Source organism: Undibacterium sp. Ji50W (assembly GCF_049340445.1).
Taxonomy (GTDB): Bacteria; Pseudomonadota; Gammaproteobacteria; order Burkholderiales; family Burkholderiaceae_D; genus Undibacterium.
The window spans coordinates 1-57,671 of sequence record NZ_JBMPOX010000029.1; the positions used below are offsets into that span (position 1 = coordinate 1).

Here is a 57,671-nt window from a genome sequence, read left to right on the forward strand (position 1 = left end):
AGAACTGTAATCTTTTCTGCCTCACTGAACTACTTATTCGTCCAGTTTTGCCGCGCAGCGTTGTGTGCGTCAGCAGCAGAGAAACGAGATTATGAAGCACTTTACTTCCCCTGTCAACACCCGCTGCGCTTTTCGTTTCTCTTCGCTCTTGCGAACGACTTAAACTGTTGCATGGTATTCACAGACCCAGATCTTTCCGCAGCTTTTTTACTTTCCGCTCAATCTCCGGCTTTGCTTCTCTTCTCGCCCCGCTTCTCAGCGGGAGGCGAACTATAGCAAACTCTCTCACTACTTTGCAAGCCTTTGGCTTAAATTATTTAGCCGGCCCCTGCCTGCGCGGGAGCGACGATTCGAGGGGTGTCTATATTGATTGCATTTCGCTTATCGGCCGAAACCCATCCCCACCCTAACCCTCCCCTTGAAAGGGAGGGGATTTCATGGTTTTGCGACATGTTGTCGGTGCTCCGCAGGTGAGATGAATTTTATCTAGCCAAACGACTCGATACATATGTACCCACAAAAAACAAATTCGGCAAAAGCGAACATTAAGAATGTCCAATTGATTATTTGCAGAGAAATCAAGTAAGGTTAGGTTTTTCTCACTTTTAAATATTCTCATGTCTGCGAATTCAGAAGGTTCGACCAAGGCGATTTTTTATGCCTTGGGTGCCAATGGTGGTATTGCCCTGGCTAAATTTGGCGCAGCGTTTTTTACAGCATCGGGGGCTATGCTGGCGGAGGCAATTCATTCCACGGCGGATTGTATTAATCAAGTGTTCTTGCTGGTGGGTTTGAAGGAAGCCAAGCGGGCACCAGATGCTTCTCACCCCATGGGGTATGGGCGTGTAGTTTATTTCTGGGCCATGATGGTGGCTTTGCTGTTGTTCTTTTTGGGTGGTGCGTTTTCTGTCATGGAGGGCGTGGAACGCCTGAAACATCCTGAACCACTGAAGAACCCGATAGTGGCGGTGGTGGTACTGGGTATTTCTGTCGCCCTGGAAGCCTTTTCACTGTATGGGGCGATGCTGGAAATACGCAAGATAGCGGGTGGCAAGTCTTTCTTTCGCTGGTTCCGCGAAACCCGTCAGTCTGAACTGATGGTGGTGGCTGGTGAAGATATTGCGGCGCTGGCAGGTCTGGCCGTCGCCTTTGTTGCCGTGGTGTTGTCGGTACTGACCGGTAACCCGATATGGGATGCGATCGGTTCGATTATCGTTGGCGGCCTGCTGATGGCAGTGGCATTCTTTGTCATCAGGGAAGTCAAGGCGATGATTACCGGCGAATCTGCCGCACCGGAAGTCAACGAAGCAATCCGCAAACACATCGAGTCTCACCCGCATGTCGATCACGTCATCAATCTGATTACCCTGCAATGGGGTGAGCAACTGATGATCGCGGTGCAGGCAAAGATGCAGCGCCAGGGGTCGGATCAGGCCTTGATTGCTGCCATCAACGAGGTGGAAGAAAGCATACAGGCTCAATGGCCACAAGCCAAATGGTGTTTCTTTGAGCCGGATGTGGATACCACGACTGACCAAAGCTATAACTCTACCGTATGACCTGATCAGGCACTTCATTGTCCATGGCATCAGCGGACTTGATCAGGGAGTGGATGGCGCGCTCGAACATGGCTTCGGTTTCGACAAAGCGAATTTTTCCCTGATCCAGCAATTCACACAGGGCGGACATGCTGAGTATGCCGGGAAATTCTTCCCCGCTCATGCTCAGCACCACGTTGCTGCCATTCGGATTGACCCAGCGTATACAGGCACGCCCCTTGTACTGCGGGGTTTTGAAATCCAGCATGGCGGCACTGATGATGCGGTCCTGATATTTATCTTGCTGCGATTTGTCCGATTTGTTCGGACTGATTTCCATTGGAATGAAGCCCTCTGTGGCGGCGTTTTGTTTTTTTAATTCTGTGTCGAGTATCTTGGCGGGCAGACCGAGCTCTGCCAATACTTCGGTCATGAATTGCTCGCGCGCAAAATCATGCTCCTGAATTTCGGAATGCTCTATGGTGTCCGCCTGATTGGTGAACTGTTCAAAACGCTCATGCATTTGCGGCAGGCTGACCGGCTGTGGTGGCTTGCCTTCGCTGATGCCGCGCTGGGCATTGGAATGCGCTTCTGCCAACCAGTTCATGAGTTTTTGCTGCTTGGTTTTTTCCCAACCTATCAAATCCAGGCCATGGCGCAAGGTGCCCAGCATCGCCGGCAGCATGGAAGACAGCAAATTGCGGTCATCCGCCTCTGTCTTGGGATAGACGCTCCACAACAAGTCCGGCACCAGCAGACGATAACGCCGTGCCTGTATGGAATCGGTGCGTTCGGCCATTTCTATGGCAGCCACCCAGTTGATTCGGAAAAAGCTGCGGAAAGATGCTTCCACAGTCAGTTTTGACAAGGCCTTGCTCATGACGGCAGCAATGCAGGCAAAACGCATGAAGCGGATTTCTGATTCGCCTACGGCCTTGACGGTGCGCCTGACCGGGGCCTGATTGGTACGCAGCTCCCTGGTGACGAAAGTTTCAAAACGATTTTGTATACGAGAAAAAAGTTCAGGAACTTCAGAATCATGCCGCAGCATGGTCTTGATGATGCGGGAAATCTCTTCGGTGATCGGCTCAACGTCGTCAATTTGCTGGGCACAAAAGGCGACCGAGCAAATGCGGTTAAACAGCAGGCGCGCCGGATGTTTTTCGTTGGTCAGGAAGTCTTTGTCCTTCAGCGCCAGTTGCAGGATCATGAACTGCAAACGCCCCAGCTCCACCCGCATGGAAAGCGGCACCAGCTCGTCAGACAGCATGAATTCAAACAGCATGGAGACAATATCGATGGTCATTTGCTCATCGCTGTCTTGCGCCAGACTGTACAGGGCATCTTTCTGCTCGCGCAGCAAATTGCGGATGTCCCCACGCTCATCGGTCATGGCGGCACTTTCTGGTGCCATGACTTTGTGCATTTGCCCCAGCACCTTGCCCAGGGCCATCGATGCACCCGGCACCACGCTGGGTTCAATTTTCTGCCTGAGCTGGCTTTCTATATTTTGCAGATGTGCTGCCAGCATGGCGGCAGGCACTTGTATCATCTCGTGGCCACTGCTACCGGCATTATCAACCTGCGCAGATTGAAACAGGTTGGTGCTGGCCGATATGCCAGCGGTGGCCGGTGCTGTCGCAGCAGGAGCGCTGGAATGGTAAGGCAGCGCATCTGCGCCCTGATACTGAACAGGTGCCTGAGCGGCAGGCGCTTCGCCAAAAGCACGGCGCAAGGCTCCGCCCAGAGCGGTTGCCCCCTGCAACCAGGCTGGTCCCGGGCTGCCAGGCGCAGCGGCCGGCATGGAAATAACTGGCAGGCCTGCACCATAAGTAGCGGGTACTTGCCCACCCGAAGATGCTGCCACGGCTGGGCCGGTTGCCACAGCAGGCGATGCGGGCTTGCCACGCACAGACTGGAACAACTGTTCCAGCCGCACACCAGGATTTTGTATCGCCTGTGGCTGGCCAGAAACACCAAAAGCACCAAATGCGCCCACAGTTGATACGCCGACCTGCGCTGCTGACTGCACGCCGGGGAAGATACCTGTCTGCATGGATGAATAACCCGGGCCTGCCGCTGCCTGGCCACCACCAGTAGCGGTCCCTCGCGCTTGCGGTTTTTCGGGAGCCTTGGTGATTTTCAGTGACAGGTGGGCGCTGATCCCCTGTTGTTCCAACGCGTTATTCGCGGCCTGGTAGACGGCTGACATCGCTGTAGACAGGCTTTCGCCGAGTTGTTCTATCAGTATGGCCTCGGTCTCTGGCAGCAGTTTTAGTCCTTCTATCGCCAGGAAAATGCAACGTGACACCAGATAAGGGCGGAAAGGATTTTCGCGTTCGCGAATATCGTCCTGCCCGAACAAAACGGCTATGCGGATATTCAGATCAATGATCAGTTGTTCGGACCGGTTGCGAAAGTTTTGCGTCATTTCATTGAAGCGCAAGGTGCTTTCGAAGGTGGACGAATCCAGCAAGGCCAGTTCCTTGTTGTGCTCAAGAGCAGAAACCGGGCGGAAAGTACTGTAGGCGGTACTGAGACTGCGGTCCAGCAACTGCGTCATACTGACCTGCAGCGCCGTGATGATCTCGTCGCGTTTTTCCAGCAGGGTGCTGCGCGCATTGACCATGTATCTTTGTTCTGTTGACGAAATGCCGCCGGCCGCTGCTTTTGACAACAAGCTTTCCGCAGCAGCCGGCACAATGCCTTCTACTACATGATGAAATGCATGAGAAAATTCAGCGCGAGTGCTGGACAAGGACTCGTTTGCGACCATGTGCATCCTATGACATGAAGACCACGTTTAAACTAGACGGGAAACTGCCGCCAACATGCCGCGACGGTTGCGCGACACGCTGACGTGATAGTAGCTTGGCCAGCAAGCAGTACAGACCCTGTAATCAGGCTGCCTTTTTCTTGCGGGCGGCCGGTTTCTTTACCGGAGCGGCGACTTCTGCCTCTGGTTCTGCCTTGGCTTTGGCCTTGGCAGCAGCAGGGGCTTTTGCTTTGCGCTCTTCAAATTCAAAGCTGACCTTGCCATCCTTGCCACGTACCAGGAAAGCCTTGAATGGCCGACGCGTGCGCTGGGAGATAAATCCCGGCAACAAGTCTGTCTTGCCATCATTGAGCAGTTTGCCCATTTGTTCAGGCAAAATTTCTTGCTGCAAAATAATGCGCCCACTACGGAAATCACAAGCCTTGGGTTTGGCAACGGTTTTTTCACAGACGTAAGCCAGACCCAGTTCATATACCCCGCTACCGCACTTTGGACAAGGTCCGAGTGAAGTTTGTTCCGAAAAATCGACACCTTCCCCGTCTTCACCTTCATCCTGACTCTGACCAAAGTCAAATTCCAGCTTGAGGTTATTGTGATCAGCATCGGCAACTATTTTCAATATAGCAGCAAAAGGCCGGCCCATTTTAGAGCGGAAACCTTGCAGCGGGCCAATTTCACGCTTGGCCAGCAATTCTTCCACCTCGGCCACTTCAAACTGACGGCTGCCGGGGGTCTTGCTCATGGAGAATTCACACTTGGTACAGGCAAAACGGCGATAGTTTTCCTTGACCACGCCACCGCAATGCGGGCACGGTGTCTTCAGGGTCGCATAGTCACCGGGGATGGTGTCGTTGTTGTATTCCTTGGCGCGCTTGACGATGATCTGCGTCATCTGGGCAATTTCGCGCATGAATTCTTCACGGCTAATCTTGCCTTTTTCCATTTGGGACAATTTATATTCCCACTCGCCAGTCAGCTCTGGCGAGGTCAATTCATCTACCCCCAAACCGCGCAACAAGGTCATCAGTTGGAAGGCTTTGGCGGTAGGCATCATTTCGCGGCCTTCGCGCAGCAGATATTTCTCGTTCAGCAAACCCTCGATAATGGCAGCACGGGTAGCTGGTGTACCCAGGCCCTTACCCGCCATGGCTTCACGCAAATCCCCATCATCGACCAGCTTGCCAGCACCTTCCATGGCGGACAACAGCGTCGCCTCACTATAGCGGGCAGGCGGTTTGGTCACCAGTCCATTGGCAGTGATCTGATCGGTCAAGACTTTTTCGCCTTTGGCAACAGCAACCAGCGTACCTTTGCTTTCGCCATCTTTTTCTTCCAGGGCATCCTTGCCATAAATAGCCAGCCAGCCGGCGCTGGTCATGACCTTGCCTTCCGTTTTGAACTGATGGCCGGATACTTCAGTAATACGGGTAGTCACCTGGAATTCTGCTGACGGGAAGAACACTGCCAGGAAGCGGCGTGTCACCAGGTCATACAGTTTTTGTTCAGGCTCGGACAGATTCTTCGGTGCCAGGCCAGTAGGAATGATCGCAAAGTGATCACTGATCTTGGTGTTGTCGAAGATACGCTTGTTCGGCTTGAGCCAGTTGTTCTTCAGGATTTGCGAAGCAAACTGGTGGTAATTATTGGTTTCAGCGATCGTGCCCAAAGTCTCTTTGACGGTAGGCAAATAATCTTCCGGCAGATGGCGGGAATCGGTACGTGGATAAGTCAGTACTTTGTGTTTTTCATACAGAGCCTGGGCCAGACCCAGGGTATTCTTGGCAGAAAAACCGAAACGGGCATTCGCTTCACGCTGCAAACTGGTCAAGTCAAACAGGGGCGGCGCGATTTGCGTAGCCGGTTTGGATTCTTCGGTAACACTGCCCTGACGAGTACGGCAAGCGGCAACGATGGATTCGGCAGCTGCCTTACTCCACAGGCGCTCGGCCCTTTTCTCTGGGTCGTGTTCATCTTTCTTGAACTGGTGATCTTGCCAGCGGCCTTCATAAATGCCGGCAGCGCACACAAATTCAGCACGCACTTCCCAGTAATCGCGGGAAACGAATTTTTTGATTTTTTCTTCGCGCTCGACCACGATAGACAGCGTCGGTGTCTGTACCCGGCCAACCGTGGTCAGGTAAAAGCCACCTTCTTTGGAATTGAAGGCGGTCATGGCGCGGGTGCCGTTGATACCGATCAGCCAGTCCGCTTCAGAACGGCAGCGGGCGGCATCGGCCAAAGGCATCATCTCGGTATCGCTGCGCAATTTCTGGAAGCCATCGCGTATCGCACCAGTGGTCATGGATTGCAACCACAGGCGGCTGACCGGCTGCTTGGCCTTGGCATGCTGGGCGATCAAACGGAAAATCAACTCCCCTTCGCGGCCCGCGTCACATGCATTAATGAGGCCGGTGACATCCTTGCGCTTGATCAGTTTGTTCAAGACCTTGAGTCGTGACTCGGTCTTGGCAATCGGGTTCAGGGCAAAATGCGGCGGGATCATGGGCAAATGGGTAAAACTCCACTTGCCGCGCTTGACATCGTATTCTTCCGGAACGGTAATTTCCAGCAAGTGACCTACTGCAGAAGACAGCACATAATTATCTGATTCGAAATAATCATCATGCTTGGTGAACCCTCCCAGCGCTTTCGCTATGTCATTAGCGACAGAGGGTTTTTCGGCAATGATGAGCGTTTTTGTCATTTTCGTGATTCTCGAATAGGGTAAAGCGTTGCTGCCAATGTCTAATAGGCAACATTTCGCAAAATAAGCGTAAGACTAACCTAAATTTGCGGGGAATGATAAACGTGGTAGGCGAAAAATCGTAATCTACAGCGGATTTTTGCTGTAAATCTTCCTTTTGGGAAATGTTTAGTGCAAAAGCCTTACGACGCTGTCGTCATCTGACAACAATAATTCGTCAAACATGAGCATGTCTGGTTCCGCACCCTGGCTCCACAACATCATTAGCACAATGATACGCAGTTTATCCAGAGGCATGGGTGATTCGTTGACCACCAATGCTCTTTCGACCACGATTTCGCGCTGGAGTGCATTCAGCAATCCTGCGGATTCAAGAAACTGGATGAAGCCTATCGCTGGCGTACCCAGGGCAGCAATCTCTTGCTGCGCATACACGCGAAAACCAGCGGAAATTACGGGGGCAGCGCTAGGCTCTGTCGAAGTCAGGGCCAAACCAGTCAGCCAAGTCAACGCCTCGGAAATTTCATCCTCGGGAAAGCCGACTGCCGATAATTTTTTTGTCAGGGCTGCCGTGTCAGGACAGGCATCCGGACGGTAATAAGTTTCGTAAAGGTAAACAAGAATATCAAACATAGCACTACTGTAGCCTTTGCTGCGATTTCAAACAAGCCCCGTGAAAAGACTTGGCATCTGTATGCTTGCCTAATTTGCACCATATTGGCTGCCTGCGACGATAAGCCCGACAAACCTCATCCTCTGTCCATGCAATGCGTTTGAATAAATGCGTTCTAATATATAGGAAGTGGTGAAATGCTGCTGCCGGCTGGAAAAATGCGGGTATCAGCCAAGGCGACGGAAATAACCACCGGGCAGGGATTCCAACTGGCCCATCAGTTCCAGGTTCAGGAATTCTGCATGCAGGCTGGCCACATCCTGTCCCAGGCGTTGTGCCAGCATATCTATATGAACAGGGTCATAGCCTATCGCCTGCAATAGGCCCGCCGGCTGGGCTTCGGACGCTACCGGGGTTTCCAGCGACATGGGCAACTGCAGTTGCAATTCTTCCAAAATGTCTTGTGCCGATTCAACCAGCTTGGCACCCTGCCTGATCAGTTGATGACAGCCTCTCGACAAAGGCGAGTGAATCGAGCCGGGAATGGCAAACACTTCGCGCCCCTGCTCCGCAGCCATGCGCGCCGTAATGAGCGACCCGGATTGGGCCGCAGCCTCCACCACCAGCACCCCTTTCGCCAGCCCGGAAATAATCCGGTTACGGCGTGGGAAGTTGGCTGCAATGGCTGGCATACCTAGTGGGTACTCACTGATGATACAACCACCCTCGGCAATCAGATGGGCCAGACTGCGATTGCGCGCCGGGTAGACGATATCGGCTCCGGTTCCGATGACGGCAATGGTAGAGCCTGCCCCACGCAAAGCCCCCTGATGGGCTGCCGCATCAATACCTGCCGCCAGGCCAGAACTGATGGTCAGACCAAAACTGCTGAGCGTTTCGGAAAACTGTTCGGCATTCTTGATGCCCTGCGTGGTCGCATTCCGGCTGCCGACAACGGCAATCGTGCTGGCGGTCAACAGGTCAGTGCGTCCCTTCAGGTAAAGCAGTACCGGCGGATCAGGAATTTCCAGCAGTGCTGGTGGATAGGCGCTGTCAGCCAGTGTCAGTATCAGATTGCCCGCTTGCTCACACCATGCCAGGGTTTTGTCTATCTGCAACAAAAGCTCGGCAGAGACAGGGGCCAGCACGGCGCTGGCCATGCGGTCCGTCACGACTTCCGTCAGGGCCGCATGACTGGCGGCAAATACCTGATGTGGCAGGCCGAATCTGGCGAGTAATTTGCGTGCGGTTTCATTCCCCACACCGGGGGTCAGGACCAGCCTTAACCAATCTCTCAAATCCAGATTCAGACTCACAAATGATGATGCTTATTTTGGTGAACGGGCCGCGTCACCAACTTTGACTACGTCAGTAACCTGCATGATCAGGCCATAGGAAATATTGTCAAACACACGGAAAATGAATAAATGACCAATTTGCTCATCAGGCAACTTGACGCTTCTGTTGTTATCTGTCTTGTCCACGACGACCGGACCATAATTAAACAAGGTCAGTACCGTCCCAATATTCAGTCCATGGTCCTTACCGCGGTTGATGGAAATAATCTGGTTTTGTCCTGCCACTGTGACGCCGCCATACACCGCTACCACCCTGGCATCCACTTCGTCTTTCGGCGCATGGGGCACATAATTCAGGATGGGTGTAGGGGGAATCGGCATCAGTCGGTCACCGACTGCCATTTCTTCCTTGGAATTGACGACCAGGAAGGTGTGCACATCGCTGACTTCATCATCGGCTTCCTTGTCCAGCTTGACAGTACCCAGATACACGGCTTCGTAACCGATGATGGCCTTGGTTTCCGGATCATGCAGCGGCACACCAGGGCGGAATACCTGGAACGAGGTACCACCATCAAGATCACCCCGGACATAGGCTTTTTCACCCTGGCCCAGATTCACACGACCCTCTTTGGTACCGATGATGCGGGGTGCAGCAGCGAGCTCATTCTTATCCACGACCAGCGGTTGTGACAGGAAAGGCTCTATCACCGACGCCGGGATAGCTGGAATCGCATTGTCGCCCAAGCCATGGTTACGTGAACGCGGGGTCCATTTTTCTGTCTGCAGGCCACCAGGGTTGCCCAAACGCAAACGACCATTGGCGCGATCGAAATACACGATCTGTCCTGGGTAAATCCAGTGCGGATTGCGGATCTCTTCCTGATTCATGTCCCAGACCACTGGCCAGCACCAAGGGTTTTTCAGGAACATGCTGGCAATGCCCCATAGGGTATCCCCCCGCACTACCACATGCTTGTCCGGTGCGTCCGGTAGAAATTCGCACTTGCTTTTACTGGCGATGGCTTGTGCCTGAGCCGTGGTCGCCTGTGCCCCGGCGGCAAAGACTTCAGCTGACATCAAAGGCAAACTGACAGCGAGGATGGAAGCGATTGTGCTAAACTTTTTCATGAATTATGTCCGATGCAAAATACCGCAATACCGCAAGCAATGCGCGCAGGCAGGCGCAAACTTGCAAAACTTGCCAAATTGAATCAAATTCTGCCCATAAATCCTTGAACTAGCAAGAAAAACTGCGCAATAAGTCCCAAGGCTTGTTGTGAAATGTCTTATGACGATACTAAATATACTGCGCTACCCTGATGCGCGCCTCCATAAAGTGGCAAAACCGGTAACACAATTTGATGAACGCCTGAAGACTTTGGTTGCCGATATGGCAGCAACCATGTACGACGCACCAGGTGTAGGACTGGCTGCTTCGCAAGTCGATGTCCACGAACAGATCGTGGTGATCGATGTGTCTGAAACCAACGACAAGCTGCAAGTATTCATTAACCCGGAAATTCTGTGGGCCAGTGAAGAAAAAAAGATTTACGACGAAGGTTGTCTGTCTGTACCTGGTATTTACGACGGCGTCGAACGCCCGGCAGAAGTCAAGGTACGTGCCTTTGACGCCGACGGCCAGGCGTTTGAACTGCATGCCACGGAATTGCTGGCAGTCTGTGTACAGCATGAGATGGATCACCTGAAAGGCAAGGTATTTGTCGAATACCTGTCGCCGCTGAAGCGCAATCGCATCAAAACCAAGATGTTGAAGGAAGAACGCGAAGAACAGCGCAAGCGGGCTGAACGCTGATGCGTGTCATTTTTGCAGGTACACCCGAATTTGCAGCCACCGCGTTGCAGGCGATACACGCAGCCGGTTTCGAGATACCACTGGTATTCACCCAGCCGGACCGCCCCGCTGGGCGCGGCATGCAATTGCATGCATCGGCCGTCAAGCAATTTGCGCAACAACATGGCATCCCTGTCGCCCAACCCGTGTCCCTGCGACTGGACGGCAAATACCCGGATGTTGCCCAAGAGGCACATGATCTGCTGCTATCCACACCGCATGATGTGATGGTGGTGGCCGCCTATGGCCTGATACTGCCGCTGTCGGTATTGAATATTCCTCGTCTCGGTTGCCTGAATATCCATGGCTCGCTACTGCCACGCTGGCGTGGCGCTGCCCCGATACACCGGGCCATAGAAGCGGGCGACAGCGAAACTGGCATCACCATCATGCAAATGGAAGAAGGCCTGGATACTGGCCCCATGCTGTTGATGCAATCGCTGCCGATTGCAGCGGATGACACCACCGGTGGCCTGCACGACAAACTGGCCGACCTGGGTGGTGCGATGATCGTCGATACCCTCAGGCGTCTGGAGCAAGGCACACTCAAGGCCACTGTGCAGCCGGAAGACGGTGTCTGTTATGCCGCCAAAATCAGCAAAGCCGAAGCCGCACTCGATTTCAAGCTGCCTGCAGATGTGCTGGAACGCAAGATCCAGGCATTCAACCCCTTCCCCGGTGCGCATGCAGACTATGCCGGCAACAGCATCAAAATCTGGCGTGCCAGAGCCCTTGCAACTTCGACACCAGCAGTACCAGGACAGATACTGGCGACCAGTACAGCAGGAATTCTGCTGGCTTGCGGGCAAGGTGCGTTAGAATTAATTGAACTACAAAAAGCCGGGGGCAAGCGGCTTTTGGTCAGCGAATTTCTAAAAGGCTTTGATTTTATCGTCGGCAATTGTTTCGATTGAATCAAAGAGTGAAGCAAAAAAGCTACATATTGACCGGTTTGGGGCCCTGATATGCGCTATATACAAGGGAAGCGTCCAATTAATGCCCTATTGCAAGCAAAATCTTTGTTGCTTGCCGCTACTTGTTGTATTCTCTTACACTGAATTATTGCCATTATTGTTTTCGATAACAAAAACTCTGACAAAGACCTAAAAAAGGTGAGCTCATGAAGAAACTTCTTCCCATTGCCCTGGCAGCCGGACTGTTGGCAGGTTGTACAACTCCATACAGTGAAACTCCGCTGGCGGGTAATTTCCCGACGACCACGCAAAATAAATTGCAGGCTGCGTCGCATTGGCTCCTGATTGCAAAAGATGTCGCCGATCAAATCAAACTTGGTACTGATAAGATTGGTGCGCCGGTCTATGTTACTCCGCCGCAACAGAACAGTAAGTTCACCGAGGCGTTTTACAACCAGATCATCACCAGCCTGGTCAATCAGGGCGTAGTAGTCAGAAAAGTGAATGACGGTACAGCACAGGTTATCGATATCGAAACCGAGCTGGTTCGCTTCTCTCCTTATCGCCATCAAAACACGCGCTTTGTCAGTGTCGCCGCCATTGGTGCTGGCATTGCTGCCATCCACGGTCTGGGCATACCGGTCAAAACCGATGCCGTACTGGGTGGCCTGGGCTTGGCGGGAGCGTATGACTGGACGCACTGGATTAACCAGGAATATGCTAAAGGTCCTACACCAAGATATGAATTGATCGTCACCACTTCACTGGTTAAAAACTTACAGTTCATAGCGCGTCGTACCGATGCCTACTATGTCAGCGACATCGACTGGATACTGTATAACAAAGAAACCGACTTCAATTTCCGAGTCGTTGGGGGTCAATAATGATGAAAAAAGCAGCTCTCGCAATCGCGTCTGTTGTGGCGCTGAGCGCCTGTTCCAGCATGGGTTTTAACAATTCGCCGGTCACGGCTGCAGCTGTACCCACCTGGAAAGACGCCGAAGCAAATGAATTTATTCCCGCCAATCAACGTGCAGCTGCGGCTCTGATCGCGCTAGCCAACGTGAACCAGCAAATAGATATTGCACGTCCATTGATCGTTACCACCTTGGCCAATATCAATTCGCTCGAAGAATCATCCACTTTTGGTCGTATCGTCGCCGAGCAGGTATCGGGTCAATTTACCCGTAGCGGCTACAAGATGATAGAGATGAAATTCCGCGACAAGGTTTTCATCCGACAAAACGTCGGCGAATTCCTGTTGACCAGGGAAATCAAGGATGTAGCCCAAAGCCATAGCGCCCAGGCGGTCATCGTCGGTACCTATGCAGAAAGCGACAAACTGGTATTTGTTAACCTGAAGCTGATACGCCCGGTTGACAATGTCGTTATCAGCACGGTTGATTACGCCATTCCGATGGACAAAACAGTCAAAGCTTTGCTGGGCCGTCGTTAAGCCGGATCTTGTAAGCATGTAAAAAGGCGACAGTGGCAACATTGTCGCCTTTTTGTTTTTGCTGCCCAGGTGCTAAGCCCCCCTACAACTCGCTATCGCTGCCAAACAAATCACTGCGTGCCGCCCGGCTGATTGCCAATACCGCAGGGTGGGTCAACTTGCGCTGTACTGAAATGGCGTAGAACTGCTCGCGGATATCATCGGTCTGCCCCAGCATCTGCACATCATATTGACGAATCAGCATATCGGCAATCACACTGGGGGCGGCAAAAAAACCGGCACCCGCCTGGCCAAAGGCACTCATGAGCGCACTATCATCAAACTCGCCAGCGATACGCGGGTGCAAGTCCTGCTGATCAAACCAGTGCAATAGCTTGGCGCGCAGCGCGGCATCTTCCCCCGGCAATAAAAATGGTGCGGCCTCCAGGCTGTGCGGAAAATCATGCGAATATTGCTGGCGCAAGGTAGACGTACCAAAAAAGCTGATGCCGCATTCACCCAGCAAATGGCTATATCCACGTACATTCACCGTAGTCGGCATGGGGCTGTCAGACATCACCACATCCAGCTTGTGGGTCGCCAGATCGGCCAGCAAAACTTCCATCTTGCCTTCGCGGCAATTAATGCGCAAAGTCTGCGGCAGCTTCAGGGCGGGTTCAAGCAGTCGATATGCCAGTGCCTTGGGCAGTGCATCCGATACACCCACCCTTAGCTGCACGGTTCTTTCTGTCGGCCTGTGGTGCAAGACTTCTTCCAGTTCTTGTCCCAAAGCAAAGATATCCTCTGCGTAGCTCAACACCAGATGGCCAGCCTCGGTCAATTCCAGGTTGCGCCCACTCTTGCGGAACAGTGCCTCACCCTGCATTTCTTCAAACAGGCTCAACTGGGCACTGATGGTTTGTGGTGTCAGATGTAGTTGCTCACTAGCACGGGCAATACTGCCGGCCTTGGCTACCATCCAGAAGTAATGAAGGTGTTTGTAATTAAGGGTAGGCATAGAGGAAGGTATCAATGACGAACATATCAATGTATCAATGCATCTGTTTTTACGAAGTAAAATTCAATTATATTCGACTTTTATTGTTTGTTAGCACGGTCTACACTTTCATTACCTTCTGTTGAGAAGGTGGGGTAATTCGCTTTTGATGCGTTACCTCAACATTTCAGGAGAAAAGCATGAAAATTGTCAGTCGTTCCACCCAAGGTGACGCGCAAACAGTGTCCTACGTGGATGGCAGCATCAGTGCTGGCCACAAGGTGTTGCGTAATACCTATATGTTACTGTCGATGACCTTGTTGTTTTCAGCAATGACAGCGGCAGCCACCATCACATTCGCCATTCCGGGTCCAGGCATATTGCTGACCCTGGTCGGCTACTTTGGCCTCTTGTTTGCCACCACCAAATTGCAAAACAGCGGCTGGGGCATTGCATCCGTCTTTGCGCTGACCGGTTTCATGGGTTACACCCTGGGTCCCATCCTGACTCGTTATCTGGGCATGCCAGGCGGTACCGGCATCGTCATGACGGCCATGGCCATGACTGGCCTGATCTTCATGGGCCTGTCTGCCTATGTACTGATCAGCAAACGTGATTTCAGTTTCATGGCTGGCTTTTTGATGGTCGGCATGCTGGTGGCTTTTGTTGCCAGCCTGGGCGCGATTTTCTTCCAGATCCCTGCCCTGTCGCTGACGATTTCCGCAGTCATGGTGTTGTTGATGTCAGGCATGATCCTGTTTGAAACCAGCAATATCATCCATGGTGGCGAAACCAACTACATCATGGCAACCGTCAGCCTGTACATCACCATATTTAACCTGTTCACCAGCCTGCTGCACTTGCTGGGTATTGTCGAGAAAGAATAATAATGTTGCATACCGTCGCTCAGCCCTGGATGTGGGCAGTATTTATCGGCTTTGTGTTACTCATGTTGGCAATCGACGTGCTGGCCCTTGGTGGCTCGCGCGCCCACAAAGTCAGCGTCCGGGAAGCGGCGGCATGGTCACTGGTCTGGGTCAGCCTGGCCTTGCTATTCGATTTTGGCCTGTGGATTTATTTGTCGGACACCGTAGGTCGTGAAATTGCGACTGCCAAGGCCACGGAATTCCTGGCTGGCTACGTCATAGAAAAATCGCTGTCGGTCGACAATGTGTTTGTCTTCCTGCTGATCTTTGGTCACTTTGCAGTACCAGCCCAATATCAGCGCAAGGTCTTGCTGTATGGCGTGCTGGGCGCGATCGTCATGCGCATCATCATGATATTGGCCGGCAGTTGGGTGGTAGCCCAGTTCTCATGGGTGTTGTACCTGTTCGGTATTTTCCTGCTGATCACCGGTATGCGCATGCTGGTGGCAGCAGAACAGGAACCTGATCTGGAAGCCAATCCGGTATTGCGCCTGGCGAAAAAATTGCTGCCTTTTACCAAAGAGTTTCACCGGGAAAAATTCACCGTCAAAGAAAACGGCAAACGTCTTTTCACGCCGCTGTTCCTGGTGTTGATACTGATAGAAATTTCTGACGTGATCTTTGCAGTGGATTCCATCCCGGCGATTTTTGCAGTGACGACAGACCCGTTCATCGTCTTCACCTCCAACATCTTTGCCATCATGGGCCTGCGGGCACTGTATTTCTTGCTGGCAGACATGGCAGACCGCTTCCATTTGCTGAAATTCGGCCTGGCCTTTGTACTGATGTTTGTTGGTATCAAGATGCTGATCGTGAAATGGATGCACGTGCCAACCGGCATATCGCTGATGGTGATAGCCGGCCTGCTTGGTACCTCCATTATCGCCAGTCTGTTTGTCAGCAGGAAAAAGAATTAAGCAAGTATCCATGCATCAGCAATGACGCACTAATCAATAGCAGAGTCCCTTTGGCACATCACAGCAAGACCGTGATGTGCTTTTTTTACATCAAGAGGATATTACTTCCAAACTATGCGCTTGATACGTTTGTCCTACCAACGCCACAGACGTCACTAGTGTCACCACATTTGCCGATGCCACGTGGTCTGCTACAAGCTGCACAGGACCACTAAACGTAAGCACATCATGCTGTGCAGACGCTGAAGTAAAATTGGTCAGTAAAGTAGGATTGATGATACTGTCTACTGCCTTGTTGTTGAGGTCTATCATTGTCACCGAAACTACACCACCATTTTTTATGACACTTTGCAATTGCGCATTCGTGGATGTGCCCAAATTGAAATCAACCGTAGTATCCGAGCTAAATATACTGTCATCATAGGCGACTTCTATACCATTGATTTTTAGGATAGCTTTCTTAAACAGATATTCCAATGGATTGATTGTCGCTCTTACCAATAAATTCGTATTGCTGCTATTGATTGTATTGGCAACAATATTTCCTCCAACCGGAATAATAGAAATATTGCTTGCCGGGGTTCCGCTAACGTATTTAAAGTTGTAGTAAAGCAAATAGTTATTGAAACCAGAAACCAAATTGTTGCCGGCAGCATCAGTAATCACCAGACTGAGGTCGGCACCATAATTGGGTGCAGTGAAGTAACTTTCATTTAGCTGCGCACCCAAAACTGTATCAAAAGAAAAATCTATTGTTGTATCTGTTGCATTGATCGTGTTGTCAGTTGCAACAGTCACTCCCTTGAATTGTATGGCTGCCTTACCACCGGTGTTTTCGCCAGCTTTGATATTGAATTGAAAGCTGTCAAAAACGATTTTTATCTGCTTGTATGTGTCTGACAAATACTTTGGATCATATATCCACTTTTGCACGTAAAAAGAGGAAGAAGGCAACGACGGTGGTGTCGCATCCAATACCAACCCCAGTTGCCCACCGATATTGCCTGCATTTCCAAAAATATCAGTGACTTTGACGCCGATAAATTTGTAACCGTCGTCACCCCAGTTGCTACTACCAGGGATAGTGACCACTGCCTTATGGGTGTTTGCCTCGTCAACGGTCAACACATGCGTCACGGGCGTACTGAATGAATTATCCCCATTCATTAATTCCACTTTGTAGCCAGCGTAAGTCTGAACACCCGTCAAATCGATAACAACATCAACACCTGCCAATTTCTCAATTTTATTGATCCCATTTGTCGCATCGGCGATTTTGACCTGCTTACTCGGGGTCAGCGTCGGTAAACTACCCGTTGCTGTCACCCCAGAAAGTATGCTACGCATTACTTCAAATGTGCCAGCAGAGCTGTAGCTTGCTGCTTTTGTGGCAGTGTCAAGACTGGCAGTAAAGCCTGCGGCAAAAGTCAGCTTATTTGCTATCGTTGCACCATCCAGACTTTGGGGTGTGGCTCCATTCAAAATGGCAAGTGCAGCCGTACCCAGATTGACCGCGCGCGTATCTATCTGCGTTGCCCAGTATTTCAAGCCATCTGCATCCGGTACCCGGCCAAACAGGTTTTTGTACAAAGCAGTGACGACGTCGGCAGTGCTTTTTCCACCATAAGTCGCTGCATATTCAGCTTGCTCACTAAATGACTGCGCCAGGCCAGCAATAGAAATTTTATTGCCATCAAGCTGCCCTTCCCAATATTGCAAGCCGGCCACGTCAGCTGGACGGTTGAAGTAAGCGATATACAGTTTTTGTATTGTGCTGGCATTAATACCCATTTAGAAAGACTTTCTAGTAAGTGATTTTAAATATTGATAAATTATTAAATTTTTATGACCGCAGGATGTATTACGACGTTGAACCAAAAAGTGTCATGCACGTGTATACATACAAATTAAAAACAATTCATTCAAAGTGAATGTGCATAAAGCATCTTGACGATACAAAGCGCCAGCCAGCCACAAACCAGTTATGGGATGAATTGGGTGTTGATACTGCGTTGACAAGAGGGCAATAGGTGTCACTGACCCGGCCCAACTTGCAAGTTCCTTTGACAAATCACAGCATGACCGGGATGTACTTTTTTAGCATAATTTGTTCTTGCAACTATTCATGGCAATACCAGGGACGAAATATCAACATTGCTATGACTTCCGACAATGGAGATCTCCTGTGACAGATTCTCATGATCTGCTGCGAAGGATGTCGATGAATAATTTGTCACAACGATGATACTTTCAGTACTGCTGACGACGTGACCAGCACGATCAAAAAGCTTCACTACCGCCTTACCGCCAGACGGCACATTTGTCTGCAAATGCTTGGGGTCGTAGGCAACCAAAGGAGCAGACGTAATATCAAATGTGACCTTGCTATCTTTCATGCCGATGTAAGTATCAAGCGAGACGATCTTGTTCCCTATCCAAAGCTCGGCACGTCCATCTACAGCTTGTCCCGCTGTGATGGTCGCTTCAGCATGGAAGGCAACATTCGTTCCGTTAAACACAACTTGACCCGGCCCACTTGACGTAATGCGTCCTCCTAAAGGCGTGATCGTTAAATTGCTGGGTGGATTGATCGCACCTTCAATTTTTTCCCCTTCAGTATAGGAAGCGAATAATGCGTTACCCCCCTGGGAAGTGGCATATGTTCCCTTGTCATTGGATAAAGAGATTTTGGGAATACCCCCTGCGGCCAGCCATGTTTTAAGTACAAAGGGATTACCGGCATTAATTTCAAAAACAACTTTATTATCAGTTGCCTCAATTTTTCTGCTTTCGAAAGACATGCCAGCCAGAGCCAGGGATGCCGTAGTGCCACTCGCTTCACCGGGAACTATATCTGCAGTAACGATCAAGCCTGTATTGGTGGCATTAACGGTATTCGCCATGACATTTCCACCTACCGCCGTGAAAGTGACATTTTTTGCCGGAGTCAGTACTGAGTTGACACCATAACTGATCGTATTGGGAACATCTGATAACTGGAATCTGGTCACATTGCCCGCAGCATCATATTCGGATACAAAGTATCCATAAGTGCCAAACAGAGAGCTGAAATTTTGTGCGCTCACATCAAAAACCAGCTTGGTGTCTGTTGCAGAAATTGTATCGTCGATAGCGAATGGTTTTGCCTCAGGGCCCAAGACGATATATCCACCATTCATCTGACCTGCAGATATGCTGATTTCTATATGGCGCATCCCATTCTGTTCTGCGCTCACAACGACAGCGAGGGGTTTCGCTGGTGGCAGCGTTTGGAGCAGCAAACTGACCTGCCCCCCTATTTCACCGGTATTACCAAAAATGTCATTCACTTTCACGCCAAATTTTTTGATGCCATCAAAGCCCCAGAATGCATTCCCTGGCAATTCTATAGGGGCGCTCATCAGAGACATATCCGTTGCCGTAACAACATGCCTGACCGGAGGGGAAAATGATTTTCCATCCAACATCAGTTCCAGCGAATAGCCAACATTCACTGCCAGATTCTTTAAATCCAGCGTAAAACTAGTTCCTTTGGACATCTCGTCCGCATTCACGATATTCATGGATGCGGGGAAGTCGAGCAAAGTTTTAGGCTGCAACGAAGGAAGCTCTGAAGCTGAAGTCACTTTTTTCAGAATTTCACGCATCGTGGCAAAACCATACTGCTCACTATAGCTGACGGCCTTTGCCAAGGTATCCAGGCTGGCAGTGAATTGCGTGGAGAAGTTCACCTTGTTTGCAATGGTGAGACCATCTTTTGATTGTGCAGGAGCACCATTCAAGATAGCAAGTGCCGCCGTACCGATATTGACCACCTTGGTATCAATCTGTGTGGCCCAGTATTGCAAGCCATCTGCATCAGGTGCGCGGTCGAATAAATTTTGATATAAGGCAGTAATAACCTCCACCGTAGATTTACCGCCATAGGTATTTCTATATTCAATCTGCTCACTGAAAGATTGTGCAAGTCCTGAGATAGAAATTGCATTCGCATCAAGTTGTCCTTCCCAATAACGCAAACCGGCGACATCGGCTGGCCGACTGAAGTAAGCGATGTACAGTTTTTGTATGGTGCTGGCGTTAATGCCCATGAAACAACCTTTCTATCTGAAGGAAGAGCGATGTTAAATAACATCAAATCAATATGAATAAGCGCGACAATAATCAGACCGAACAAGGCGGGCTGCGATATCAGGACGAGGATGGGGAAGGAAATGCATTTGCAGCCATGCGACAAATATGGCGCTTTCAACTGTGACATCAATTGAAAACAGGTTTCTTGACTTGTTTGCAATGGTCTTCTATCTGTTGATCCGGCTTTTGCTGCGCTTTCCATTCCTGACCCTAGAGCCGAATACCTTGCTCCACGAGACTATCCGCTATGCGAGCCGACTTTTATTCGAGGCCTATTGTAACAAAGTATTACAAATTGGCGATACAAACAATTATTTAGTCGATTGAAATCCAGGCTTTGTGCCTGGCTTAAAAAAACATGTTGTGGCCCATATTGGACTGATTCTGTCCGGACACGTGTTGTCCAGATGTCGCCCAAAGTCAGCGTCCTCAACCCAAGCCCTTGATTTGACGTATAATTTATGCTCTGTTGCGCCGATTTGAGATTCAGATTGCGGGCGCGTAATAAGTGCTGCTAAAAGGACGTCGCCCGATCCGCCTGCATGCATGAGCCGATCGGGTTTTGTTTTATCAGGACTGATACAAAACTGCTGCCGCTTATTCCTTGCTGCAACAATTTTGCATAAGCCCTGCTTTTTTGAGTAAACATCATGACTACGACCCTGCCTGTATCTGCCCTCGAAACCCGTTTGCGCGAGATGTTGCAACAACGCATACTGATACTCGATGGCGCCATGGGTACCATGATACAGCGCTATAAACTGACGGAAGAAAACTATCGCGGCGAGCGTTTCAAGGACTTTACCGGCCCGGAAACCGTGCGTGAACTCTTCGTCAAGGGTAATAACGAATTACTGTCGCTGACCCAGCCGCATGTGATTGCGGAAATCCATGAACAATACCTGGCCGCCGGTGCCGACCTGATAGAAACCAATACCTTTGGTGCGACTACCGTTGCGCAAGACGATTACCATATGGCGCATCTGGCCTATGAGATGAATGTCGCCTCGGCCAAAATTGCGCGTGCTGCCTGCGATAAATATTCGACACCGGACAAGCCACGCTATGTGGCTGGTGCCCTGGGCCCGACGCCAAAGACAGCATCGATTTCACCAGACGTGAATGACCCGGCAGCGCGTAATGTGACGTTTGATCAACTGGTAGCGGCCTACCTGGAACAAACCCGTGGCCTGGTCGAAGGTGGTGCTGACGTGCTGCTGGTGGAAACCATTTTCGATACGCTGAACTGCAAGGCGGCGCTGTTTGCCATTGACCAGTTTTTTGAAGAAACCGGCACCCGGCTGCCGATCATGATTTCCGGCACGGTGACGGATGCATCTGGCCGTATTTTGTCGGGCCAGACCGTACCAGCTTTCTGGAATTCAGTGCGCCATGCCAGGCCACTGACTGTGGGCTTGAACTGCGCATTGGGTGCCGCCCTGATGCGCCCGTATGCAGAAGAGCTGTCAAAAATTGCCGACACCTTTGTCTGTATTTACCCGAATGCCGGCCTGCCCAATCCCATGAGCGATACCGGCTTTGACGAATTGCCAGCCGATACCTCAGCCTTGCTGAAAGAATTTGCCGAAGCAGGTTTCATCAATATTGCCGGTGGCTGCTGCGGTACCACGCCTGCGCATATCAAGGCGATTGCCGACATATTGCAAACCCGCACACCGCGTGATATCCCCACCATACCAGCGGCCATGCGCCTGTCTGGCCTGGAACCTTTCACGATTGATGAAACATCGCTGTTCGTGAACGTGGGTGAACGTACCAATGTCACCGGCTCAAAAGCGTTTGCCCGCCTGATCCTGAATGAGCAATACGATGAAGCGCTGGCGGTCGCCCGCCAGCAAGTAGAAAACGGCGCGCAAGTCATCGACATCAATATGGATGAAGCCATGCTGGATTCGCTGGCAGCGATGACACGCTTCCTGAACCTGATTGCCTCCGAACCGGATATCGCCCGTGTGCCTATCATGATCGATTCGTCGAAATGGACAGTCATCGAAGCGGGCCTGAAATGCGTGCAGGGCAAGGCCATCGTCAATTCGATTTCCATGAAAGAAGGCGAGGCAGAATTCCTGCGCCAGGCCACACTGTGCAAACGCTACGGTGCGGCCGTCATCGTCATGGCCTTTGACGAAAAAGGCCAGGCAGATACCTATGCGCGCAAGGTGGAAATCTGCGAACGTGCTTACCGCCTGCTGGTCGACAGTCTGGATTTTGATCCGCAAGATATCATTTTTGATCCGAATATTTTCGCGGTCGCCACCGGTATCGAAGAACATAATAATTACGCCGTCGACTTTATCGAAGCCACTGCATGGATACACCAGAACCTGCCAGGTGCCAAGATCAGCGGTGGGGTATCCAATGTGAGTTTCTCTTTCCGCGGCAATGACCCGGCGCGTGAAGCCATCCATACCGTATTCCTGTACCACGCCATCAAGGCTGGCATGACCATGGGTATCGTGAATGCCGGCATGGTCGGCGTGTACAGCGAACTCGATGCTGAATTGCGTGAACGGGTAGAAGACGTGGTACTGAACCGTCGCGAAGATGCCACCGAGCGCATGATAGAAATCGCTGCTACTTTAAAAGCGGGTGGCAAGAAAGAAGAAGCCACGCTGGAATGGCGTAAGGACCCGGTAGAAAAACGCCTGTCACATGCGATGGTGCATGGCATTACCAACTGGATCGTGGAAGATACGGAAGAAGCCCGTGCCGCCATCATGGATGCTGGCGGCCGCCCTATCCAGGTGATCGAAGGCCCGCTGATGGCGGGTATGAATATCGTCGGTGACCTGTTTGGCCAGGGCAAGATGTTTTTGCCACAGGTGGTGAAATCTGCGCGTGTCATGAAGCAGGCCGTGGCGCATTTGATCCCCTATATCGAAGAAGAAAAGAAGCGCAGCGGCGACAATAAACCCAAGGGCAAGATCGTCATCGCCACCGTCAAGGGTGATGTGCATGACATCGGCAAGAACATCGTCACCGTGGTCTTGCAGTGTAATAATTTTGAAGTAGTGAACATGGGTGTGATGGTGCCGTGTTCAGAAATCCTGGCCAAGGCCAAGGCTGAAAATGCCGACATCATCGGCCTGTCCGGCCTGATCACGCCGTCATTGGAAGAGATGGCGTATGTCGCCAAAGAAATGCAGCGCGACCCCCATTTCCGCATGTTGAAAATCCCGCTGCTGATCGGTGGTGCCACCACCAGCCGCGCCCATACTGCCGTCAAAATAGCACCTAACTATGAAGGCCCGGTGGTGTATGTGGCCGATGCTTCACGCTCAGTCTCTGTCGCACAATCGCTGCTGACACCAGAAAGCCGCGATCAATACATCGCCGATCTTGGTAGCGATTACGACCGTATCCGCACGCAACATGCAAATAAAAAAGCCACGCCCATGTTAAGCCTGGCTCAGGCCCGCGCAAATAAAATGAAAGTGGACTTCAGCGGCAGCAATGCGCCGCTCAGACCGAAATTCATTGGTCGTCGCCTCTTCAAGAATGTCGATCTGGCGACCATCGCCAACTACATAGACTGGGGCCCATTCTTCCAGACCTGGGACCTGGCTGGCCCGTATCCTGCCATCCTGACCGATGAAGTCGTCGGTGAAGCGGCCACCAAGGTATTTGCCGAAGGCCAGGCCATGCTGAAAAAAATCGTCGAAGGCCGCTGGCTGACAGCCAACGGCGTGGTGTCACTACTGCCCGCCAATACCGTGAATGACGACGACATAGAAATCTATACAGACGAAACGCGTAGCCAGGTCGCATTCACCTATTACGGTACCCGCCAGCAAACCGAAAAACCCATCATCGATGGCGTGCAAAGGCCAAATCAATGCCTGTCTGATTTCATCGCACCAAAAGACAGCGGCATACAGGATTACATAGGCATGTTCGCAGTCACTGCCGGCCTGGGTATAGAAAAATATGAAAAGCGCTTTGAAGATGCGCATGATGATTACAGCAGCATCATGCTGAAGTCACTGGCAGACCGTCTGGCCGAAGCCTTTGCCGAATACCTGCATGAACGCGTGCGCAAAGACCTGTGGGGTTATGCCAGCGATGAAGTGCTCAGCAATGAAGAACTGATCAAGGAAAGTTATAAAGGCATACGCCCTGCTCCTGGCTACCCGGCTTGCCCGGAACATACGGTGAAGACGGACATGTTCAAGCAAATGCAGTGTGAAGAAATCGAGATGTATATCACCGAATCATGGGCCATGATTCCGGGTGCGGCTGTCTCAGGCTTTTACTTCGCCCACCCTGAATCCAAGTATTTCAGCGTAGGTAAAATCGCCGATGATCAAGTCAGAGATATGGCTGCACGGCGCGGTGCGCCCAAGGAAGAAGTCGAGCGCTGGCTGGCACCGAACCTGTAATCCGCTGCCTCTAAAGCTGCTCTCAAACCTCTCAAGACTATTTTTGAGAACAGCTTTAGGTCATTGGCATTACCCGGCACTCAGTTCATCTGGAGGAATGAGCTCTAGATATCACGTAGGTGATTTGTGCCAATAAGGCTGCAGCGCCTGTTTCACGTCATCCATTACGCTATCCCAGTCCCTTACCCTGGGTTGCCGGAACAAACGCACAGACGGATACCAGGGACTGTCCGTTCTATCCAGTGACCAGCGCCAGTCCGGATTGTATTCAATCAAGACCCAGGTTGGCTTACCCATGGCACCGCCAAGATGTGCGATGGAAGTGTCAACGGAAATCACCAGGTCTACCAAATCCACCAGCGCCGCCGTATCCGAAAAGTCGTGCATCTCCGCTCCATAATGCCTGACATTAGGATACTGCTTCAGTATTGCCTGGCCATGTGCTGATACATCTTTTTGCAGCAGGATAAAGTCCGCATCAAGCGCAAACAGCCGGGTCGCCAATTCAATATCCAATGACCTGGTATTGTTCTTTTTATGTTGCGGGTTACCAGTCAGGGCAATGCCTATTAATGATTTTCCACTGCGCGCCCCCAATTTTTGACGCCAGGTCGCAACATGTTCTGCTTCACTTGAAATATAGGAAATAGCAGCAGGAATAGTATCTACCGTGGTGCCCAGCGCTAAAGGCAGGCTCATCAAGGGTGAGTAGTAGTCGAAGGCAATTTCTTCGGCAAATTCACGTAGCTCATCAATGCCTTCCACCTTTTTCAGCAAAGATTTGAGCGGAGGTGAAGCAACCACAATCACTTTACAATTTCTTGATTTAAGCAGCTTCACAAAGCGGATAAATTGTATGGTATCGCCATGACCTTCCTCGGTGATCAGCAGAATATCTTTCCCTGATAAATCCTGTTGACCTGTCCAGCGTGCAGTCTTGGGAAGTTGCGATATGAAGTCCAGTATGGGTCCTTTTAAACGTAGCTCGTAACTTTTGAATCCTTGCTGGTAATCCCCCAGCAAGAGTTGGGAAATCCCTTCGCTGAGTTTGACTTCGGCTGCTTCGGGAAACTTCAACAATGCCAATTGATAGGTCTTGATCGCTTCTTCAATTTTGTTTTGCTGTGCCTGTGCATTGGCCAGATCGGTATACAACATTAATGCATTATTTTCCACGACAAGCGCCCGTGCAAAGCTTTGCTCTGCCGATGCATAATCCAGTTCCAGCGAATACAAATTACCTTTATAGTAATGCAGGTCACAAAAGTCAGGGAACAGCGCCAGGCCACGGTCGATCATCGCATTTGCTTCTTGTCGTTGGCCCAGCATGAGGTAGGCCATACCGAGATCCCGGTAGGCTAAGGGCAAATGATTATCCAGTTCAATGGCTCGCTGATAGCTGGTGACGCTCGACGCGATCTCACCTTTATCGTACAAAATACTGCCCAGCATGTAGTGCGCGTCGGCCAGCGCAGGATCAAGCTCCAGTGCCTTGACCAGGTGATGATGCGCCTGCAAGGAATTCTTTTCTTCCAAATATAAAAAACCCAGCATGCTATGGGCTTTTGTCAGCGCTGGGTCTAGTCGCACAGCTTGTTCGTATAATTCTTTTGCCTGCAATAAGCGCCCGTCATTGAGCAACAGATCCGCTTTTGCTTTCAACTCGGCACCGGTCAGCATGCTTGCCTGAGGAGCCGCATCTACAGGCTCTTTGCTAGCGGAAAATAAATTCTTTATTATTTTTAACATGCGGGCACTTTATTTGCTGATTTCTTTCATCACTATATTTGTCAGCTCTTCGACCACCTCTTTGTCATAGCCCTGTTCCAGCAAATGCCACTTGAAGATATTCCCGAATTGCGCTTTTTTGTAGATATTCAAGCTATTTTCAAGTTTGAAATTGTGTATTTTCTGTTCTAACTGTTGCAGGGTTTTGATTCGTTTTCTCAGCGTCTTGTCTTTTCTTGCGGCAACCTCTGTTGGCATTTCAGCAACCACATATTCAGCCAGCTGCATGCCAAAATTCTTTGCGTCTTTCGCACTAAACCAACTAATCATGACTTTTCCTTTTTTGGAATCAATACTGATTCATTTCGGCGGTATGTTGCATTTTACAGGTGCAACCATGCTGTTCCCTGCGCTCACTATCATTATACTAATTTATCAGAACGCCCAAGCGGATAATTCTGCTGAGTAACATGAGCAACATAAGTAACATGCATGGGATTTTGCAGGTATTTGCTCGAAACGACAGGCATAAAAAAATGCCGCCCAGTGATTTACTGGACGGCATCTGAGTGGGGCTTGCGCCCCTGCTACTTATGAGTTACTTATTACTTGAATATGTAACCGACATTCACACGGAATGCACGGCCATAGGCATTGTGCAGGCTGTCGTTATAACCACTGGTGGTGTAGCTGGAGCTTGGATCATAAGGTGCTTTGGAATCCATTGCATTCAGTACACGTACGCCCAGGGTCACATCTTTAAAGCCTTTGTAGGTGTATCCCAGATCTACGGTAGTCCAGCTGGATACTGCACATTCAGGTACATACGTCAGGTAGTTGGCTACACCGCCCAGTGACGTCGCTGTCGCTGGCTGGCCGCTACCGTAGTGGCAGTAAGAAACTGGATAAGTCTCAGACGCATTGGTGTAACGCATCAGGGAAACGCCGCCAACAAAGTTGATCGCGCCATTAACGGTATGCGCTTGCTTGGTCCAGGAAGAAGACAGGCTGGCACGCAGACGAGGAATATCGCCAACGCTGGTAGAGAAGTTGGAAATACCACCGCGTGTACCGACCAGATTGGTTTCAGGATCGCCCGGTTTTTCTGCACGACGGAATTCTATCGTGTACGAAGTGCGGAAACGGGTGTCCAGCTTGCCGTTATCACCCAGGTTGTTACGCATCGCCATTTCCACGTCGACGCCACTGACCACGGTACTACCCTGGTTGATGTAGTTCCTCAACAGGGAAATCAACGGGCCGGAATTCGGGACCACATTGCCGTTTTTGTCTTTGACAAAATTGGCTGGGTTGGTGTCACGAATCACTGTACCTGGATAGGCATCCTGGTTGTTCAGGATCAGTGTCGACGACAGGGCAGCCACTTCGTCTTCCTTACGGATGTTGTAGTAGTCAACCAGGATGTCGAAATCACGGGAAGGAGACAAGATCATGCCCAGAGAGAAGCTTCTGGATGTTTCTGGCTTCAGGTTAGGATTTTGACGGATCAGTGTCGAAATACTTCTGGAGCAATCTGTGTTGTCTGCGCCTGTCAGAGGTGTTTTGCCATCCGGGCAGCGGACAGGATCAACCAGACTGTTCAGGAAAGTCTGTGTACCACCAGCAGTAACTTGTACCAGCGCCGGTGCACGGAAACCTTGTGCATAGGTCGAGCGGAAAGCCAGGGAATCATTCACAGTCCATTTTGCACCGACTTTTGGTACAAAATTGGTTTTGAAACTAGGGTATTTGTCGACACGGCCAGCAAAATCCATTTCAAAGTTCTTCAGGAACGGTGTACGCACTTCGAAGAAAGCGGAAGTCACATTACGTTGACCCTGAATGAACTGGTTGGCCAGACCCAGAACCTGACCAGAGCTGGTCAGGTTGTCTGGTGTCAAAGTCATTTTTTCCTGACGGAATTCCAGACCAGATGCCAGACCGATTGCGCCACCTGGCAGGTTGCCGAATTCTGTGCTGGCTTTGAAGTCAGCTTGCGCGATTTCAGCAACACCAACGCTCTTCAACGCGCGGCTCAGGTTAGGCTGTTTGGCAACATCGGCCAAAGACATGTTCTGGTCAATCAGCTTTTGCACTTCTGGCAGCAACAGGAAGCCATTGGAAACATCGGTACGCTCGGAACGGTTCCACAGTACGCCAGTTTCCCAATCCCAGTTCTTGTAGCTACCTTTCAGGCCGGAAGCGAAACGCAGGGCTTCGTTCGAGGTGGTGGAGCCACCTGCGATGTTTTCAAAACGATAGACAACTGCAGCACGGCTGGTAGGGAAAGGATTGTCAGGATGGCCTACCGGCAAGATTGCCTGGAATGGTGTACCTGCGCCGGACAAGGCAAACGCTGTGGATGGCGTACGGCCGTCAATAGTACGGGAAGGACCTGTGTAATCACGATCTGTCTTGCTGTAAGCCACTTCGGCGAACGCGGACAAGGTGTCATTGATCTGATAGATGCCGCGTGACATCGCACTGATGTCCTGGCCTGCGCCCTGAACTTCGGCAGTATCGTTGAGGTTGTAGTTACAGAATTGACGACCGTACAAAGCGCTGGTGGTAGCGATATTGTATTGTGCACCACCAGTGAGCAGGCGTGAAGAATCGCAATTGGTACGATTGACCACGTTCGCGTCATTGGCAGAGAAGAAAGTCTTGCTGCCTGGCGTACGTTCACGGAAGAAGAAAGGCTGGTTACTGACGCTGCTGGAGAACGGCGACAAGCGGCTGTTGAGTGTGCTGTACAGGCCTGTTTCTACGTCGTTGGCATCTTTGATGGCAACGCGGTCACGCTTGGATACTTCAGCACTGAAAGTGACGTTGTAACCGTTTTGTGCATAGTTACCGAAACCGGCAGAAGCATTGACGCTTTTCTTTTTGAATTGGTTGTCATCATTCGCGCCCATGCTGGCGTTCATCTGTACGCCCTGGTAATCGCTCTTGGTGATGAAGTTGATAACACCGGCAATCGCGTCGGAACCGTACACGGCAGAGGCACCGTCTTTGAAAATCTCTACGCGCTCCAGCATCGACAGGGGAATACTGTTGATGTCATACAGCGTGGACTGACCCTGGTTAGGATTGGCGTAAGCGGATGGTGTCATGCGACGGCCATTCAGCAAAATCAGGGTGGAACTGGAACCCAGGCCACGCAGGGACGCCGTTGCAACACCACGAGAAAAACCGCCATCAACCGCGTCAAATGCACCACCACTACCCAGAGCTGGTATAGTGCGCAGCAATTCGGCGACAGTGGTCGCACCACTTTGGCTGATATCTTTTGCTGTCAGCGTCTGGATAGGGGATGTACCTTCCTTGTCGATACGCTTGATGTGAGAACCTGTCACTTCAATTTTTTGAACTTTTTCAACTGGTTCAGACTTCAGGTCCTGCGCCTGGGCACTTGCCAGTACGCCGCCGGACAACATTGCCAACGCCAGTTTTACGGCGTAAGCACACTTCTTCTCTTGATAAAACATTCAATTTCTCCTTGGTAAATCATGAATAGGTTCAAACCGTAAAAAAGACAAATCCGGCAAGTTCTTATGAACTGAGGTGCCGGATCACGGTCGAACCCAAGCGCTGCTTAAACAAAAAGCGCAAAGATGCCTGTAAGTTTGCTAACAAAACTTGATATTTATCATCGCAATGATTGCAAGCTAGTCGTTACACTTTGTTTCATGCGTGTATGATCCCACTACCATTTCATTACCGTCCAATGAGAAATTGGCACAAACACATACAGATATCGTTATGATTGATTCGTTGCCTATAGAAAAGTATTTTGCTCGACACCTCAAAATCAAGCACCTTCGCTTGCTGGTCGAACTAGCTGACAAGCAGACGGTTGCTCACGTTGCGGCGTCTTTGCATGTCAGCCAGCCGGCCGTTTCCAAGATGCTGGGCGAAATGGAAGAAGGGATCGGTGTCAAGCTGTTCGAAAGAGCCGGGCGTGGTATAAAACCAACACCTTCGGGTGAATGTCTGATACGACATGCGCGGGAAGTGTTATTCAATTTGCAAAAAGCCCATCAGGAAATGCGCTCGTTGGCCTCAGGCACCGTGGGCAAGGTCACCATAGGTATCTTGAGCGTGGTGTCGACCACCATCATCCCCAAGGCAGTCAAGATTCTCAAAACCAACTGGCCGAATGTCACCCTCCGCATCATGGACGGTACCGTCGACCAGCAATTGCAGGATCTGCGTGAGGGTAAGCTCGACATCGTCATCGGCCGTGTGTTTTCCGAACGCGCTGCCGAGCATCTGCAGGAAGAAGTGCTGTACGACGACCCGCTGGTCATCGTCACCTCCAGTAAAAACCCGCTGGCACACCGCGACAACCTGACCTGGAAGGATTTAAACAACCTGCCATGGATATTGTCGGTGGAAGAATCGCCGACCTACAAACGCATGATCAACCTGCTGGCCAAGAACGGTGTCAACAAACCAACCGATGTGATCGAATCGGTTTCCCGCTCTGTCAACCTGCCTTTGCTGATGGAGCCGCCACGCCTTGGCCTGCTGTCGCTGTCGGCAGCCCGGCAGTCGGTAGCGGAAGGTGTATTGCAAATACTGCCACTGAACCTGGGTCCGTTGCCCAGCCCGGTCGGCATGATCTGGAACAAGACCCGGCCATTGTCCCATGCTGCACTGACTTTCCAGGATTGCGTACGCCAGGCTTCGCTGACATACAAGAATATGCTGATTAATTGACACTGAACTGTCACAAGCGGTGCATTCCAGGCAAATTGCTTGAAAGACTGCCATCAAGCGTACAGGGCTGATTTACAATGTCGCCAGTTTCTTCGCCTGGACAGTCAATGCAAACAGATCAATTATCTTACGGTTCGGATCAGTCAGGACTCATCTGCGGTTATGTTTTTGCCCGTGATCAGCCCGGCAAACCCTTACAAACCAAAGATGCTGTGGAATGGCTGCAATCCAGGCACAGCGCCAGAGATGATTCTTTTATCTGGCTGCATTTCAATCTGTCGAACGTGGCGGCAGAAAAATGGCTGCATGAACATGCCGATTTGCCGGAAGAATTTTATGAAACCCTGCACGAGGGTTCACGTTCCACCCGCATCGAACATGCCGACCACAGCCTGATTGCGGTGGTGAATGATGTACTGCATGACTTTGCCTTTGAAGCATCCGACATTGCCACCTTGTGGCTAAACGTCACCGGCACCATCATGATCAGCGCCCGGCGCAAGCCCCTGCAATCGGTGGACCGCCTGCGCAACGCCGTCAACCAGGGCGAACATTTCACTTCCCCAACCGAATTGCTGACCCACTTATTGCGTGACCAGGCCGATGTGCTGATCGGCATCGTACGCACTGTCATCAAAAAGATTGACGATATTGAAGACCATTTGCTGGCAGACCGCCTGAACCACAAGCGCGCCAACCTGGGTGAACTGCGCCGGGTGCTGGTCCGCCTGCAAAGACTGCTGGCACCGGAACCGGCCGCCCTGTTCCGCCTGTTGCAAAGACCACCGGTCTGGGTGGCAGAGCGCGACGTACAGGAACTGCGCCAGTCCACTGAGGAATTTGCCGTCGTGCTAAGCGATATGGCGTCGCTGCAGGAACGTATCAAACTCTTACAGGAAGAAATTGCCGCCAGTGTCAACGAACAAAACAACCGCTCCCTGTTCGTGCTGACCATCGTTACCGTGCTGGCCCTGCCCATCAACATCATTGCCGGCCTGCTGGGCATGAATGTCGGCGGCATCCCGCTGGCGCAGCATGAAGACGGCTTCTGGATCGTGGTAGCCATCGTGGCCAGCTTTACCCTGATTGCCGGTTGGCTGGCATTTAAAAAAACCAATAAGGATTAAGGCCTTTGGGCCTAAGGCGTGTTGACCTGATTCAGCACTTTCACTTTCATGAAGGAGCATCCCATGCGCAAAATCCTGCCCCCCCTGTTTTTCGCCAGCAGCCTTGGCCTCTCAACCGTACTTGCCGGCACTGCAGTGGCCGCAGATACCCCTGTCACCACTGCTGACCTGGTCAATCAAGTCATGCAGACTGAACGCGCGTTTGCCAAAAGCATGGAAACACGTGACCACCAGGCCTTCAGCCAGTTCCTGTCAGAAGAAACGGTATTCTTTTCCACTAAAAAAGTATTGCATGGAAAACAGGAAGTCGCCGCCGCCTGGAAACGCTTTTATGAAGGGTCCGCCGCACCCTTCTCCTGGGCACCGGAAACCGTCGAAGTGTTGAATTCGGGTCAATTAGCCCTGAGTACAGGGCCGGTCAAAGACCCGCAGGGGAAAATCGTCGCTACCTTCACTTCCATCTGGCGTCAGGAAAGCCCGGGCGTCTGGCGCATCATCTTTGACAAGGGCAACGATGTCTGCGACTGCGCCAAACCTTGACCGATATGCGAAAAATCGGTATTTACCTACAATAAACGATGAAAATCTGGCATAAAACCCACAAATTGGCGTAGTTGTAACTATTGTTGCAAAAAACTGTTGTACCATGTGCAATATATAACTTACAGGCTGATGGCACAGGGATGACTACACTGAATGCGGGTTACTTGGCAAGTGGCTTAAATGTCAAACTAAACACCAAACTAAATACCAAGCGGGTGAAGACGCCGGACCTTAAGGGATGAGCGGCCTGGCGAGAACAAAAAATCCAATGACAGGATCTGTCATCAAGAAACGGGCATCATGACTGATATTCATACACAGTTCATTGAGCTTTCTCAACTGCGCACAGGGATGTTTGTGTATCTCGACGTCGGCTGGATGGATCACCCTTTTCCCGTTTCCAATTTCAAAATCAGCAATCAGTCGCAAATTGACACCATACGTTCGCTGGGTCTGGAACGTATCCGGTATGCACCGGACAAAAGTACGCCCGAAGCCGATGCCGGCAAGACCGACCTGAAAGTGTCTGCACCACATCCGCAAGAAAGCGCTGCCAGCCACGCCTCCAGGCTGAGGCGGGAATTGCTGGCCAGCCAGCAAGCCAGCCTGCAGGTATGCGAGCGGCAATTCTCCCATGCGGCCCAGACCTTCAAACATGTCACAGAAATCGTTCATGCCCAGCCGGTTACGGCCAGGGAGCTGACCGAACAATTGATACAAGGCTTCCTGGGAGAAATCCTGGGTGAAGATGAAGCCGCCATCCGCCTGCTGTCAGAAAAAGCGGGCGAGAAAACCTCGCTGCATTCCATCAATGTAACCGTGATTTCCCTGTTGCTGGGGCGGGCACTGCATCTGAGCAAGGCCGACATGCTGGACCTGGGTATCGGTGCCATCCTGCACGACATCGGCAAGATAGAATTGCCGGACCGCCTGCGCTGGCAAGATGAACATTTCAATCATGCCGAAAACCAGCTCTACCATGACCATGTCATGCACGGCCTGAATCTCGCCCGCAAAATGGGCCTGTCGCCCAACGCCATGCTGCTGATTGGACAACATCATGAATACGCCGATGGCAGCGGTTATCCGCGCCATGTCATGGGCGACAAAATCAGCCCCATCAGCCGCATCGTGGCGCTGGTCAATCTGTACGACAATTTGTGCAACCCCGCCAACCCGGCACTGGCAGTGACGCCGCATGAAGCCCTGTCGCAGATTTTTACCCAGCGCAAAGCGCAATTCCATCCGGCGACACTGACGGCCTTTATCCGCATGATGGGCATTTACCCACCAGGTTCGGTGGTGCAACTGACTGATGAAAGGTATGCCATGGTGGTATCGGTGAATTCTGCCCGTCCGATCAAACCCAAAGTGGTCATCCACAGCCCGTCGGTACCGCGCGATGAAGCCCTGGTCATCAATCTGGAACATGAAAGCACGCTGTGCATACACCGCAGCTTGAAACCCTTGCAATTGCCGAAAGCTGCCTACGACTACCTGTCACCCCGCAAGCGCCTGTGTTATTTCTTTGAACGCGGTCTGGAAATGGGACCAGAGGCCGAAAGCGAGGCCGCATCATGAAGGCCCATCAATGGCAGGCCCTGATAGAAGGCATGCTGGAAGCCATACTGCTGGTCGACCCGATACAGTTACGCATTGTCGCTGCCAACCGCGCCGTTCACCAATTGCTGAAAATGGCACCGGACAGCCTGGTCGGACGCGGCATCATAGACCTGGCGGCAGCACCGGAAGACGTATTTTTTTGGGAAGATGTCGCCGCTGGCCTGTCCGACAGCATCCATTCAGAAACCCTGTTGCAGCGTGCCGATGACAGCATCGTGCAGGTGGAAAGACGGGTCAGCCTGGTCAAGGTGGGCATGGATGGTTCCATCTATGTCGTCGCCATCCATGACCGCTCCAGCCAGAGACAGGTGGAAAATGAGCTGGAAAAACTCATCGCCGAATTAAGGGCGACCCTGGAATCAACCGCAGACGGCATCCTGGTCACCGATCTCGATGGTGCCATCCGCAGCTATAACCATCTGTTTGCCGAACTGTGGGGCTTGCCCGATGACTTGCTGACACAACGCGATGACGATGCCATCTATGCGTGGATGGACAAATGCATGCTGGATGCCACCCACTATACCGAAAGACTGGGCACCATCACCCGCTCACCGCTGATGGAAGCCACCGATGTACTGGTACTGCGTTCGGGCAAGATACTGGAGCGCGTCACCCTGCCGCAATATGCGCGGGGCCGCCCGATAGGCCGTGTCTATTCCTACCGCGATATTACCCAGAGGCTGGCCGATGAAGCGCGCCTGCAACTGGCCGCCAAGGTCTTTGAATCCAGCACCGATGCCATCTTCATCACCGATGCGGAGCAAAAAATCATCACCACCAATCCCAGTTTCGAAAGGCTGAGCAGCTATAGCGAAGTGGAAATGGTGGGTAAGACACCGAAAGACTTTTTTGACGAAGAAGGCAATACCGAACAGGTGGAAAACCTGCTGAAAGAGCTGGAAAATCTCGGTTTCTGGGAAGGCGAATTGTGGATAAGGCGAAAGAATGGCCACGCCTATCTGTGCATGATTTCACTGGTCAAGGTGGTTGACATGCAGGGCAATGCCCTGAACTACATTGGCTTTTTCAAGGACAGGACAGAAACCCACACCGCCAAGCAAAGAATCGAGGAACTGGCGTTTTCCGATGTGCTGACCGGCCTGCCCAACCGCTTGCTGCTGCAAGAACGCATCAAGCAATCCATCACCATTTCCAGCCGCAGCAACACCACGTTTGCCCTGCTGTATCTTGACCTCGATCATTTCAAGCAGATCAATGATTCGCTCGGCCATCCTTTTGGTGACCGCGTCTTGCAGCAAGTCACCGAAAGACTGAAAAAGTGCATACGCCAGGTGGATACGGCGTCACGCCTGGGCGGTGACGAATTCGTCTTGTTATTGCATGAAGCGAGTGCAGAAGGGGCAGAAATTTGTGCCCGGCGTGTGCTGGATGAATTGTCGGCCCCATTTTCCATGGACGGCATGAACTTCACTGTTACCTCCAGCATAGGGATTGCCCTCTACCCCGCTGATGGCAGCAGCATGGCTGACCTGATCAAGAATGCCGACAGCGCCATGTATTACGTCAAGGAACGTGGCCGTTCCGACTTCCGCTTTTACCAGCGCCAGATGAATATCGGCCTGCTGTCACGCATGAAGATGGACCATGCCATGCGTCAGGCCCTCGAACACAATCTGTTTCGCCTGCATTACCAACCGCAAATAGAGCTGAAAACCGGCAAGCTGTTCGGTGTCGAAGCCCTATTGCGCTGGACCGACAAGGACCTGGGTGAAGTCAGCCCCGCACAATTCATCCCCATCGCCGAAGAATCCGGGGTCATCGTCCCCATCGGCAACTGGGTCATGCAAACTGCTATCCGCCAGGCAGCGCTGTGGAATAAAGACGGCAAGCAGATCCGCATCGCCATCAATGTATCGGCGCTGCAATTCCAGCAAACCAATTTTGTGGAAAGCGTCGCCCTGGCCTTGCAGGAAAATGACTTGAAGCCGGAATGCATAGAACTGGAACTGACCGAATCCATCCTGATACGCGATGCTGAAGAAGCCTTGAAAAGGCTGCAGTCCCTGGCGGAACTGGGCGTAAAACTGGCGATTGATGACTTTGGTACCGGCTATTCCAGTCTCAGTTACCTGAAACGCTTCCCTATCTACAAACTGAAAATTGACCGTTCGTTTATCGATGCCCTGCCCATCGATGAAAGCGATGTCGCCATCGTGACCGCCATTATTCATCTGGCCCAGGCATTGAAATTGCGCGTCCTGGCAGAAGGTGTGGAAACCACACAGCAACGCGACTTCCTGCAGAATATGCATTGCGACGAAATGCAGGGTTATCTTTTTTCAGCTGCGGTATCGGCAGCAGAATTTGAAAAACGCTATTTGTCCTGAGTAATGCACCCAAGGCCAGAACGTACTTTACAAAGGTGCCTTCCAGTAACGGGAATCATCTCGAATTTCAGCAATTTGTTCTGACGTCAGGTCGCTGCTGACCAGTTCACGGCTGTCCATAGCCATGCTGCCGACCTTCATACTGGCTTTCAGCAGATAGGCATAACCAATCATCAGGTCAGGTGTCACACCATCACCATGCAGGTAGCGCAAGCCCATCTGGAACTGGGCGGTGGACAAACCCTGATTGGCTGCCAGGCTTTCCCACTGGGCGGCCAACTTACCATTTTTATCCACGCCTTCACCATCCTGATACGCCAGGGCCAGATGATGTTGGGCGCTGGCATTACCCTGCTGGGCTGCCTGCTGATACCAGAATACTGCTTCTTCGGGATTCACTTCGACGCCCTTGCCGGTCGCATACATATAACCGAGCGCCAGTTGGGCAGATGCCATGCCTTGCACTGCGGCACGGCGGAACAGGCGGAATGCCTGCGCTTCGTCAGCTTCTTCGCCTTCTCCCATCAGGTACATGACGCCCAGATTCGCCTGGGCACCGGCATGCCCCTGATCGGCCGCCTGTTCCAGCCAATAAGCGGCTTCCTGGCGGTTTTGCATGCTCTCGTCATTATCCAGATACAGCAGGCCCAGCATATTCTGCGCCTGTGTGTCACCCAGCAAGGCCCAGCGGCGGACTTGCATTTCATCATCAAAGTCATCGTCACCCAGAGCGGATGCGCAAGACAGCATGACCGTCAATACTATCAACAGATGTCGCCACTTTTTCATCTCATCCTCACCTGTCATATCGCCTGAATCCAGATGCTACGCTCCTCATATTGCTAACGTGTTTCGCCACTGTTGGAATAGGTAACAAAATGTAGCCTGAATGCCGCATGTTTGCGGCACACACCGGCAAACACAAGGTAAACTGCGGGTGAGACCCTGCTTCAAACTATATTCAAGGATAGCCCACGTGACCGCCACCAAAAAGCTCCGCATAGGATTGATCGCCAATCGCTCACACCAGGATGCAGCAAATTCTGCCCTGGTACAGCTACTGCATGGCGCTGGCACGGCGCTCAGGCATTTGCAGGCAGAACTGGTGATTGTTGGCCGGACCCTGGATGCGATCATTTCCCATGGCCTGCTGGAAGCCTGCCCCAGCGTAGAACGTTTTCCCTATGGCAGGGAAGGTGGCTTGATGAAGCTGGTGTCGCGCGTCGTCGATACCGATACGGCGCGGGCGGTGGATGCGGTGATTTACCTGATTGACCCGGTCGACCCTTCTTCGGTTTTCCCCGAAGCACAGGCGTTGAAACGCCAGTGCGTCATCCATCGCAAGCCCTTCCTGGCGACCCTGGCCAGTGCCCGCGAATGGCTGGAACTGGAAGCCACTGCAGCCGGGGCCAGCATGGATACCCGCCTGAATGACAGCTTTCAACTGGAACAGGAAGGCATCGCCCTGATCGCCCATGATGCGATGAAGGAAAGCATGCTGGCCATGGCAGAGAAACATTTCCCCTTGCTGGACCGCTTTGCCTATCGTTATGCCACCGGCACCACTGGCGGTTTGTTGAACCGCCTGGCGCAACAGGTCAAGGGAGAAGAAGCTGGCAAGAACTGGACCCGTCCATTCTTGTCCGGCCCTTTGGGCGGCGATGCCCAACTGGCAGAACTGGTGCTGGACCGCCAGATACGTCGCATCCTGTTTCTGGAAGACCCGCATGTGGCGCGTCAGCATGAAGCTGACATCCAGTTGCTGGAACGGGCGGCCCGCACCGTCACTGATTTTTCCCAGGTCATCAGTGAAGTCAGTGGCGCGGACCGCTGGCTCAGCTTGCTGACGCAAAGAGCCGCGATCTGAACGATCAGGCTGCGCTTGCGCTTGCCGGGTTTGCCGGGCCTGGACTGGTTGCGGTAGTGGCAGTAGTTGCAGCAGTAGCGGCGCCAGCATTCTGGCCTGACAAACGCTTCAGCCTTTCCAGCGTGGTTTCACCGGTATTGTCGCCCTGGGCTACCGATTTACGGATAGCGTTAATCTCGGCAGCCTGATCCATCGGCTTTTGTGTAATGTCGGCGACGATGCGCAAGCCTGCCGCTTCGTTGCTGACATTCTGGGCGCGCCGGGTCAGTGCATTCAAGGCGGTCGAATGACTTTGCATGCCGGACAGATTGCTCAACTGTTCCTGTCTTTCCACGCGCAATTGCTGCAGGTCTTTCTGGGCTTTTGCCGATGCCAGGTTTTGCAGGGCTTTTTTGGCCGCTGCATCAAATTCAGCCAGTTGGTTGGAAAAGGCATCAACGATTTTCTGCAGTTCGTTCATGTATTCCTGGGCATCGGCTTCTTCCTGGATTTCCAGCGGCAGGCGGGCCTTGTTGGCTTCCAGTTCATCGCAAAACAGGCTCACCGTTGCCTCAGAAATTTTACCCGCAGCCAGACGATCTGCCAGTGTTGCCGAGGCTTTTTCGTCGTTGGCGATCAAGTCACGCAGACGCACGACATCGGCATGTTCCTTGTCGAAAGAAGCACGGGCTGCTGCCAGCTTTTGCGCCGTTTCACGCAGGGTGGCTGCCAGCCGGTCACGATCGGCTTCGGTTGCTGTTTCCGGATCAAAATTGGCGATGGCTTCCGATACTTTATCGCCTAAAGCACCAAAGTGTTTGGAAATCAGACGTGCGGTCAGGCCCCAGCCATTCAAGTTACTCATGTTACTTCCTTTCGGTGTGTGATGCGGTCAGTGTTGTGCTTCAGGTGTTGCGCTTCAGTGTTGTACTTCGGGTGTTGTGCTGCATTAAAACGGTCCTATTGCACCAGTAGCCTTTCCGCTTCCAGCGGCAAGGCAATCATGAAATCAACGTGGATGCTGCGCTGCGTAGTGTCACCATCCTTGCTGTGCAAAATCTCTGTGCTGATCAGCAATAATTCTATCTGCCCGCCCTCTGCTGCCAGGCTGCGGCGATACGGCATGAAAACCACTTCCTGTTGCAGGCCATGCTGGCCACCAGCATCATCGATACGGGTTTCCACACCTTTGACGGGTGCCACAAAATCCAGCCCCGGGTCACCGATATCGCGCTCATACAGCAAGCTGTCAGCATCGGCAAACGCGGCATCCAGGCTGGCTTCGTCCCACCCTATGTCGGTCAGTTGCTGGCGCCACAGGCTGTAACTGCGGTCACCCAGGCCCACCCCGTTTTCGCCGAGAAAAGCTTGCTGGTCTTCCACTGTTTCCGGTATCACGCGGGTCAGGTGGCTGCAATACAAAAGCTCTTGCAGTTGATCGTCGGCATCGCAATACAATTGCAGATATTTTTCGCCTCCTTCTGCATCGGCATTCAGGTAATAACGATACATCTTGCCGGCGATCGGCAACTGCACACGGCTGATGGCCACGATGCGGGTTTCAGCTTCATCCGGCATGACGATCAGCGAACCCTGGCTGATAGCGCGTATCAATGGCGTCTTCTGCACATTCACCACGCTGCCTATGCGCGCACCCAATGGCAGGGCGGCATCCTGGCGACCACTTTCTGCATGCCTGTCTTGCGGGCTGTGCTGGTCGGCATCCTGCTTGCCGAGAATTTTTCCTACGTATTGGTATGCATCTTTCCAGGCCATGATATTAATTTCCTCCCAAACTGTAATTTGCTGCGGATGCTTGCTTGCGAACTGGTTTGACGACTCGCCAGATTTTGTAAATGAGCCAGCCCAGGCCACCCAGGATCAGGCTCCATGCCGCCAGGCGCAGCAGTTTCCAGCCGCCGCCTTCCTCCTGTATCGCACTGACGCGCTGGGCACTCTGGGCATTCAGCGCCGGCAGGCTGGCGCTAGCGTTATCGCCGACTGTGCTGCTTTGACCAGCAATCGGTTCCAATTGGCCGGAACGCGGTCCAGCAGATTCGGCAGCCGCCGGATGGCTGATCATGCTGCCCAGCATGAAACCCATGAAAGCACCTGCCATACCGCCACCCATACCACTGCGTTGCACGATGATGGGCGCAGGCGCAGGGCTGCTTACGATCACCGGTGTCGTCGGTACTGGTGTCACAGGCCGGTTCATGTTGGCCGCATTGCCATAGGCAAAACCGTTGTTGGTCGCGTTGTTACCAGCATTACTGCCAAAACTATTGTTGTTATTGCTGCCAGCGTTGTTACCATTACTGTTACCGGCATTCAGCGGCGGCGGTGATGCTGGCATAGTTGCCTGTTTGCGCGCATCCATGCTTTTCAGGGCGTTCGCCTGGGCCTGGTCTTTTTGCAGGTCACGGTTCAGTGCCGAATCAGAATTCCTGCTGCTTGCCGGCTTACTCGTATTAAAACTGCCAAACGAGGTAGTCGATGATTTCGACGGCACCGGCTTGCTGACATTTCTTTGCGAAGAGAAACCACCCTTGAAACCCGTAGACGAACCACCGGAACGTCCAGCTGCATTGACCGTATTGGCGATCAGGGGCAGAATCAGTGCCATCGTGATGATTAATTTGTGATAAAAATTGTTCATGGTCCTGGTCTATAGAAAAAAGATTAAGCTCTCTGTACAATCCTTCATCGCTTGATGGAAGTCATCATAGTGAGCAAAATTACAAAGTTCATCGGTAATAAATTAGGGAATTCACCATGACACGGAAATATTCGGATATGAACCAGCACGACGCCCTGTACAAAATAGCGCGCGCATATCCTGGCGGTCTGGAAGCGCTGGCAAGCCGCATGGGCGTGTCGGTGAATGTCTTGCGCAACAAACTGGCACCGGGCATAGAGTCACATTACCCATCGTTTGAAGAACTTTCCGTGATCGTCGAGCATTGCCACCGGGCCGGTGTCAAGGATGCCCACCTGCCGCTGCATGCCTTGCTCAGCCGGCATGGCATGGCTGCCTTTGCCATTCCAGAACCGGATCAGGTCAGTGAAGATGATTTGTCGCAGACCGTATGCCGCGTCATGAGTCGTGTTGGCGATGTGGCCGAAGCGGTATCAACTGCCCTGCTGGACGGCGTGATCACCGATGCCGAAGCCGACTTGATAGAAAGAGAATTCCAGAGTGCGCTAACCGTGCTGGGTGAATGGCGTGCACGCATTCGTGCCCATCACCGCCAAAGAGACTAGGGCGTGTTGACCTAGACATCATGTATTTGACCTGCAGGCAAGCAGGTCCGCGCAGAACGTGTTTGCTCTTTGATATGGCAATTTATGCTACCTAAGCAAACATTTAACAAGTCGCCAATTTTGCCCAGCAGCATTTTCTCTGCTGCTTTACAATGGGGGTCTGCGTCAATCCCAAACTGCCACCATCATGTCCACTGAACCAACGAGCCAGCGGCCCTCATCCCTTACGGATTTGTATATCTCATTTACTCTGCTGGCATTGCAAGGATTTGGCGGTGTACTCGCCATCGTGCAGCGTGAACTGGTGGAACGCAAACGCTGGCTGACTGCAGAAGAATTTGTCGAAGACTGGGCCGTGGCGCAGATATTGCCGGGGCCGAACGTCGTTAATCTTTCGATGATGATAGGCCATCGTCACTTTGGTTTGCCGGGTGCCATGACGGCACTGGCTGGCATGCTGTCCATCCCGTTGCTGCTGGTACTAGTACTGGCGGTGATCTATGCCCAGTTTGCCCAATACCCGAGCGTAGTCGGTGCCTTGCGCGGCATGAGTGCCGTCACTGCCGGCCTGATCATCGCCACCGCATTAAAACTGATACCGGCATTAAACAGTAACCCCATGGGCAGAAACATCGCGCTGGCTTTCAGTGCGGTCTGCTTTGTCGGCATCGCCCTGTTCCGCCTGCCACTTGCGTATGTCTTGCTGGTGCTGGGCAGCATCGCCTGTGCCCTGGTTTACCGGAGATTGAAATAATGCCGGATACCGCCCACACCGTCTTACAGATTTCCCTGGACTGGAACGACTGGCTACAGTTATTCATGCACTATATGATGCTGTCGTTGTTATCGATAGGTGGAGCCGTTTCCACGCTGCCGGACATGCATCGCTATCTGGTGGCGCAACAGGGCTGGCTGACGGATGCCCAGTTCAATGCATCGGTATCCATAGCCCAGGCGGCACCGGGCCCGAATGTACTGTTCATCGCCCTGATGGGCTGGAATGTGGGCATGAATGCCGGTGGCATGTGGACCGGTCTGCTGGGTGTGCTGGTCACCATGACCGGCATCCTGTTGCCCAGCACCACGCTGACTTATATGGCGGCCAGCTGGGGCCACGCCAACCGTGAACTGCGCAGCGTGCGCGCATTCAAGTTGGGCATGGCTCCCATCGTCATTGGCCTGTTGCTGGCCACTGGCTGGATCATGGCCGCCTCGCATAACCAGGCGGCACAGGACTGGCCCTTGTGGCTGTTGACACTGACATGCGCCGTGGTGGTCTGGCGCACCCGCCTGCATCTGTTATGGCTGCTGGGTGCGGGTGCCATTCTGGGCTGGTTTGGCCTGATCTGAAGTGGCACTGTGTTGTACTCATTCATCACACAAAACCCAGGTTGCGTGCACTGACATTGTAGTTGACCAGGTTTGGTAACAGCGTCAGCAAATCACTGTCCGATACGCCCAGCCATTTGCCCAGCGTTGCCGCATACTGATCGACGGAAGTCGTCGGCAGCAGGCGGCCCTGGCCCACATCGTCCGGCCCATTGTTTGCCACGATGGGTGCGGTACCATAATAGCGCTGGCCATTCACCGCACCACCCAGCATGAAATGCATGCTGCCCCAGCCATGGTCAGAACCATCATTATTGCCACTCAGGGTGCGGCCAAAATCAGAAGCCGTAAAACTGGTGACCTTGTTGGCCACGCCCAGTTCCTGGGTCGCTGCATAAAAAGAGGACAAGGCGTCGGCCACGCTGCTCAGCAAACCAGGGTGAGTGGATACCAGGCCGTCATGGGTATCGAAGCCACCCATCGATACAAAAAACACCTGGCGTTTTGCACCCAGCGCGCTGTTGCAGGAAATCATGCGCGCCACCATTTTCAATTGCTGGGCCAGATTATTGTTTTCATCAAATGAGGTGGTAATGGCCGGTGCGCCAGCCAGTGCTGATGTCAACACACCATTCGCATCAATGGAACGTTTGCTGACACGTGTATATTCATTTTCAAACAAATGCGTGCGGTTTTGCGTCACCAGGTTTTGCAAGGCTGCGGAACAGGCGGCCGAACCAAACAGCGGTGCCTGCAAGCCACTCAGCGGTACCGAACCATTGGTCGATACCTGATACTGCACCGCCGTCTTGCCCGATAAATACACTGCATTGCCAGACACATTGACACAGGTGAAGGTGGCATTGCCATTCCCGGACTGGAACAGGTCACCCATGCGGCCACCCCAGCCAGAGGTCGCCCCTTCGGGTGCGGATGACTGCCATACCGATTGCTGGTCATTGTGTGAAAACAGCTTGGGTGGCAAGGGCACGGTCTTGTTGCTATATTGCAGTTTGCTGGTGGGCTGTACCAGCGTGCCCACGTTCAGTAACACGCCCATCTTGCCGGCATTGAAAATCGGCAGTAAGGGTGCCAGTTCAGGTGCCAGCGCATACTGGTGGCTGACACCGGCACTATCCAGCGGTACCGCCAGCGGGTTCAATACAGTGCCACCCAGGCTGTCGCGGCTATACGCGAGGGTAGGGCGCAATTGATAATAGGCGTTGTAATTGCTGCTGTCATACGGCACCAGGGTATTGCCATAATCATTGCCGCCATACAGAAAGACGCAGACTATGGCTTTGTAGTCATTGGCATTGGCGGCAGAAGCTTCGGCCATGGCAGCCAGGTTCAATGCCCATGGCGTAGCCACACCGGCTATCGACAAGGCGGAAGCGCGCTGTAAAAAAGCGCGGCGGGATGCATTCATCGTGGTTGGATTTTTCATGATGGATTCCGGTTATTGTTTTGCTTGTGGCTTCATTTAAGAACGATGAATTCCGGTGCCGCTAACACCAGGGTCAATGCCGCATACACGCGCTGCTTGCGCCGGGTATCGGTACCCGCCGGCATGCTGTCAATTGCCGCGCGCAAGCTCAACAAGGTATCGCTGCTCAATTCACCCGACGCCAGCACCAGGTTGATTTCATCCAGCAAGGCACCGGCGGTATCGGCCAATGGCAACAAGCCGCTATAGTCGGCACCCACATCGCTGACGCCGTTGCTGACCGCACGCTGCATGTAATTGACATAGCCAACCACCGAGGATTCATTGGTGATCTGGAATTCTGGTGCCACCAAGGAGGCGGTCGCAATGGCGCTGTTTGGCGGCACATAACCAGGCCGGAAAAAATTGAATACCGAAGGTGAACGCAAAGGGCTTTGTCCCAGCTTGGTCGCCGGGTCCGTGGTGTTACCAATATTCCATATGTCATTGGCGGCCGTCGCCTTATAGGCACGCGCCCACCCCAGGAAGCGCAGCATGGGTTCACGCAGTTTGCCAAACTGCACATCGCTGAGGTTCAGGCTGTTGCGGGCCTCACTGTCCAGCAAGACCGCGCTGACCACTGCTTGCAGATTACCCTTGGTGCCAGTGCCATCGTTATTGAACACCGCCGCCACCCTGGCCACATACGCAGGCGCAGGATTGCTGGTCACCAGCCTTTGTATCAGTTGACGGCTGATGAACGGTGCCACATTCGGATGCGCAAAAATAATATCCAGCGCCGCCTTCAGTGCATCTGCACCACTCAGTCCGGCGGGCACGGTATTTTTCAAAAATGTTGAAGCTCCGGTTTCATGCCGGCTGGCGATTTGCAGCATGGGGCGACGCATGAAATCCGGCGTATCTGCCTTGCCACCAGCCAGGTCAAAATCCCAGCCGGTGAAGATGCGGGCCAGACCGGTAATGTCGTCCAGCGTATAGGTTTCTATGGGCTTGCCATCGTCCAGGCGCGGCATACCGTCGATGTTCAGTTCCAGCAGGCCGATGCTGAACAACTGCATCAATTCACGCGCATAATTTTCATCGGGCAGCGCCCCGGTGACGGGGTTATATTTGGTATTGCCGCGAAAGGTCAGGTATTGCCCCATGGCCGGACTGGTAGACGCCAGTTGCAGCAGATCGCGATAATTACCAAAGCAATTGGTTTCCAGCATATCCAGCCAGGCCGCCGCAGAAAATGCTTTCCAGCCGCCACCGATCAGGCCATCAATCGATATCACGACGATTTCCGACAAGGCCAGTGTGACGCGTTGGCGCAGGGTATCGGGTGAACTGATGAGCTTGCGCCAGGCCGTCGAATCAAAACCCGCCTGGGAATTGCGGTAGGTGGCGTCATTCAGGCCCTTGGATACCAGCCAATCCCAGCGGCTGCCATTACCGGGCAGCTTGAACTGTTCTTCCAGCCAGCCAGCATAACCCAGCGCCTGGACCCGGGCAATCTGTTCGCGACTGGCCCCCAGGCTGGCCTGGGCCAGGAAGCGCGAAGCCTCAGTGGCGGAAATACTGACAGAAGGGGCCGCTGACGGCGCGGGCGCCGGTGGTGCCCCGGCCGCCTGGCCTGTCTGGCCAGCCGCCGCATTCGCAGACGAACTGTCAGCACCACCACCGCAGGCAGCCAGCAAGGCGCTGGATGCCAGGGCGGCAGCGGTCAGGGCCGCATTGGTTTTGCCATCCTGATCATAGTTCATGTCAACAAACCCGTCCTGATCCAGGTTGCGGTCTGTCTTCACACTTGTAAATTGCCCGTCCATGTTTTTGTCCCCGGTTGAAAATCAGGCTGGCTTGCGCAGGCTGATTTGACTGAATTCCTGATTTCTACATTAGAGGAAACCACCGAAAATCCCATTACAGATTTGTAAGCAGTTGTCAGGAGATGTGAGGATTTTGCTTATATTTAAGCAATAAGCATCCGTAAACATGAAACTGGCTGCGGCATTTGTTACACTTTCACTTTCCGTCGTATGGTGGAAACTGGAAATACCCACCATAGACAATCTTTGTTACAGGCGTAAAGCATAGTTTGAGGTATGCTTGCCACCTTGAAATTCCGCATACCGGTTCACTGCCCATGAAGTTGAGTATAGAAGCGCCAGAAGATGAAGTTTCCCTACCGGGTGAAATTCATTTACACATCCGGTTCCGTCCTGCCAGCATGTTCGGCATCTTGCTGGCATTGATCATCCATGCGCTTTTGCTTTATTTCCTGTTGAACATGAGCGTTCTCAAGAAAAAAAAGGGCGAGAATGCAGGTTCAGACAACCCCATTGTCTTGCTGATGGATAAGACGACACTGGCACCCAAACAAGCCACTTCGCAGAACAAGCAGAAGGTGGAACCAAAGCCTGTGCGTACCCCACCAACCAGAAACACCATCACCCAGCCTAAACTGCCACCCGTGGTTGCCGTCACCGAACCCACCATCGTGCAGCCCCCGCCCCCGCAGGTCAATGCGCCGCCAGAAATGGATATGATGGCCATGGTCAACGCCGCCCGTGAACGCCGCCGTGCCGCCGAAACCGCCGCCGCCCAGGAAAACGAAGGTGCCCGTCAGGCAGGCCGTGGCATGTCACCACAAGAAGTGGCCGAAGCCAATGTCCGCCGCAGCATGCAACAAGCCCAGGGCAAGGGCGGCAGCGGCGTGTTTGAACTGATCAGCACCAGCACCCGGATGGCATCTTTCTCTTTCCGCGGCTGGAATACCCGTTCCATTCCGTCTGGTGGCAAACAGTTCTTTGAAGTTGACGCCGGCCTGGGCGGTGACGTCCACCTGGCCGTCGTCCGCCGCATGATAGAAATCATACGCATGGAATACAAGGGCGATTTCAGTTGGGAATCAAGACGCCTGGGCCAGGTCGTCCGCAAATCGGCACGCCTGGAAGACAGTGCTGAGCTGGAAAGCTTCTTGTTGAAGGAGTTTTTTCCTTAAGCAAGGTCGTATGTCAGGGGCTAGTATTTTGCGCTTCCTACAAAATATCCCCCAGGTCTGCCGTCTTCTATTTAGGGTACGGTAATGTGATTTTTTGTTCGCTACAAACAAACTCATAGTGAGTCAACGCATCACGCATTTGTTCGCAAATTTCACCCGGTTCAATATCTAGATCGTCGATACGATTACTACGTAATAACAGCTGCAGATTTTGTAGGCGAATGACTAAACTATGTAAGCTATCCCCCTGAAATACTATGCCGGGATATTTTCTTTCTACAAGCTGCACGACAGCAAAATTTGTCGGTTTGCTCAGCAACGTCACTCTCTCACTCATTTCGCTAACTCCAACAAAAATATAGCAGTTCATTTACATGCTGTATTTGAAAAACAAAGGTCAGCTGACCACCTCATAGGTAGTAATGCTCATCGTCAACGGAAGGTTAAAGAATCTTGCAAAGAATTGCTTTGAAAAAAATCCTACATAGGTGAAAGTTTCGCCTTAAACAAGTTGATATTTTCCGCAGAAATCTGATAGTCCCGGTAAATTAAGTCATTAAACTTCAGTTGATTCGGCCGCACGTCCCCCATCTCTTCAAGATAATACTTAAATTGGTCTACGCTTTGAATTTCGCTATAATTTGAGCACAAAGTTACCAGCACTTGCTTCCTCGCGCCACCATGAATTATCAAAAATCGAGTTATCTGATAAATTGCGATGTCATGCCCTTTTGATAGTTCATACAATTTTCTGTACTCTTCTATCTGCATTCCAAGAAGATATGGCAGCCCGCATAAAAAGAAGGCCTCGAAAACACTAGACGCCAAACGATCAGATAAGTCAGCCAAAAGCACTACTTTGTGTTCTTGCAAAAAGATACTCTGCATTATGCCTTCCAGTTCGGAATACGCTCTTCTTTTTACACTATCAGTTATTTTCCTTGCGAAAAATTCGAGTTCCGTTGCTGTTTGCATCCCCATCATCCAATTAGGTTTGATATAGAAATCCCTGTTTGCCGCGCGAATGTTAGAACTGCCCCAGTTTTAAGCAGGCACGTCTGCCATGTTTTTGTTATTTACGGTAATGCTAAGGGGAAGAACTAAAATTTTGATGCCCCGTATTGAAATCTCTGACTACCAATTCTCACTCCCGCGCCAGCCAGTCACTGCGCAACAAACCATACAGCGCTGTATCCGACACCACACCGTCAATGATCCAGCGTTCGCGCAAGAAACCTTCGCGGATAAAGCCCAGTCTTTCCAGTGACTTGGCTGAATTAAGATTACGCGGGTCTATGTCGGCTTCGACGCGGTTCAGGTTCATTTCATTGAAGCCGTAATTCAGCAGGGCGACCAGGGCTTCATGCATATAGCCCTGCCCCCAGGCGGCGGCATCCATGTCGTAACCAATTTCGGCACGGCGGCAACCCGCATCAAGGTGGAACAGGGTGCAACTGCCGAGGAAGGCCTGGTCAGTCTTGCGTATTAATCCCAGACGCAGGAATTCGCCCTTGGGCATGGCGGCCTGGTCACGCTCGACCATGGCGACGGCCTGGGCAATGTCTGTCCATGGCGCTGTGCTCATGTAAAGCATGACATCCGCATTTGAGCGTATGCGCAGGATGTCAGCAGCATCATCCAGACATAGGGGGCGCAAATGCAGACGTGCAGTGTCGATGGTGACTTGGTCGAAAGCGGGCATGTAAGACTTTCAGGCAAAGAATCGTATACAAATTATAACCGCGCGTGACGGGACAGGGTTACGGTAAAGTCTACGTACTTTGACAGATAGAAAATCCAACCTCCAACGATACAGATCCGGCGTTCCACCTACTCAGATAACAGAAAGCAGGAGTCAGCTCTAACGATATTCTCGCCACATCTATGCCAAGCATTTGGTAGTGAATTCTGGTGGTGTGCGTAGTCTGGCAACAGACTTCAACATTTCATCAATGCCGGTTAGTGGAATGTTATCCGGTAATCGAATTGCATCAGTCTCCATCATCAATATCATAGAAAATGGCACATCCGTAGAGAGCAGCTTGGTCACTATGGATTCGAAATGATATCGTTCGTTTGCAGTTGGTTAGTCTGGTCGCGGCGAGAACAGAAGTATGAACTTTATTTTCCCATCGTTGAAACTGATTAACTTTCGTTCCGCAATCGTTCGGTTCCAACTTCGAATGCGGCCACCCAAAATATCGGGAGCAAAGAATTCAGTCAAAGTGTCTTTGTCTACCGTGAATCGCCCAGCAGAGCAACTCGGGTCACAATCCCCGACATGTGGGGCACGACCACGTTTAGCAAGTTCCAATAGGTCGTCAGTGGCAGTTTCTGTGAAAGCCCAGAAATCAAATGCTTGATCACGGTAACAGCTAATCCAATCGCCATTGGCGTAGTAACGCACGTAGTGAAAACGCACACCATACATGCGCACACCGGCATGCCACTCCTCCCAGTCCCTAGGACCAGAGGCATAAAAACCATCATATAAAACCGTATCTGTCACAATCAACACCTTGTAAAGTGAATCAAAAAGATAGGATTTGAAGGTCGTAAAGCGCAATTCGTGGGGTAGCATTGGCGAGCACGCGACCATCCTGCAAATGTTGCATCCACACATTTTCTACCTTGTGGGCGATTACGCGCCCCTACACTGGCTGATCATATCCGCAGTCATTTTCACTTGCCTATTCCATCTTCCGTGGGTACGCCGCTATTTCAAATTGGATGACTAAGTTTCCTGTCGTGTCCGAAATTATTGGACCACTACATCCCTATATCCACAAAACAGGATTGCAAAACGGGCAGAAGATGGGGAGCAAGCAGTCTCGACTACTCAAGTCATTGCTCTTCGAAATCAAAGTTCATATTCAATCCTTCTTTGGATAAAAATAATAATTGCTTTCCTTTTTTTGAAAAGGCAAAAATTCCTTTATCACTCATCGTTATTTTTATAAGCGAAGAATTTGTGCCTCGAAAAATTGCCAAATGCCACTTTGAATCGCTTTCATCTTTAACGTAGATGTAAATACTTTTCCGAAAAACGCCGTACCCAAAATCAACTGTTATAGCTAGTATTTTCTTTTCAAAACCATCAAATTCGTTTATTTCGGAAAATCCATACTCAGAATTTATTCTATCGACAATGATACTTTTTTCGACGCCAGAAATAATCATATGGTCACCAGCCTTTGCCAAATAAGGACACAAGGCCAATAAAAATAAAGCTTTAATGCATAACGATTTAGCACACATAGTGGAGGGCATGGTTGTGAATTATCAGGGCTACCGTCAGATGAATAAGTTTAAGGCGCCCCCCCAAAGGAGGCTTCCCTGCTTAAACGGAGGTTTCAGATCAATGACACCTGAATGGTGCGATAGGCTTAGTATCCAATAAATTGTCATATCAGCCACTCAAAAGAGGCAGCTTGCTTAAATAGTTCTGTCCTGCCGTATGCCATATATTTTGTCGAAATGCTGCAGAGATTTCATTGTTTCTGCTGATCTGAGCTCTTCGTCTTGTTCACCTGCATTTCAAACTGGCTTACTTTGCCGCAGTACATAAGCCCACCCACGACGCAAGACCTTCAACAACTTCTGCAACCACCCCGTCGGCTCGGTTTGCTGTATCAGCAATTCACTCGCCTCCAGCGCCTGAACTTCTACCCAGCCATGGTGTTGGGCTTGATAAGACATTCCCGCGCTAAGCCGGGTGTCCACTTGCCAGGCCACGCCTTCGAGGAACTGGGGGGCTGCCTGTATCTGCAATTGACCGGATTGCAGATGCAGGCTGCTGCCTGCCACTAGCAAGCAATGCAGACGCTGGCCTGGCCGGATTTTGTGGAGTTGCATGATGGTGCTCCTGGATGATAGCGATGGTTGATGTGCTTTCAGGATAGGTCTTGGCGGTCATGTCGCACAGACACAGAAAAAGCCTATCTGTATCGCATCAGGCAATCGTTTTATAATCTGTTATCGTGCAGATAGGCTTAAACTGTATCTGTGCAGGGCGGCTTAAACATCCCATGATGAGACTATGCAAACCATCCCGCTTTATCGGCAACTGGCCGACCACTACCTGAATGCGATACGTTGCGGTACGCTGAAAGTGGGCGACCGCATGCCGTCGGTGCGCAAGCTGATGCAGGTGCATGGTGTCAGCCTGTCTACCTCATTGCAGTTGTGCCGCCATCTGGAAACCGAAGGCTGGCTGGAGGCGCGTCCGCGTTCCGGCTATTTCGTGCGGCAGCCACGGCGGGTGCGGCTGATACCGGCGCAGGAACCAACGGTGGGCAAACTGATCGACCCGGCGCAGTTTGTCGGCATCCATGAAAGGGTGTCTGAAATCATTTCCCAAGGGCAACGGGCGGTCAAATGCAATCTGGCGCGGGCAACCGGCGGGCCGGCCCTGTACCCGCATCAGCAATTGCGCAGCCTGACTGTCAGTACCCTGCGGCGCTATCCAGAATTGTTGACCAAGCCGATTTCTCCTGGTGGCAACCGTGAACTGAAAGCGGCACTGGCCAAACGCGCTCTGGATTGCGGCATCAGCATTTCTGCGGATGAAGTGGTGATCACCAATGGCTGCATAGAAGCACTGAACCTGGCACTGCGTGCAGTGGCGCAGGCTGGTGATGTCATCGCCGTGGAATCGCCGACCTTTTATGGCTTGTTGCAGGTACTGGAAAGCCTGGGCATGAAGGCGCTGGAAATTCCCACCAGCCCCAGCACCGGGATTTCACTGGAAGCGCTGGAACTGGCGATGCGCACCTATGACAATATCAAGGCGGTGGTGGTGGTGCCGCATTTGCAAAATCCGCTCGGCAGCATCATGCCGGAACAACACAAGCAAAGGCTGGTGGCCCTGTGCGAAGCACAGCAGATTCCCCTGATCGAAGATGATTCGTATAGCGCGCTGGTGGATGGTGACAAGATACCGACCGCACTCAAGCACTGGGACCATAGTGGCAATGTGATTTTTTGCGCGTCGGTACATAAAATCCTGGCACCTGGCCTGCGGGTGGGCTGGATATTGGGCGGGCGCTGGCAAGCCAGGGTCAATATGCTCAAATATGCGCATACCCGCTACAACGAAGAATTGTCGCAGATCGTTGCGGCAAGCTTCATACTGTCATCGGCCTATGACCGTCACCTGCGGAAACTACGTAGCACGCTGGCCCAGCAAAGGGAAAGAACGGCAGAGGCCATCGCCACCTATTTTCCCGAAGGCACGCGCATGAACACGCCTGCCGGTGGGGTATCGATCTGGGTAGAAATGCCGCCCAACACCTCATCCAAGGCAGTATTTGACGCCGCTCTGGAACAAAGCATCCTGGTGTCGCCGGGATTGTTGTATTCGAATTCAAATCGTTTTGATCATTTCCTGCGCATTAACTGCGGCATGCCCTACACCCAGGATCTGGATGACGCCATGCGCACTCTGGGGCGTATCATCCAGCACAAGGCCCATCTCAAACAGCATATTGCGGCCTGATTTACCCCTCGTGTAGTCTCCTGCAGACTCGTCATTCCTGCGGTTGTGTTAGCAGCATCTGCGTACTATGCTGTTACCAGTGCCGTGACAATTTTTTCGGATGCCTCTTTTTCGTGCACCTGGCTGTAGCTGTGGAAAGCCACAATTGTGCGTTAATGCGACATTTTCGATAATGGCGCCATCGACGGAAATTAATTCCGCGTCTTGCCCGCCAAAATCTTTTTCAGAAAAGCGGGATTTAATGACATCCAACGGAGACCAAGGATGAAATCTCAGCCACTCTACAAATCCCTCTATTTCCAAGTCATATCCGCCATTATTTTGGGCGTATTGCTTGGTCATTTTTATCCAGAATCCGGCGCTTCCATGAAGCCGCTGGGCGATGGATTTATCAAACTCATCAAAATGATGATCGCCCCGATCATCTTCTGTACCGTCGTTGTCGGTATCGCCGGCATGGAAGACATGAAGAAAGTCGGCAAGACCGGCGGCATGGCCCTGTTGTATTTTGAAGTTGTCAGTACCCTGGCACTGATCATAGGTCTGATCATTGTCAACGTCGTTCAACCTGGTGCGGGCATGCATATCGATGTCCACACATTAGATGCCAAGAGTGTTGCCGCGTATGCTGGTCCAGGGAAAATGCAATCGACTATAGAATTTTTGATGGCGATGATTCCTACAACGATAGTTGATGCATTTGCCAAAGGTGAAATTCTTCAAATCTTGTTGTTTGCCTTGTTTTTTGGTTTCGCGCTGCACCGCTTCGGTGGACGTGGAACAATGATCTTTGATTTTGTCGAAAAATTCTCACATGTCTTATTCGTCATCGTCGGCTACATCATGAAAGTTGCTCCTATCGGTGCGTTCGGTGCGATGGCTTTTACGATAGGTAAATACGGTGTAGGTTCTCTGGTGCAGTTGGCTTACCTGATGGCGACTTTCTATGCTACATGCCTGATCTTCATCTTCGTTATACTTGGTACCATCGCTAAATTGCATGGCTTCAGCATTTGGAAATTTATCAAATACATCAAAGAAGAATTGCTGATTGTATTGGGTACGTCTTCATCCGAATCGGTCTTGCCACGCATGATGGCGAAACTGGAAAATCTGGGCGTGAAAAAATCCGTGGTTGGCCTGGTGATCCCTACCGGTTATTCCTTCAATCTGGATGGCACTTCGATTTACCTGACCATGGCAGCAGTATTTATTGCCCAAGCAACTGACACACCACTGTCGCTGATACAGCAACTAAGCTTACTGGGCTTCTTGCTTATTGCATCCAAAGGTGCCGCAGGAGTTACCGGCAGTGGCTTTATCGTACTGGCAGCAACCCTGTCTGGGGTTGGTGGCATCCCGGTTGCCGGCCTGGCTCTGATCCTGGGTATAGACCGTTTCATGTCGGAAGCACGTGCCCTGACCAACCTGATCGGCAATGGTGTCGCCACCATCGTCGTCGGTAAATGGGGTAATGATGTGGATATCCTGAAGATGCAAAAGCGTCTGAACAATGAATCATCAGAAGAAGCCGATGATCCTGAACTGGTGCTGGACCAGACACAACTGCACATGACAAACCAGCGTTGATCATGGACGCAGGCAGTAACAGTGAAAAAGCGGACTTGAAGTCCGCTTTTTTGTTTTTGTTGTTTTTGTTGTTTTTGCTTTCGTTATTTCTATTTTTATTTCAGGCTTTACGCAAATGCCGCATTGCCAGAGTCAGCGCCATCACCTGTACCGTAGCGGCCAGAAAGAAGGGGGCTCCCAGCAAGACGCTGCCCTTGGCCATATGGCTGACCTGACCCACCAGGGAAGTTCCTATCAGGGTCGCAAACACACTCATGATACTGGCCAGGCCAGTCAGTGAGCCCATGGCGATGCCTTGCGAGCGCGCATCCACGGCGCGTGAGAAAAAACCCTGCAAGGCGGGGCCGGCAGCAAATGCCAGCACATTGCACAAGATCAGCACATACATCATCCAGCCCTGATTCGCCAGGCCATACATGGTCAGGGCAATGGCAGAAGAAGCCAGGCCTATCAGCACGGCATTCGCATCACCAACACGTTTGATGTAGCGGCCCAGAAATACACCCTGCATCAGCACACTGGAAATACCCACCATGAACAGCGACAAACCATTTTGCATCGGTGTCCAGCCAAAGCGCAATTCGGTAGACAAGACCCAGGTGGTCTGCAGGGTGAACTGGGCAAACATGGTCAGTGCATACACCCAGACCAGGGCACCGACACCACTGAGATGCGATAAACCACGCAAACCGGCAAAGGGATTGGCAGCAGAAATATGAAAGGCTTTGCGATGATCTGGTGGCAGGGATTCTGGCAAGGAAAAATAACCATACACCACGTTCGCCAGCGATACCGTCGCCGCCAGGTAAAACGGATAGTGGATATGGGCTTCACCCAACACCCCACCGATGACCGGGCCACAGATAAAGCCCAGGCCAAACATGGCACCGATCTTGCCCAGTGCCTTGCTGCGGTTTTCTGGGCTGGACACGTCGGCGATATAGGCATTTGCTACCGACAGGTTACCGGCAGTCACGCCACCGATGGCGCGTACCACCAGCATCCAGTAAATACTGGTGACCTGGGTCAGCAAGAGAAAATTCAGGCCCAGGCCGAATACGCAGGTCAGCAATACCGGACGACGGCCAAAGCGGTCGCTGAGCGCCCCTATCATGGGCGCAAAGACAAACTGCATGACGCCATAGATGGCGACAATGGCCCCATACCAGTACGCCTGACTGTCTGCCTGGCCGATGTAGCTGCCCACCAGGCGCGGCAAGACGGGAATGATGAGCCCTATGCCAAGAATATCCAGAAACACGGTAATCAATACAAACCGCACATTGGTCGGTAGCGGCGTGGCCGCATCAAGCTGCTCAGGGTTCGTCATATCTGCTGACCTTCAGGCGGAATATTCAAAGCGCAATAGTATATGATTACCGCTAGACACATTCGCCAGGAGGACAATATGGCTTTGTTTGACCACTTTCTCATCATTGCCTTGCTGGTCGCCATCAGTGCATTTTTTTCCATGTCAGAAATTTCACTGGCCGCCGCACGCAAGGTAAAACTGCAAATACTCGATGCAGAAGGCGAGCCACGCGCAGCCAGGGTGCTGGCATTGCAACAGGAACCCGGACACTTTTTCACCGTAGTGCAAATCGCCCTGAATGCGGTCGCCATCCTCGGCGGTATTTTGGGTGAACAGGCGCTGACACCGTATATTTCCAGGTTGTTCATCTCCATAACTGGCCTCAACACCTGGGTGGAAACTGCCAGCTTCGTGACGTCCTTCCTGTTCGTGACTTCGCTGTTTATTTTGTTTGCCGATCTCATGCCCAAGAAGATTGCCATGATTTCGCCGGAAGCCGTGGCCATGCTGGTGGTCAGCCCGATGCTGATGTGCGTGCGCCTGTTCAAGCCGCTGGTCTGGGTTTTCAACGGCCTGTCCAATCTGCTGCTGCGCATGCTGAATCTGCCGACTGAAAGAAATGAGAAAATTACCTCGGATGAAATCTATGCCATGGTGGACGCCGGGGCCGAGGCCGGTGTGTTGCAAGAACGTGAACACCATATGATAGGCAATGTGTTCGAACTGGAAAGCCGTACCGTGCCATCGGCCATGTCACAGCGCGACAGTATTGTCTTCTTCACCCTGCAGGATACGGATGTGGTGATCAGGCAAAAAATCGCCGACCATCCGCATACCAAGTTCCTGGTATGTGATGGTCATATCGACAATGTGGTCGGCTATGTCGAATCCAAGGATATTCTCAAGCGTGTACTGACCAACCAGGCGTTTTCCAAGGTGCAGGAATTGTCCATACGCACCGCCCTGGCGGTACCGGATTCATTGACCCTGTCGGAAATGCTGGAACATTTCAAGGGTACACGCGAAGATTTTGCCGTCATCCTGAATGAATATGCACTGGTGGTCGGCGTGATTACGCTCAATGACGTGCTGAGTACGTTGATGGGCAATCTGGTCCATCCCTTCATGGAAGACCAGATCGTCCAGCGTGATGCCAATTCCTGGCTGATCGATGGTGCCACCACGATAGAAGATGTGTGCCGTGCACTCGATATTGATACCTTGCCTGAGCAGGGCAGCTATGAGACTATTGCCGGTTTCATGATGACCATGCTGAAGAAAATACCCAAGCGTACCGATTACGTCATGGTGGGCTTGTATAAGTTTGAAGTCGTCGATATTGATCATTACCGTATCGATCAATTATTGGTAGTACGCCTGTCTTCCATGGAGGCAGCGCCATCCACTTGAGAATATGATCATCATCCCGCCTGGCAGGCTTGCCGGGCAGATCGCTGGAACAGTGTGTTCTGAGTCATTGGTTTTTTGTCAGGAAGTTTCATGTCGCAAGCATGTGGAGTAGATTTTGGTACCTCAAATTCAACGGTAGGCTGGCATCGCCCAGGCCAGTCAGCACTGTTGCAGCTTGAAGAAGACAAAGTCACTCTGCCATCCGTGGTATTTTTCAATGTCGAGGATGATGAAGTCACTTACGGCAGGGCGGCGCTGAGCAATTACCTGGCTGGTTATGAAGGGCGCCTGATGCGTTCCATGAAAAGCCTGCTGGGTACCAGCCTGATGGATGGACAGACTGAAGTGCAGGGCAAGGCCCTGCCTTTTCGCCACTTGCTGGCGCAGTTTAT

At 51.9% G+C, this 57,671-nt stretch carries 47 protein-coding genes (1 of these 47 running past the window's edge); 23 read left to right on the plus strand and 24 right to left on the minus strand.

Annotated elements, in window-relative coordinates:
- Both ACO0K9_RS25805 and ACO0K9_RS25810 read left to right on the plus strand, forming a co-directional pair.
- Nucleotides 1–276: hypothetical protein (locus ACO0K9_RS25805; RefSeq protein ID WP_422989866.1), on the plus strand; the 276-nt coding region annotated here is incomplete at its 5' end.
- A 341-nt stretch (nt 277–617) separates the two neighbouring features.
- A complete protein-coding gene (locus tag ACO0K9_RS25810; RefSeq protein ID WP_422989868.1) occupies nt 618–1,559 on the plus strand; it encodes a cation diffusion facilitator family transporter in 942 nt (313 codons plus the stop codon).
- Here the strand turns inward: ACO0K9_RS25810 and ACO0K9_RS25815 are convergent.
- The 5 genes from ACO0K9_RS25815 to ACO0K9_RS25835 all read right to left on the minus strand — a co-directional run bounded on the left by ACO0K9_RS25815 (nt 1,549) and on the right by ACO0K9_RS25835 (nt 10,060).
- Entirely contained in the window at nt 1,549–4,320 is a 2,772-nt protein-coding gene (locus ACO0K9_RS25815; protein ID WP_422989870.1) for a DUF1631 family protein, read from the minus strand. The genes ACO0K9_RS25810 and ACO0K9_RS25815 overlap by 11 nt on opposite strands.
- Before the next feature lie 118 nt (nt 4,321–4,438).
- A complete protein-coding gene (locus ACO0K9_RS25820; protein WP_422989872.1) occupies nt 4,439–7,018 on the minus strand; it encodes a DNA topoisomerase III in 2,580 nt (859 codons plus the stop codon).
- 168 nt (nt 7,019–7,186) lie between these two features.
- Nucleotides 7,187–7,651, minus strand: a complete 465-nt coding sequence (locus ACO0K9_RS25825; protein WP_422989874.1) for a DUF494 family protein — start codon at nt 7,649–7,651, stop codon at nt 7,187–7,189.
- 207 nt (nt 7,652–7,858) lie between these two features.
- Nucleotides 7,859–8,947, minus strand: coding sequence for a DNA-processing protein DprA (gene dprA / locus ACO0K9_RS25830; protein ID WP_422989876.1), 1,089 nt, complete (start codon nt 8,945–8,947; stop codon nt 7,859–7,861).
- A 12-nt stretch (nt 8,948–8,959) separates the two neighbouring features.
- Nucleotides 8,960–10,060, minus strand: coding sequence for a LysM peptidoglycan-binding domain-containing protein (locus ACO0K9_RS25835; protein ID WP_422989878.1), 1,101 nt, complete (start codon nt 10,058–10,060; stop codon nt 8,960–8,962).
- A gap of 160 nt (nt 10,061–10,220) precedes the next feature.
- Here ACO0K9_RS25835 and def point away from each other — a divergent pair, with 160 nt between their 5' ends.
- The 4 genes from def to ACO0K9_RS25855 all read left to right on the plus strand — a co-directional run bounded on the left by def (nt 10,221) and on the right by ACO0K9_RS25855 (nt 13,154).
- Nucleotides 10,221–10,745 (plus strand): peptide deformylase, encoded by a 525-nt coding sequence (gene def / locus ACO0K9_RS25840; protein WP_422989880.1) that lies wholly within the window; start codon nt 10,221–10,223, stop codon nt 10,743–10,745.
- Nucleotides 10,745–11,698: a methionyl-tRNA formyltransferase gene (fmt, locus tag ACO0K9_RS25845; RefSeq protein WP_422989882.1), complete on the plus strand. Its 954-nt coding sequence runs from the start codon at nt 10,745–10,747 to the stop codon at nt 11,696–11,698. Before def ends, fmt begins: the two co-directional genes overlap by 1 nt.
- 206 nt (nt 11,699–11,904) lie before the next feature.
- Nucleotides 11,905–12,582, plus strand: coding sequence for a hypothetical protein (locus ACO0K9_RS25850; RefSeq protein ID WP_422989884.1), 678 nt, complete (start codon nt 11,905–11,907; stop codon nt 12,580–12,582).
- 2 nt (nt 12,583–12,584) lie between these two features.
- The gene (locus ACO0K9_RS25855) at nt 12,585–13,154 is read left to right on the plus strand and encodes a FlgO family outer membrane protein (RefSeq protein WP_422989886.1); all 570 of its coding nucleotides are present in this window, start codon (nt 12,585–12,587) and stop codon (nt 13,152–13,154) included.
- Nucleotides 13,155–13,236: 82 nt separating this feature from the next.
- On the opposite strand, the gene nhaR is transcribed toward ACO0K9_RS25855, so the two are convergent.
- The gene (nhaR, locus tag ACO0K9_RS25860; RefSeq protein WP_422989888.1) at nt 13,237–14,151 is read right to left on the minus strand and encodes a transcriptional activator NhaR; all 915 of its coding nucleotides are present in this window, start codon (nt 14,149–14,151) and stop codon (nt 13,237–13,239) included.
- 179 nt (nt 14,152–14,330) lie between these two features.
- On the opposite strand from nhaR, the gene ACO0K9_RS25865 reads away from it, so the two are divergent.
- Together ACO0K9_RS25865 and ACO0K9_RS25870 are read left to right on the plus strand one after the other, a co-directional pair.
- Nucleotides 14,331–15,017 carry a Bax inhibitor-1/YccA family protein gene (locus ACO0K9_RS25865; RefSeq protein ID WP_422989890.1) on the plus strand — a complete coding sequence of 229 codons (687 nt, stop codon included), beginning with the start codon at nt 14,331–14,333 and terminating at the stop codon, nt 15,015–15,017.
- A gap of 2 nt (nt 15,018–15,019) precedes the next feature.
- On the plus strand, nt 15,020–15,973 hold the full coding sequence (locus tag ACO0K9_RS25870; RefSeq protein ID WP_422989892.1) for a TerC family protein: 954 nt from the start codon (nt 15,020–15,022) through the stop codon (nt 15,971–15,973).
- A 90-nt stretch (nt 15,974–16,063) separates the two neighbouring features.
- Here the strand turns inward: ACO0K9_RS25870 and ACO0K9_RS25875 are convergent, their stop codons facing one another.
- Together ACO0K9_RS25875 and ACO0K9_RS25880 are read right to left on the minus strand one after the other, a co-directional pair.
- Nucleotides 16,064–17,764 carry a DUF4214 domain-containing protein gene (locus tag ACO0K9_RS25875; protein WP_422989894.1) on the minus strand — a complete coding sequence of 567 codons (1,701 nt, stop codon included), beginning with the start codon at nt 17,762–17,764 and terminating at the stop codon, nt 16,064–16,066.
- Nucleotides 17,765–18,096: 332 nt separating this feature from the next.
- Entirely contained in the window at nt 18,097–20,064 is a 1,968-nt protein-coding gene (locus ACO0K9_RS25880) for a DUF4214 domain-containing protein (RefSeq protein ID WP_422989896.1), read from the minus strand.
- 693 nt (nt 20,065–20,757) lie between these two features.
- Between ACO0K9_RS25880 and metH the strand changes: the two genes are divergently transcribed.
- A complete protein-coding gene (metH, locus tag ACO0K9_RS25885) occupies nt 20,758–24,507 on the plus strand; it encodes a methionine synthase (RefSeq protein WP_422989898.1) in 3,750 nt (1,249 codons plus the stop codon).
- Nucleotides 24,508–24,618: 111 nt separating this feature from the next.
- On the opposite strand, the gene ACO0K9_RS25890 is transcribed toward metH, so the two are convergent.
- The 3 genes from ACO0K9_RS25890 to ACO0K9_RS25900 form a co-directional block, all read right to left on the minus strand.
- The gene (locus tag ACO0K9_RS25890; RefSeq protein ID WP_422989900.1) at nt 24,619–26,256 is read right to left on the minus strand and encodes a tetratricopeptide repeat protein; all 1,638 of its coding nucleotides are present in this window, start codon (nt 26,254–26,256) and stop codon (nt 24,619–24,621) included.
- 9 nt (nt 26,257–26,265) lie between these two features.
- Complete coding sequence (locus ACO0K9_RS25895; protein WP_422989902.1) at nt 26,266–26,565, minus strand: hypothetical protein; 300 nt, start codon at nt 26,563–26,565, stop codon at nt 26,266–26,268.
- Between the two features lie 275 nt (nt 26,566–26,840).
- Nucleotides 26,841–29,723 carry a TonB-dependent receptor plug domain-containing protein gene (locus ACO0K9_RS25900; protein WP_422989904.1) on the minus strand — a complete coding sequence of 961 codons (2,883 nt, stop codon included), beginning with the start codon at nt 29,721–29,723 and terminating at the stop codon, nt 26,841–26,843.
- Between the two features lie 274 nt (nt 29,724–29,997).
- On the opposite strand from ACO0K9_RS25900, the gene ACO0K9_RS25905 reads away from it, so the two are divergent.
- The 5 genes from ACO0K9_RS25905 (at nt 29,998) to ACO0K9_RS25925 (ending at nt 36,601) form a co-directional block, all read left to right on the plus strand.
- Nucleotides 29,998–30,957, plus strand: a complete 960-nt coding sequence (locus tag ACO0K9_RS25905; RefSeq protein WP_422989906.1) for a LysR family transcriptional regulator — start codon at nt 29,998–30,000, stop codon at nt 30,955–30,957.
- Between the two features lie 107 nt (nt 30,958–31,064).
- A complete protein-coding gene (locus ACO0K9_RS25910) occupies nt 31,065–32,084 on the plus strand; it encodes a transporter (protein WP_422989908.1) in 1,020 nt (339 codons plus the stop codon).
- 63 nt (nt 32,085–32,147) lie between these two features.
- Nucleotides 32,148–32,624: a YybH family protein gene (locus tag ACO0K9_RS25915; protein ID WP_422989910.1), complete on the plus strand. Its 477-nt coding sequence runs from the start codon at nt 32,148–32,150 to the stop codon at nt 32,622–32,624.
- Between the two features lie 303 nt (nt 32,625–32,927).
- Entirely contained in the window at nt 32,928–34,208 is a 1,281-nt protein-coding gene (locus tag ACO0K9_RS25920; RefSeq protein ID WP_422989912.1) for an HD-GYP domain-containing protein, read from the plus strand.
- On the plus strand, nt 34,205–36,601 hold the full coding sequence (locus ACO0K9_RS25925; protein WP_422989914.1) for a sensor domain-containing protein: 2,397 nt from the start codon (nt 34,205–34,207) through the stop codon (nt 36,599–36,601). The genes ACO0K9_RS25920 and ACO0K9_RS25925 overlap by 4 nt, the downstream gene beginning before the upstream one ends.
- Nucleotides 36,602–36,628: 27 nt before the next feature.
- Here the strand turns inward: ACO0K9_RS25925 and ACO0K9_RS25930 are convergent, their stop codons facing one another.
- Nucleotides 36,629–37,390, minus strand: a complete 762-nt coding sequence (locus tag ACO0K9_RS25930) for a tetratricopeptide repeat protein (protein WP_422989916.1) — start codon at nt 37,388–37,390, stop codon at nt 36,629–36,631.
- Between the two features lie 187 nt (nt 37,391–37,577).
- On the opposite strand from ACO0K9_RS25930, the gene ACO0K9_RS25935 reads away from it, so the two are divergent.
- On the plus strand, nt 37,578–38,468 hold the full coding sequence (locus tag ACO0K9_RS25935; RefSeq protein WP_422989918.1) for a methylglyoxal synthase: 891 nt from the start codon (nt 37,578–37,580) through the stop codon (nt 38,466–38,468).
- Between the two features lie 4 nt (nt 38,469–38,472).
- On the opposite strand, the gene ACO0K9_RS25940 is transcribed toward ACO0K9_RS25935, so the two are convergent.
- The 3 genes from ACO0K9_RS25940 to ACO0K9_RS25950 form a co-directional block, all read right to left on the minus strand.
- A complete protein-coding gene (locus tag ACO0K9_RS25940; RefSeq protein ID WP_422989920.1) occupies nt 38,473–39,312 on the minus strand; it encodes a hypothetical protein in 840 nt (279 codons plus the stop codon).
- A 95-nt stretch (nt 39,313–39,407) separates the two neighbouring features.
- Nucleotides 39,408–40,223: a DUF2491 family protein gene (locus ACO0K9_RS25945; protein WP_422989922.1), complete on the minus strand. Its 816-nt coding sequence runs from the start codon at nt 40,221–40,223 to the stop codon at nt 39,408–39,410.
- Between the two features lie 4 nt (nt 40,224–40,227).
- The gene (locus ACO0K9_RS25950) at nt 40,228–41,106 is read right to left on the minus strand and encodes a hypothetical protein (protein WP_422989924.1); all 879 of its coding nucleotides are present in this window, start codon (nt 41,104–41,106) and stop codon (nt 40,228–40,230) included.
- A gap of 116 nt (nt 41,107–41,222) precedes the next feature.
- Here ACO0K9_RS25950 and ACO0K9_RS25955 point away from each other — a divergent pair, with 116 nt between their 5' ends.
- The 3 genes from ACO0K9_RS25955 to ACO0K9_RS25965 all read left to right on the plus strand — a co-directional run bounded on the left by ACO0K9_RS25955 (nt 41,223) and on the right by ACO0K9_RS25965 (nt 43,061).
- Nucleotides 41,223–41,711, plus strand: coding sequence for a phage regulatory CII family protein (locus ACO0K9_RS25955; protein ID WP_422989926.1), 489 nt, complete (start codon nt 41,223–41,225; stop codon nt 41,709–41,711).
- Between the two features lie 187 nt (nt 41,712–41,898).
- Entirely contained in the window at nt 41,899–42,465 is a 567-nt protein-coding gene (locus tag ACO0K9_RS25960; RefSeq protein WP_422989928.1) for a chromate transporter, read from the plus strand.
- Complete coding sequence (locus ACO0K9_RS25965; RefSeq protein WP_422989930.1) at nt 42,465–43,061, plus strand: chromate transporter; 597 nt, start codon at nt 42,465–42,467, stop codon at nt 43,059–43,061. Before ACO0K9_RS25960 ends, ACO0K9_RS25965 begins: the two co-directional genes overlap by 1 nt.
- A 25-nt stretch (nt 43,062–43,086) precedes the next feature.
- On the opposite strand, the gene ACO0K9_RS25970 is transcribed toward ACO0K9_RS25965, so the two are convergent.
- Entirely contained in the window at nt 43,087–44,487 is a 1,401-nt protein-coding gene (locus ACO0K9_RS25970) for a DUF1501 domain-containing protein (RefSeq protein ID WP_422989932.1), read from the minus strand.
- Nucleotides 44,488–44,519: 32 nt separating this feature from the next.
- Entirely contained in the window at nt 44,520–46,295 is a 1,776-nt protein-coding gene (locus tag ACO0K9_RS25975) for a DUF1800 domain-containing protein (protein ID WP_422989934.1), read from the minus strand.
- 317 nt (nt 46,296–46,612) lie between these two features.
- On the opposite strand from ACO0K9_RS25975, the gene ACO0K9_RS25980 reads away from it, so the two are divergent.
- Nucleotides 46,613–47,470 carry a hypothetical protein gene (locus ACO0K9_RS25980; RefSeq protein ID WP_422989936.1) on the plus strand — a complete coding sequence of 286 codons (858 nt, stop codon included), beginning with the start codon at nt 46,613–46,615 and terminating at the stop codon, nt 47,468–47,470.
- 67 nt (nt 47,471–47,537) lie between these two features.
- Here the strand turns inward: ACO0K9_RS25980 and ACO0K9_RS25985 are convergent, their stop codons facing one another.
- The 6 genes from ACO0K9_RS25985 to ACO0K9_RS26010 all read right to left on the minus strand — a co-directional run bounded on the left by ACO0K9_RS25985 (nt 47,538) and on the right by ACO0K9_RS26010 (nt 51,325).
- Entirely contained in the window at nt 47,538–47,840 is a 303-nt protein-coding gene (locus tag ACO0K9_RS25985; RefSeq protein ID WP_422989938.1) for a DUF6959 family protein, read from the minus strand.
- Between the two features lie 110 nt (nt 47,841–47,950).
- A complete protein-coding gene (locus ACO0K9_RS25990; protein ID WP_422989940.1) occupies nt 47,951–48,445 on the minus strand; it encodes a hypothetical protein in 495 nt (164 codons plus the stop codon).
- A 169-nt stretch (nt 48,446–48,614) separates the two neighbouring features.
- Nucleotides 48,615–49,172: a GNAT family N-acetyltransferase gene (locus ACO0K9_RS25995; protein WP_422989942.1), complete on the minus strand. Its 558-nt coding sequence runs from the start codon at nt 49,170–49,172 to the stop codon at nt 48,615–48,617.
- Between the two features lie 384 nt (nt 49,173–49,556).
- Entirely contained in the window at nt 49,557–50,051 is a 495-nt protein-coding gene (locus ACO0K9_RS26000) for a hypothetical protein (protein WP_422989944.1), read from the minus strand.
- Nucleotides 50,052–50,314: 263 nt separating this feature from the next.
- Nucleotides 50,315–50,740, minus strand: coding sequence for a hypothetical protein (locus ACO0K9_RS26005; RefSeq protein ID WP_422989946.1), 426 nt, complete (start codon nt 50,738–50,740; stop codon nt 50,315–50,317).
- Nucleotides 50,741–51,007: 267 nt separating this feature from the next.
- A complete protein-coding gene (locus ACO0K9_RS26010; protein WP_422989948.1) occupies nt 51,008–51,325 on the minus strand; it encodes a hypothetical protein in 318 nt (105 codons plus the stop codon).
- Between the two features lie 184 nt (nt 51,326–51,509).
- Here ACO0K9_RS26010 and ACO0K9_RS26015 point away from each other — a divergent pair, with 184 nt between their 5' ends.
- Nucleotides 51,510–52,967 (plus strand): PLP-dependent aminotransferase family protein, encoded by a 1,458-nt coding sequence (locus ACO0K9_RS26015; protein ID WP_422989950.1) that lies wholly within the window; start codon nt 51,510–51,512, stop codon nt 52,965–52,967.
- Between the two features lie 264 nt (nt 52,968–53,231).
- Complete coding sequence (locus tag ACO0K9_RS26020) at nt 53,232–54,557, plus strand: dicarboxylate/amino acid:cation symporter (RefSeq protein WP_422989952.1); 1,326 nt, start codon at nt 53,232–53,234, stop codon at nt 54,555–54,557.
- 100 nt (nt 54,558–54,657) lie between these two features.
- Here ACO0K9_RS26020 and ACO0K9_RS26025 read toward each other — a convergent pair whose 3' ends face one another.
- On the minus strand, nt 54,658–55,887 hold the full coding sequence (locus ACO0K9_RS26025) for an MFS transporter (protein ID WP_422989954.1): 1,230 nt from the start codon (nt 55,885–55,887) through the stop codon (nt 54,658–54,660).
- A gap of 78 nt (nt 55,888–55,965) precedes the next feature.
- On the opposite strand from ACO0K9_RS26025, the gene ACO0K9_RS26030 reads away from it, so the two are divergent.
- Nucleotides 55,966–57,279: a hemolysin family protein gene (locus tag ACO0K9_RS26030; protein WP_422989956.1), complete on the plus strand. Its 1,314-nt coding sequence runs from the start codon at nt 55,966–55,968 to the stop codon at nt 57,277–57,279.
- Between the two features lie 90 nt (nt 57,280–57,369).
- Nucleotides 57,370–57,671, plus strand: the 5' portion of a protein-coding gene (locus ACO0K9_RS26035) for an Hsp70 family protein (RefSeq protein WP_422989958.1). It continues 973 nt past the right edge of the window; 302 of the gene's 1,275 nt are visible here — the first part of the coding sequence; it begins with the start codon at nt 57,370–57,372; the stop codon falls past the right edge of the window.

Bases quoted from the DNA above. Each gene is read 5' to 3' on its own strand.
- ACO0K9_RS25810 (WP_422989868.1), top strand. From the start codon at position 618: ATGTCTGCGAATTCAGAAGGTTCGACCAAGGCGATTTTTTATGCCTTG.
- ACO0K9_RS25815 (WP_422989870.1), bottom strand. From the start codon at position 4,320: ATGCACATGGTCGCAAACGAGTCCTTGTCCAGCACTCGCGCTGAATTT.
- ACO0K9_RS25820 (WP_422989872.1), bottom strand. From the start codon at position 7,018: ATGACAAAAACGCTCATCATTGCCGAAAAACCCTCTGTCGCTAATGAC.
- ACO0K9_RS25825 (WP_422989874.1), bottom strand. From the start codon at position 7,651: ATGTTTGATATTCTTGTTTACCTTTACGAAACTTATTACCGTCCGGAT.
- ACO0K9_RS25835 (WP_422989878.1), bottom strand. From the start codon at position 10,060: ATGAAAAAGTTTAGCACAATCGCTTCCATCCTCGCTGTCAGTTTGCCT.
- def (WP_422989880.1), top strand. From the start codon at position 10,221: ATGACGATACTAAATATACTGCGCTACCCTGATGCGCGCCTCCATAAA.
- fmt (WP_422989882.1), top strand. From the start codon at position 10,745: ATGCGTGTCATTTTTGCAGGTACACCCGAATTTGCAGCCACCGCGTTG.
- ACO0K9_RS25850 (WP_422989884.1), top strand. From the start codon at position 11,905: ATGAAGAAACTTCTTCCCATTGCCCTGGCAGCCGGACTGTTGGCAGGT.
- ACO0K9_RS25855 (WP_422989886.1), top strand. From the start codon at position 12,585: ATGAAAAAAGCAGCTCTCGCAATCGCGTCTGTTGTGGCGCTGAGCGCC.
- nhaR (WP_422989888.1), bottom strand. From the start codon at position 14,151: ATGCCTACCCTTAATTACAAACACCTTCATTACTTCTGGATGGTAGCC.
- ACO0K9_RS25865 (WP_422989890.1), top strand. From the start codon at position 14,331: ATGAAAATTGTCAGTCGTTCCACCCAAGGTGACGCGCAAACAGTGTCC.
- ACO0K9_RS25870 (WP_422989892.1), top strand. From the start codon at position 15,020: ATGTTGCATACCGTCGCTCAGCCCTGGATGTGGGCAGTATTTATCGGC.
- ACO0K9_RS25875 (WP_422989894.1), bottom strand. From the start codon at position 17,764: ATGGGTATTAATGCCAGCACAATACAAAAACTGTATATCGCTTACTTC.
- ACO0K9_RS25880 (WP_422989896.1), bottom strand. From the start codon at position 20,064: ATGGGCATTAACGCCAGCACCATACAAAAACTGTACATCGCTTACTTC.
- metH (WP_422989898.1), top strand. From the start codon at position 20,758: ATGACTACGACCCTGCCTGTATCTGCCCTCGAAACCCGTTTGCGCGAG.
- ACO0K9_RS25890 (WP_422989900.1), bottom strand. From the start codon at position 26,256: ATGTTAAAAATAATAAAGAATTTATTTTCCGCTAGCAAAGAGCCTGTA.
- ACO0K9_RS25895 (WP_422989902.1), bottom strand. From the start codon at position 26,565: ATGATTAGTTGGTTTAGTGCGAAAGACGCAAAGAATTTTGGCATGCAG.
- ACO0K9_RS25900 (WP_422989904.1), bottom strand. From the start codon at position 29,723: ATGTTTTATCAAGAGAAGAAGTGTGCTTACGCCGTAAAACTGGCGTTG.
- ACO0K9_RS25905 (WP_422989906.1), top strand. From the start codon at position 29,998: ATGATTGATTCGTTGCCTATAGAAAAGTATTTTGCTCGACACCTCAAA.
- ACO0K9_RS25910 (WP_422989908.1), top strand. From the start codon at position 31,065: ATGCAAACAGATCAATTATCTTACGGTTCGGATCAGTCAGGACTCATC.
- ACO0K9_RS25915 (WP_422989910.1), top strand. From the start codon at position 32,148: ATGCGCAAAATCCTGCCCCCCCTGTTTTTCGCCAGCAGCCTTGGCCTC.
- ACO0K9_RS25920 (WP_422989912.1), top strand. From the start codon at position 32,928: ATGACTGATATTCATACACAGTTCATTGAGCTTTCTCAACTGCGCACA.
- ACO0K9_RS25925 (WP_422989914.1), top strand. From the start codon at position 34,205: ATGAAGGCCCATCAATGGCAGGCCCTGATAGAAGGCATGCTGGAAGCC.
- ACO0K9_RS25930 (WP_422989916.1), bottom strand. From the start codon at position 37,390: ATGAAAAAGTGGCGACATCTGTTGATAGTATTGACGGTCATGCTGTCT.
- ACO0K9_RS25940 (WP_422989920.1), bottom strand. From the start codon at position 39,312: ATGAGTAACTTGAATGGCTGGGGCCTGACCGCACGTCTGATTTCCAAA.
- ACO0K9_RS25945 (WP_422989922.1), bottom strand. From the start codon at position 40,223: ATGGCCTGGAAAGATGCATACCAATACGTAGGAAAAATTCTCGGCAAG.
- ACO0K9_RS25950 (WP_422989924.1), bottom strand. From the start codon at position 41,106: ATGAACAATTTTTATCACAAATTAATCATCACGATGGCACTGATTCTG.
- ACO0K9_RS25955 (WP_422989926.1), top strand. From the start codon at position 41,223: ATGACACGGAAATATTCGGATATGAACCAGCACGACGCCCTGTACAAA.
- ACO0K9_RS25960 (WP_422989928.1), top strand. From the start codon at position 41,899: ATGTCCACTGAACCAACGAGCCAGCGGCCCTCATCCCTTACGGATTTG.
- ACO0K9_RS25965 (WP_422989930.1), top strand. From the start codon at position 42,465: ATGCCGGATACCGCCCACACCGTCTTACAGATTTCCCTGGACTGGAAC.
- ACO0K9_RS25970 (WP_422989932.1), bottom strand. From the start codon at position 44,487: ATGAAAAATCCAACCACGATGAATGCATCCCGCCGCGCTTTTTTACAG.
- ACO0K9_RS25975 (WP_422989934.1), bottom strand. From the start codon at position 46,295: ATGGACGGGCAATTTACAAGTGTGAAGACAGACCGCAACCTGGATCAG.
- ACO0K9_RS25980 (WP_422989936.1), top strand. From the start codon at position 46,613: ATGAAGTTGAGTATAGAAGCGCCAGAAGATGAAGTTTCCCTACCGGGT.
- ACO0K9_RS25985 (WP_422989938.1), bottom strand. From the start codon at position 47,840: ATGAACTGCTATATTTTTGTTGGAGTTAGCGAAATGAGTGAGAGAGTG.
- ACO0K9_RS25990 (WP_422989940.1), bottom strand. From the start codon at position 48,445: ATGCAAACAGCAACGGAACTCGAATTTTTCGCAAGGAAAATAACTGAT.
- ACO0K9_RS25995 (WP_422989942.1), bottom strand. From the start codon at position 49,172: ATGCCCGCTTTCGACCAAGTCACCATCGACACTGCACGTCTGCATTTG.
- ACO0K9_RS26000 (WP_422989944.1), bottom strand. From the start codon at position 50,051: ATGCTACCCCACGAATTGCGCTTTACGACCTTCAAATCCTATCTTTTT.
- ACO0K9_RS26005 (WP_422989946.1), bottom strand. From the start codon at position 50,740: ATGCCCTCCACTATGTGTGCTAAATCGTTATGCATTAAAGCTTTATTT.
- ACO0K9_RS26010 (WP_422989948.1), bottom strand. From the start codon at position 51,325: ATGCAACTCCACAAAATCCGGCCAGGCCAGCGTCTGCATTGCTTGCTA.
- ACO0K9_RS26015 (WP_422989950.1), top strand. From the start codon at position 51,510: ATGCAAACCATCCCGCTTTATCGGCAACTGGCCGACCACTACCTGAAT.
- ACO0K9_RS26020 (WP_422989952.1), top strand. From the start codon at position 53,232: ATGAAATCTCAGCCACTCTACAAATCCCTCTATTTCCAAGTCATATCC.
- ACO0K9_RS26025 (WP_422989954.1), bottom strand. From the start codon at position 55,887: ATGACGAACCCTGAGCAGCTTGATGCGGCCACGCCGCTACCGACCAAT.
- ACO0K9_RS26030 (WP_422989956.1), top strand. From the start codon at position 55,966: ATGGCTTTGTTTGACCACTTTCTCATCATTGCCTTGCTGGTCGCCATC.